Below are 56,849 nucleotides of genomic sequence, written 5' to 3' on the forward strand. Positions count from 1 at the left end.
CAATCAGCATCGCAGCCAATCCAGGAAACACCAGAGCGAGAGACTTCGTCGCCAGCAGCGCCGCCGCCCTCGTCAGTGATCGGGCTTATAGACCCCCCAACCCGACATAGTCAACAGGCCTATTTTGAAAAAAGTCAAAAAACAAACAACTGGTTGATTCTTATGAGAGATTTATGAACATCCCTGTGGGCGCAGCAAATGCGCTCGAAAACACCCATGGATATCCCCGCGGAAGTACAGGGTCTGGCTCCGAGATGGCGAAACAGGCCACGAACCGACGCCTTTGTCCATTGGAGGGGCCGCGCCCGCCTCGGTATTTTACCGGAAACAGGATCTGCGGCGCGGCAAAAACGACCGCCCGATTTGACACTCCTGTCATAAATATGCACATCTTCGCCCCCAAGCCTAAGGCTCGCATAAAGGGAAGCGGATCTCGATTGGCATGATGACGGACAAGATGATGCTCCGATCGCTCGGTAACGAGCCGCCAATCCTGGCCGATGGCAGGCGGGCGCCGGACCGGCGCGAAGTTTCGCTGCGATGGCTTTCCGGCACCTTCCTGACTGGCCTCACCTCAAGCATCCTGATGGGTGTCGCGCTGTTTGCCGCACTCGACGGGCGCCAGCAGCTGGCCATTCCGGCGGAAGCCTACGCGACAACAGACAGCCGCGACGCTTCCGACGATCAGGTCATCCGCGGCGCCCGCCTGATTTCCACCGCGATCGCTTCGAAACCATCAGACCGCAACATCCTGGAAGTATCGACGGTCGTGCGTGACGGTGACAAGGAGGTGGTGCGCCGCCAGCCTTTCGCCCATGTGAAGATCGCGCTCGCCACAAACCGCATCGCCAGCGAGAACTATCCGCCCTTCGATCCGCTGGCGATCTTTTCCGCCGACGAGAACATACCGCCGCCGGCCAACAAAACCGGCGCGATCTACGCATCGGACGTGGAATCCGAGGTCAGCCTGAAGACGGTGCCCTTTCCCGCCAAGGATATCCCCTTCCAGCTCGCCGGCTCCATGTCGCTTGAAGAGGTCGAGGAGAATGTCCGCTCCAACGGCTCGGTTCTGGCCGATGGCAATACCCAGCTTTCAGCGCTCTATTATGTCGACCCGCGCCGTTTCGCCAATGACGATTCCGATGTCGACCTGACGGCGGGCCTTGCCGCGCGCATCGTCGAAGAGAACATGTCCGTCTCGGCGCCGGAAGCCGTGACCGCGCAGACGGAAGAATTTGCCGACGATATCATACCGGTTCGCGAAAATATGCCAATCGCCACGGCGCTGACCAATGCCGGCTACCTCAAGGCCGACGCGGACAATATCACGGCAAAGATCCAGCCGCTCTTCGGCTCAGCCAATGTTTCGGCCGGCGACGTATTGCGCATCGGCATCCTTCAGAAGGGCGAGCAGGCCAAGATCATCCGCGCCAGCCTCTATCGCGGCACGAAGCATCTTCTCACCATCGCGCAGAACGACCACGGCGATTTCGTCGCCGGCAGCGCGCCACCGATGCTGGATGCGATCATCACCGCCTTCGACAATGACGCGCCCACCCTCACGGCCGGACGCGATCTGCCGAGCGTCTATGACGGCATCTATCGCGCGGCGCTTTCCTACGGCATGACCAAGGAGATGGTCGCGCAGGTCGTCAAGCTGCTCGCCAGCAATGTCGATTTCCAGGCGCAGCTGAAGCCGACGGATTCCCTGGAAGCCTTCTTCTCGGTCGCCGACGACAAGGGGCAGGCGACGGCCGATTCCGAGCTGCTCTATGTCAATGCCAAGTTCGGCGATACGGTCACGCGCTTCTATCGCTTCGAGGATCCGACCGATCATTCGATCGACTATTTCGACGAAAGCGGCAAGAGCATCCGGCAATTCCTGCTGCGCAATCCAGTTCCCACCGGCGTCTTCAAATCCGGCTTCGGCATGCGCCGCCATCCGATCCTCGGCTTCGCGCGCATGCATACCGGCGTGGATTGGGCCGCGCCCCGCGGCACACCGATCATCGCGGCCGGCAATGGCGTCGTCGAAAAGGCGAGCTGGGATTCCAGCGGCTTCGGCAACCAGACCCTCATTCGCCATGCCAATGGCTATGTCTCCTCCTACAATCACCAGAGCGCCATCGCCAAAGGGATCGTGCCCGGCGCGAAAGTGGTGCAGGGCCAAGTGATCGGCTTTATCGGCTCGACCGGTCTCGCGACCGGCCCCCACCTGCACTACGAGCTGATCGTCAACGGCACGAAGGTCGATCCGCTGCGCATCCGCCTTCCCGGCGGCAAATCGCTGCAAGGCGATGCGCTCGCCAAATTCCAGGAAGAGCGCAAGCGCATCGATACTTTGCTGACAGACGACAAGTCGAAACAGATCGCCAGCAAATAGCCTCAGCCGCGCAGCCAATTTCATACCGATCCGTTGCCGCCATAGCCAACAGCAAAATGGCGGCCCGAAGACCGCCATTCCTATTCGTTCACCAGTTGTCGCTTAAGCCGCCTCGTGCACGGCTTGGCGCGGACGGAACAACAGCCGGTCCGAACCGCTGGTGACCTTGACGAGCGAACCATCCGGGATTTGACCCGAAAGGATCTGTTCGGCCAGCGGATCCTGGACATATTTCTGGATCACCCGCTTCAGCGGCCGCGCGCCGTAGACCGGATCGTAGCCCTTGTTGGCCAGCCAATGCCGAGCGTCGTCGTCGAGTTCGAGCGTGATCTTGCGTTCCGACAGCAGCTTCAGCAGACGTTCGAGCTGAATGTCGACGATCGCGCCCATCTCATCGCGCTTCAGGCGATGGAACAGGATGATCTCGTCGACGCGGTTCAGGAATTCGGGCCGGAAATGCGACCGGACCACATCCATGACCTGTTCACGCACCAGATCGCTGTCATCGCCCTCTTTCAGCTGGGTCAGATATTCGGCACCCAGGTTGGAGGTCATGATGATCATCGTGTTGCGGAAGTCGACCGTGCGGCCCTGCCCGTCCGTCAAACGTCCGTCATCCAGAACCTGGAGCAGAATGTTGAAGACATCGGGATGTGCCTTCTCGATCTCGTCGAACAGTACGACCTGGTATGGCCTACGGCGGACGGCTTCGGTCAGCGCGCCGCCTTCCTCATAGCCGACATAGCCGGGAGGAGCGCCGATCAGCCGCGCCACGGAGTGCTTCTCCATGTACTCCGACATGTCGATACGCACCATCGCCGTCTCGTCGTCGAAGAGGAAGCGGGCAAGCGCCTTCGTCAATTCCGTCTTGCCGACGCCGGTCGGGCCGAGGAAGATGAACGAGCCGATCGGCCGGTTCGGATCCTGCAGGCCGGCACGCGAGCGGCGAACGGCGCGAGAGACAGCCTGAACGGCATCGCCCTGGCCGACGACCCACTTTGCCAGCTCGTCTTCCATCCGCAGCAGCTTGTCGCGCTCGCCTTCCAGCATCTTGTCCACCGGGATCCCGGTCCAGCGGGAAACGACCTGGGCGATGTTGTCGGCGGTGACGACCTCCTGCACCATGGAATCACGGGCACTATCCTGCTCTTCTGCGGCGTGGAGTTCCTTTTCCAGATTGGGGATCACGCCATAAGCGAGCTCGCCTGCACGCTGGAACTCACCCTTGCGCTGGGCGATCGCCAGTTCGTTGCGGGCATCATCGAGCTGCTTCTTCAGGTCGGCGGCAAGACCCAGCTTCTGCTTTTCGGCCTGCCAGCGCGCGGTCAGCGCATCGGCTTCCTCCTCCAGCGAAGCAAGATCGCCCTCCAGCCTCTTCAGCCGGTCGGCCGAGGCCTGGTCGGTTTCCTTCTTCAGCGCCTCGCGCTCGATCTTGAGCTGGATGATGCGGCGATCGAGTTCGTCGAGCTCTTCCGGCTTGGAATCCACCTGCATGCGCAGACGCGCCGCAGCCTCGTCCATCAGGTCGATTGCCTTATCAGGCAGGAAGCGGTCGGTGATGTAGCGGTTCGACAAGGTCGCAGCGGCCACCAGCGCGGCATCTGCGATGCGCACCTTATGATGCTGCTCATACTTTTCCTTCAAGCCGCGCAGGATCGAGATCGTGTCTTCGACCGTCGGCTCCTCGACCATGACGGGCTGGAAGCGGCGGGCAAGGGCCGGATCCTTCTCGACATGCTTGCGGTATTCATCGAGCGTGGTCGCACCGACGCAATGCAGCTCGCCGCGCGCAAGCGCGGGCTTCAATAGGTTGGATGCATCCATCGCGCCGTCGGCCTTGCCGGCACCGACCAGCGTGTGCATCTCGTCGATGAACAGGATGATCTCGCCGTTCTCCGACTGCACCTCGTTAAGCACGGCCTTCAGCCGCTCTTCGAACTCGCCGCGGAACTTCGCACCGGCAATCAGCGCGCCCATATCGAGCGCCATCAGCTTCTTGTCCTTCAGCGATTCCGGCACGTCGCCATTGACGATACGCAGCGCCAGGCCTTCGACGATCGCCGTCTTGCCAACGCCGGGCTCGCCGATCAGCACGGGATTGTTCTTCGTGCGGCGAGACAGAACCTGAATCGTGCGACGAATTTCGTCGTCACGGCCGATCACGGGGTCGAGCTTGCCCTCGCGCGCTTCAGCGGTGAGATCGCGGGCATATTTCTTCAGGGAATCGAAGCCCTGCTCCGCATTGGCGGAGTCCGCCGTGCGGCCCTTGCGGATATCATTGATGACCTGATTAAGCGCAACGGGCGTAACGCCCGCATTTTTCAGCGTCATCGAGGTCGAAGCCGTAGGCTCGATCGCCAGCGCCTGCAAAAGACGCTCGACGGTGACGAAACTATCGCCGGCCTTCTTAGCGGCATCTTCAGCAGTAGCGAAAACCTTGGCGAGCGGCTGTGAGAGATAGACCTGGCCGTCGCCGCCGGAAACCTTCGGCAGCTTGGCAAGGACGGCATCATTGGCAATGCGGGCAGCCTTGGCGTCGCCGCCGGCACGCTCGATCAACGAGGCGGCCATGCCCTGGTCGTCGTCCAGAAGCACCTTGAAAACGTGCTCGGGGGCGAACTGCTGATTACCCTGCGCCAGCGCATAGGTTTGGGCGGATTGCAGGAAACCACGCACCCGCTCGGAGTATTTTTCAATATTCATATGAGACCTCCATGAATCGCTCTGCCCTGACCGGCGCAGACCGATGATTGAGATTGAGCCCCCTCAAGAGGCAGGCCCCGCCTTTCCGCCATCGAGATTTGCGGCAAGGCAACAGAAGAGAATATGGGAGGATATTTGAAGAGTTTAAAGGGTCGCGGAGTGGAAAAACCGGCCGGAATGGCTTCCCTGCTTCTGCAATTGAAGAAGCGCCGATTGGCCTCGAAAGAGAGCACCTGCCCACACAAAAAGAAATGGCGGCTTTCGCCGCCATTTCCGCATTCTCGTTTAATCAGTGCAGTGCGCTCCAGCGAAGCGACTTATTCCGAGGTCGCATCCGCCATAGCCGGAGCTTCGTTCGACCCGGTTTCACCCTGATCGCCGCCCTCGGCTGCAGCACTGCGGCGCGGCTGGCGGCGCGGACGATTGCCGCCTGCATTGCGACGACGCGGCTGGCGCTCGGTGGCGGCCACTGCCGGAGTTTCTTCCTCGATCGCCACTTCGGCAGGGATGCCTTCGATGACCGGCTGCGGGCCAGTGCCGTTGATGGCTTCCGGCTCATGGGCCGGAGCGGCGGCGGCCGCTGGAGCTGCCTGCTGCGGACGAGCCGGAGGCGGAGCCATCTGCGGCTGATCATCGATCTCGTTTGCATCGATATCGTCGATGTCACGGTCGCCCGTATCGCGATCGTTGTAATTGTGGTGATCGTCTCGCTGATAGCGCTCCTGCATCTGCGCCTGGGCGCTGGCAATGATCCGATTATAGTGTTCGGCATGCTGCAGGTAGTTTTCAGCCATAACGCGGTCGCCGGAGCTCTGGGCATCGCGAGCCAAGGCCGAGTATTTTTCGGCGATATGCTGTGCGGTTCCGCGGATCTTCACATCGGGACCAGAGCTGTCGTAAGTCCTGGTCAGCGGGTTCGAGCCCTTGCGGTTGAAATTGTTGTTGTTATTTCCGCCGCCACCGTTGTTGTTGTTACCACGCCCCCGACCGCGCTTGTTTTGCTGTCCTGGCCTCATAGATCCTTCACCTGAATTCTCTTCGTTGGGATAAAAATCATACACGACACCTGCCGCCGCGGTTCGGACACTGCCAAACCAGGGCCTGCGTGCCGCAAGCAAACTGCGCTTTGGCGCCGGTCTGCCGCTCGACTACGTCAGATTAAACTGATCACGCATTGGGTTATCTTCAACCTTTGACACTCTACCAAAGAGCGGATCCCCGAGGCTGTCCAAGATAAGCGAATCGTCTCGCCTATTCCCAGCCGCCCAACGCGTGAGCGCAACCTATATTGCTTCCTCAGGAAATCCAAGCTTTTTCTTTGCGATAACAACAGGGGTTCCACTAATCTGCTGCAAAACGTCACGTTAATGTTGAAATTCAAACACAAGAACCCGGTCGTTCCGCCCGTAGTCACGAGCCGCTTCGACAAGGGAAAATCCTGCTCCTTCAAAAATCGAAGTCACCGTTTCACGCTGATCGTAACCGATCTCCACCCCAATCATGCCATCCGGGAGCAGAAACCGCGCCGCATCCTTTGCGATAGCCCTGTATGCATCCAGCCCATCAAGGCCCCCGTCAAGGGCCGCGGGAGGATCGAAATCCTTTACTTCTGGAGCGAGAGTGGAAATGACACTGGACGCAATATAGGGCGGATTTGAGACAATCACATGAAAACATTCGTGGATGGCATCAAACCAGCTTCCATGCACGGTCTTGAACCGCGCCGCCAGGCCATTCTGCTCAGCGTTCCCGCGAGCGGTTTCCAGCGCCTCGCCAGAAATATCGGAACCAACACCGGTAGCTTTGGGGCATTCGTGAAGCAGGGCCAGGCAAATGGCTCCCGTTCCCGTTCCGATATCCAGTATATGGACATTGCCGACCTTGGATTCAAGACGCCGCAGGTATGGTAGCATCGTATCGACAAGAATTTCGGTATCGGGCCGCGGTTCGAGCGTCGCCGCCGAGAGCCGCAGGGAGAGGCCATAAAACTCCCGCTCGCCAAGAATCCGATGGACCGGCTCATGATTGAGCCGGCGGGCAATTGCCGCCCGCACCACCGCCACATCCTTCGCAGACACCGGCTCGGAACCTCGCGTCACGAGCGCGGTGGCGGCAAGATGAAGAAGGCCGCCGACAAGAATGCGCGCCTCCGTGGCGGGATCGTCGAGGTCGGCCTCGGCAAAGCGGGCACGCACCTCCTGCAGGAGTCCGGAAACGGTCGACCCCTGCCCGCCGCTCATGCCTGTTCGCCGAGTTGGGCGAGCTGGCTCGCCTGATAGTCCGCCAGCAGAGCATCGACCACCTCGTCGATCTCGCCTTCCATCATCCGGTCGAGCTTGTAGAGCGTCAGGTTGATGCGGTGATCGGTGACGCGCCCCTGCGGGAAATTATAGGTACGGATGCGTTCGGATCGGTCGCCGGAACCGACCTGGCTTTTGCGGTCGGCGGAACGCTCGCTGTCGGCGCGCTGGCGCTCCATGTCGAACAGCCGCGACCGCAGCACCTGCATCGCCTTGGCGCGGTTCTGGTGCTGCGACTTTTCCGAGCTCGTGACAACGATCCCCGAGGGAAGATGAGTGATGCGCACGGCCGAGTCGGTCGTGTTGACGTGCTGGCCGCCGGCACCGGAAGAGCGCATGGTGTCGATGCGGATATCCTCAGGCCGGATTTCGATATCGATTTCCTCGGCTTCCGGCAGTACGGCGACGGTCGCCGCAGACGTATGAATACGCCCGCTCGCCTCGGTTTCCGGCACGCGCTGCACGCGATGGACGCCGGATTCGAACTTCAGCCGGGAGAACACGCCCTTGCCGCTGATCGTCGCGATGATTTCCTTGTAGCCGCCCGCTTCGCCCTCGCTGGCGGAGAGAACCTCCACCTTCCAGCCATTGGCAGCCGCGAAACGTTCATACATGCGGAAGAGATCGCCCGCGAAAAGGGCTGCCTCGGAACCGCCGGTACCGGCGCGGATTTCGAGGATCGCGCTCTTCTCGTCGGCCGCGTCCTTCGGCAGAAGCTCGATCTGGATATCCTTTTCCAGCGTCTCGATGCGCTCCTTGACCTCGGGCAGCTCCATCTCCGCAAGGTCCCGCATATCGCGGTCGACCGATTTGTCGGAGAGCATAGCCTCGAGATCGGCAGCCTCGGCGAGAGCGCGTTCATAGTCACGGATCTTGGCGACGACCGGCTGCAGTTCGGAATATTCGGAAGCAAGCTTCACATAGACATCCGCGGCCGGGCCGGCGGACATGCGCGCCTCGATCTCGCCGAAACGGCGTTCCAATTCGCGCATTTTTTCAACGGGGAGCTTCGCCACCCTCTACTCCAATTCTTCTTATTATGTCTGCTTTGATATGGTGCGCATGACCCTGTCCGGAAACCGCTTCGTGTTTTTCAGGATCGCGCGCTAAAGCGGGATATTGTGGCTCTCGGCAAAGCGCACAAGGATATCCCGCATGGAACTGGTCGGCTGCGTGTCATCGAGCGCGGTCTCCATGACCTCGGACAGCGCCTTGAGGTCGAGCCCGAGCAGCATCGCCTTGACCGGGCCGATCGAGGCAGGCGACATCGAAACCGAGCGCAAGCCGAGGCCGAGCAGGGCCATAGCCGAAATCGTCTTGCCGGCCAGCTCGCCGCACAGTGTCACCGGTGTATTGTTGCGCTCTCCGGCGCGCACGATATCGCGCAGGATGCGCAGGAACGGCCGCTCAAGCGGATCGAAACGGTCCGACACACGGGCATTGCCGCGATCCACCGCCATCGAGAACTGGAACAGGTCGTTGGAGCCGATGGAGACGAAATCGACTTCCGCCATCAGCTCATCCAGCTGCCACAGCAGCGCCGGCACTTCCAGCATGGCGCCGAACTGCAGCTTGCGCGGCAGGCCGTGTCCGAAGCGCGAAAGGTGCTGTACTTCCTTCTGCAGGAGCTCGCGCACCGCCCTGATTTCGGAAACTTCCGTAACCATCGGCACCATCATCTTCAGCTCGCTGTCGGCCGCCGCCTTCAGCATGGCCCTGAGCTGCGTGCGCAGCAGGCCTGGGCGGTCGAGCGAGAGGCGGATGGCGCGCCAGCCGAGCGCCGGGTTTTCTTCCTCATGCGCGCGAAAATAGGGAACAACCTTGTCGCCGCCGATGTCGAGCGTGCGGAAGGTAACAACGTGCCCGCCCGCCTGCTTCATCACATTGCGATAAAAGGCTTCCTGCTCCTCCGCCTTCGGCATGGTCGAGGCGATCATGAATTGCAGCTCGGTGCGGAACAGGCCAATGCCCTCTGCGCCGGATTCGGCAAGCTGCGGCAGATCCACCAGCAGGCCGGCATTCATCAAGAGCGAAATGCGCTGCCCGTCCTTGGTGACCGGCTCGACGGAGCGCAGGGCACGGAACTGCTCCTGCCGGCGGGCACGGAACCGCACCTTCTCTTCATAGGAACGCTGATGATCGGCCATCGGCCGCAGATGGACATGGCCGCCGTCGCCATCGATGATGACCGGGTCGCCGTTTTCGGCCAGCGCGACCACACCTGCGGCCTGTCCGACGACAGGAATGCCCATGGCGCGTGCGACGATGACGACATGGCTCGTCACTGCGCCCTCTTCCAGCACCAGGCCACGAATATTGGCGCGGGGATAATCGAGCAGTTCCGCCGCACCCATGGCGCGCGCGAAGATGATCGCATCGTTCGGGAAGCCCTCGGCGCTGGTGCGGCCCGAATGGCCGATGAGTTGCCGGAGCAACCGGTTCGCCAGATCCTCGAAATCGTGCATGCGCTCGCGAAGATAGGGATCGGTCAGGCGCATCATGCGCGCCTTGGTGTCGCTCTGCACCTTTTCGACGGCAGCCTCAGCGGTCAGGCCGTTGCGGACGGCTTCCTCGAGCTTGCGCACCCAGCCCTGGTCGTGCGCGAACATGCGGTAGGTTTCGAGCACCTCGCGATGCTCACCCTCCATCGAGACGTCGCGCCGCGACAGCATGTCGTCGATCGAGATACGCAGCGAGCCAAGCGCTTCGGCCAAGCGGCCGATTTCCTTGTCGGCATCGTCGTTCAGCAGATTGGTGACGACGATGCGCGGCTCGTGCAGGACGACATAGCCGAGGCCGATGCCTTCATTGTAGCTGTCGCCGTCGATGGTGACCGAGCGGGTAAGATCGAGTTCCAGGCCGGGCTTGGTGATCTTCTTCAGCTCGCCGGTCGCGATCATTTCGGCCAGCACCATGGCCGTCGTTTCGAGCGCCTCCAGCTCTTCCTCGCGATAGGTGCGGCTCGCCTTGTTCTGAACGACGAGAACGCCAAGCGACCGCCCTGTGCGCAGGATCGGCACGCCGAGGAAGGAGTGGTAGATCTCTTCGCCGGTTTCCGGCAGGTAGCGGTAGGCGGGGTGCGATTGCGCGTCCGAAAGGTTCAGCGGCTGGGCGGAGGCGGCGATCGTACCGACAAGACCCTGCCCCATCTTCAGTTGCGAAAGGTGGACCGCCTCTTTATTCAGACCCTCGGTGGCATAAAGCTCGAGGACGCCGTCCGCGCGCAGCACATAGACCGAGCAGACCTCGGCGACCATGTTGCTGGCAATCTGGCGGACGATCCGGTCAAGGCGCTCCTGCGGCTCCAGCGGCTCCGCCATCAGTTCGCGTAGCCGCTTGAGCAGAACGCGTGGACCGCCGGAAAGGTCTCTCATTGCGCCACTAGCTCCTGAATCAAGATGTCATGCCTGTCTTGCCCATGTCAGGGCCGGCCGAAACTCGCCTCCGTCACGGTCCGTTGTCAGCAGTCCTGAATCAACTCTTATCCAGACCGTAGCAGGAATGCAAAGTCCTGACTGCGAGTTCTGCGTAAGGACCGTCAATCAGGATGGAAATCTTGATTTCTGACGTCGTAATGGCCTTGATGTTGATGCCTTTTTCGGCAAGTGCCCTGAAAGCGGTCGCGGCCACGCCGGCATGCGAGCGCATGCCGATGCCGATAACCGATACCTTGACCAGACCTGATTCGCTCTGGACGACATCGTAACCGATCTTTTCCTTGTTTTCGCCAAGAACGCGCAACGCCTTCTCGACATCGCCGGACGGAACCGTGAAGGTCATGTCGGTCTTCGAACCGTCCTCCGAAATGTTCTGGACGATCATGTCGACATTGATGTGGTTTTCGGCCAGCGGCCCGAAGATCGCGGCGGAAACACCCGGCCGGTCGGCAAGACGGCGTAGCGAGATCTGAGCTTCATCCTTGGCATAGGCAATGCCGGTGACTACTTCCTGTTCCACGATTTCTTCCTCGTCACAAATCAGCGTTCCGGGCGGGTTAAGCAGATCGCCCATGCCCGGAGCATCGGGATCCTCGAAAGAAGAGCGCACGAAGGTGCGGACTTTGAACACCATGGCGAGCTCGACCGAGCGCACCTGCAGCACCTTCGCGCCGAGAGAGGCCATTTCGAGCATTTCCTCGAAGGCGATCTTCTTCAGGCGGCGTGCCTTGGGCTCGATGCGCGGATCGGTCGTATAGACCCCATCGACGTCGGTATAGATGTCGCAGCGGTCGGCCTTGACGGCGGCGGCGATCGCAACGGCCGAGGTGTCGGAACCGCCGCGACCGAGCGTCGAGAGGCGATTGTCGGGGCCGAGCCCCTGGAAGCCGGCGATGACGGCGACCTGGCCCTCACCCATGCGGCGGATGATGTCCTCGCCCTCGATCTCGAGAATACGGGCGGCGCCATGGGCGTTGTCGGTGCGGATCGGGATCTGCCAGCCCTGCCAGGAGCGGGCGTTGATGCCCATGGCCTGCAGCGCAATCGCCAGAAGGCCTGATGTGACCTGCTCGCCCGAAGCCACGACGGCATCATATTCGCGCGCATCGTAGATCGAGTGGTTGGCACCGGCGACCTTGGGCATGTTCTGGACCCAGCCGACCAGCTCGTTGGTCTTGCCGGACATGGCGGAAACGACGACGGCCACTTCATGGCCGGCATCGACCTCGCGTTTCACATGGCGTGCGACGTTCTTGATACGGTCCAGATCCGCGACGGAGGTTCCGCCGAATTTCATCACGATGCGTGCCATGTGCCTCTACCAGTACCCTGCGCCGGGCGGCCGAAATGCGGAAAGCCCGACATGCAAAATCGCCCTCCCGGTTCGGTAGCCGGAAAAGCGTGATCTCAATGGGGCCGTCTCTTAGCGAGTTTGTCGGGCGGGTGCAATAGCGGGACGCGCCCGGCGCGACAAAACTATACTTCAATAATCAACTTTTAAAGTCGACCAGAGCTTGTCGAGAATTCCGCCTTCCTTGTCGAGGTTTTCCTTATTGAGGAAGGTGGCGACGAGTATGCCGCCCTCCGGCCGGCCGGTGGCGACGATCTCATATTCCATCACATCGTCATCCGTGATGGTTTCCGCCTTCACGCCCTTCAGCACATTGCCGCTCGGGAGCGTACGCTGCGTGCTCTGCTTGGTTATCTTGGCACCACCATTGAGGCTCTCCTGCACCATCTGCTGCAGCACGACGTCGGTATTGCCAGACGGATCGAGGCCTTTATAGACCTGCACGATGATTCCGGTGCCGATCGGCGTCATCAGCGCATATTGCTGCACGCCATCGCCGAGATCCGTCTTTGCGACGGTCAATTTGCCATCGTGATCGAAGGAGAACTTGCCACCCGTGAACGTCACCGTATCACTGCGCTGCAGCTCCACCGGGACCTTGCGACCGTCCCTCATGGTGACCTCGAACGTGTCACCAGGATTGATGCCCACCACGACACCATCGATCGTCAGGCGAAACCCCTTACTGTCCCCGGCATGTGCGTGGCCGATAGCAAGGCAGCTCATGGCGATAGCCGTCGCAAGACGGAATGGTCTCATGAGAACTCCTGTATACGCCGGTCGATCGAAATCGATCCGGTTCTGAAAGTCCATTTCACAGCCCGGCGATTGATCGGCCATAAGATACCTCCATGTCAACCTCGGGATCGCAATTCGCTGCTGCCGACCGGCACTCCCCACAGGCTATCGATGGCCGCGGCCCTTGACATCGGGCATCGATCGTCCGACTTCACACGGAGAAATATTGTTGCCTGCGTTCGCCCCGACACGGGCACGGCGCAGATCACGGAGTGAACCATGAGCGAAACGGCAAAGAGCACAATCGACCAGAGCGAAGTTGACCGTTTTTCCGCCATGGCGGCCGAGTGGTGGAGCCCGACCGGCAAGTTCAAGCCGCTGCACAAGTTCAATCCGGTGCGTCTCGCCTATATCCGCGACCACGCCTGCGAGAATTTCGGCCGCGACCCGAAGGGCAGCCGGCCGCTGGAAGGCCTGCGCGTGCTCGACATCGGCTGCGGCGGCGGTCTCTTGTCGGAGCCGGTGGCGCGTATGGGTGCCACCGTCATCGGCGCCGACCCCTCGGAAAAGAACATCGGCATTGCCTCGACTCATGCGAAGGCCTCGGGCGTTCCCGTCGACTACCGCGCCGTTACCGCCGAACAGCTGGCCGAAGCCGGCGAGACCTTCGATATCGTGCTGAACATGGAAGTGGTCGAGCATGTCGCCGACGTCGACTTCTTCCTGTCGACTTGCGCAAAAATGGTGCGTCCCGGCGGCCTGATGTTCGTTGCGACCATCAACCGCACCATGAAGGCGGCGGCCCTTGCCATCTTCGCGGCGGAGAACGTGCTGCGCTGGCTGCCGCGCGGCACCCATCAATATGAAAAGCTCGTGCGTCCGGAAGAAATCGAAAAGCCGCTTGCGGCAGACGGCCTCGAGATCATCGCCCGCACCGGCGTTTTCTATTCACCGCTGCAGGACCGCTGGAATCTCTCGAAGGATATGGACGTCAACTACATGCTGCTGGCGAAGCGGGCCGCGTGAAATCGTCACGCCAGCAACACCGCGACTGCTGAAACTCTGATACCCCCCTCTGTCACTTCGTGACATCTCCCCCACAAGGGGGGAGATCGGTGACTCGGAGCGCCCTCTTCACTACAAACGAACATCGAGCCTTCTGAAATCACGGCCTATTGCTTTTGATAGACGCGCGGCAAACTCCCAACAATCTCCCCCCTCGTGGGGGAGATGTCCCGATAGGGACAGAGGGGGTGCAGGCTCTCCACCCCCGGCATCAGTTGACGTCGTCGGGCAATATGGGGATGGCGGCGATCTCGATGCCCTCCTCGACGAGTGCCTGTGCCTCGTCCGGCGTCGCCTTGCCGATGATCCCGCGCGCATCCGCTTCGCCATAATGAATCTTGCGGGCTTCCTCCGGAAATTTCGTACCGACGTCTTCGGCATTGGCCTTGATGGTGTCTATCGCTTCCTTGAGCTTTGCCATCGCCTGCTTGCGGGCAGTATCCATGGCAAGCGTCTGCATCTCATCCTTCTTGCGCGCCGTCGAAACCGAAGGCGCCATCAGGAGTTTGGAGATCGCGCCGGAATTGCAGACCGGACAGGTGAGAAAGCCGCTTGCAACCTGGCGGTCGAAATCGGCGCTTTCGGAAAACCAGCCCTCGAACTCATGGGCATTGTCACAGCTAAGCGAATAACGGATCAAGCAGCGACGCCTCCAGACGCCGGCGTCGCGATCTTCTCCAGCGAGAACTCACGCGCATTCTTCAGGTTCGGTATCTTGTCATGAGCTGATTTGACGGCAGCGATGTCGATCTCGGCGATGATGACGGCCTCGCCGGTACCGCCGGCCGACGCCAGTACGTTGCCCCAGGGATCGATGATCATCGAATGGCCGAAGGTCTCGCGGCCGTCCTCGTGCTTGCCGGCCTGAGCGGCGGCGATGACGAACATGCCGTTTTCGATGGCGCGGGCGCGCAGCAGAATTTCCCAGTGCGCCTCGCCGGTCTGCTTGGTGAAGGCGGCAGGCACCGTCATCACCTCGGCGCCGGCAACGGCCTGGGCGCGGAAAAGCTGCGGAAAGCGCACGTCGTAGCAGATGGAAAAGCCGAGTTCGGCAAAGGGCAGCGATGCGATGCGGGCTTCCGAGCCCGGCCGATAGACGGCGCTTTCGCGCCAGCTCTCGCCATTATCGAGGTCCACGTCGAACATATGGATCTTGTCGTAGCGATTGATGAGCCTGCCGTCAGGACCGAAGAGGAAGCCGCGATTGGCGATCTTGCCGTCATCGAGCGCAATGGCGGTCGAACCGATATGCAGGTATATGCCGAGCTCTTTTGCCAGCTCAGACGCCGTCTTGACGATGATATCGTTCGGCTCGTCACGCAGCACGGCGCGCAGGCCGGGCCGATCCTTCTGCACGGCACCGGTCATCTCCGGCGTCTGCACATAGATGGCGCCCTGCGAGGCGGCGTCACGCACCAGGCGCGCCATGTCGGCTGCGTTCTTCACCGGATCGACACCGGAACACATCTGGATGGCGGCAGCCTTGAAGCTCATCGGTTTCTCCCTCGTCAATATGGATCAGGCAGCCAGCATCGGATCGAGCTTGCCGGCCCGGTCGAGCGCATGGATATCGTCGCAACCGCCGACATGCTGGCCATTGATGAAGATCTGCGGGAACGTCGCGCGGCCGTTCGCCTTGGCGATCATTTCCTGCCGCAGCTCTGGCGAATAGGTGGCATTGTGCTCGACATAGTCGACGCCTTTGGATTCGAGCAAGGATTTCGCACGGGCGCAATAGCCGCAGAATTCACGCGTATAGATAACGACGGATGCCATGATCCACTCCGGAAAAGCCTAAATCAGAGCATGATGCCGAAAAGTGTCAGCGGTTTTCGGATGACATCATGCTCTACTTATTTGATTCTAGAGCGGATGATTTTAGGTCGTTTCGACCTAAAATCATCCGCCTCTAGTGTCATATAAGATGGCCGACGACCCTTGCAAAGGTCAAAACACTGACATCGGCCGCACCCGCTTTCTTCAGCGCGCGCGTGGCCGCGGCAACCGTGGCGCCGGTGGTATAGACATCGTCGACGAGAACGATGCGACGCCCGAATATCTCGGCAGCCCGATGCTCGGAGACGGCGAAGGCGCCGCGCACATTATCCTGTCGCGCCTTGGCCCCGAGACCGACCTGCTGGCTCGTGCGTTTGACGCGCATGAGCGTTGCTGCGAGCAGCGGCTTGCCCGAAAGGCGTGCGATATGCCGGGCAAGTTCGGCGGCCTGATTATACTTGCGCGCAAACAGCCGCGCCCGGTGCAGCGGCACAGGAATGATCGCATCGCAGGCGGCGACCGATCCGTCGCTGGCACGCAGCATCCAGCCGGCCATCATCGGCGCGAGATCGGTACGATCACGATATTTCAGGCTGAGAACGAGATCGCGCACGATACCGTCGTGAACGGCAGCGGAACGCAGACGGTCGAAGACAGGCGGATCGGCAATCGCCTCGGCACTCAGAATGCCGGCACCAAGATCATGGGAAAACGGACTGCCGAGGACTTCGCAATAAGGCCGCTCGATGAAGCGAATACCGGACCAGCATGCCGGACAAAGACCGCGATGCGCCCCGACCGAGACTCCGCAACCCGGACAGGCGGGCGGATAGACGAGATCGGCGAGCGCCACAAAGGGCGTTTTCAGCCCGGCACCCAGCATCGAAAAGGTGATTTCGCGTCCCATCATCCCCATATGATTGAGAGTAGCAATTCCAGGAAAAGTGTATAGCCGTTTTCCGTCTGGGATTGCGCAAGAATAAAGGCTGGAGAGGAATTCAGCGATTCCACGAAGCGCTTAACTCCGCTCTAGCTTTTTCCCGCAGGCTTTGCGAAGGAAAACGCGCGTGCCCGGCACGCCCCGCCGAATTGATGATATCGCAGGAAACCGCCATGGAAATCGTGTTCGACCAATCACTGCTTTCGGCCCGCAAGCGCCGGGCACTGAGACAGGGGGACGAGAAGGCAGCCTTCCTGCTTGATATCGCCGCCGGCGAATTGGCTGAACGACTTGCCGTGACCGAACGCCACTTCGACGAGGCAATCGAATTGCACGGCGCGACCGGCATTGCCGCGCGCCTGGCTCTGGCGACCGGCAAGATTGGTCATCTGAAAAGGATCGAAAACGAGCCTGGGTTTGCCGCCCCCGGCGAGACACTGATCGAGGCCCCGCTGGAAGAACTGCCGTCGGAGGCTGAGTCTGTAAACCTCGTGCTTTCGCCGCTCAGCCTGCATGTCACCAACGACACGCCCGGCGTCTTCATCCAGATCCGCCGCGCGCTGAAGGCCGACGGCCTCTTCCTGGCGGCGATCCCCGGTTCCGGCACCCTGCAGGAGCTGCGCGAGGTCTTGCTTGCGACCGAGATCGAGCTGACGGGCGGCGCAAGCCCGCGCGTCATCCCCTTTGCCGACGTCCGCGATGTCGGCGGCTTGTTGCAGCGTGCCGGCTTCAGCCTGCCCGTCATCGACGCCGAAAACTACACAGTGCGCTACGATAATCTCTTTGCCCTGATGCGCGACTTGCGCGCCATGGGCATGACCAATCCGCTGGTCGACCGCAGCCGCAAACCGCTGACGCGCGCCTTCTTCCTGCGTGCGGCCGAGCTCTATGCCGAACGCTATTCCGATCCGGACGGCCGGATCAGGGCAACATTCTCCATCATCTACGTCTCAGGCTGGACGCCGCACGAAAGCCAGCAGAAGCCACTGCGGCCGGGTTCCGCCAAGGCGCGCCTGGCGGATGCGCTCAAGGTGGAAGAGCACAAGTTGAAGCAATAGCCGGCAATACTGGCCGGCCCCGTCGATGGCTAACTCAGTTTCCCGATGCGGCCGAGTTCTGCATCGTATTGGAGAGCGTGTTGAACACGCTCGAGAGGCTGCCGCCGAAAGCGCCGACGCCACTGATGATCGCCGCCGACATCAGTGCGGCAATCAAACCATATTCGATGACCGTCGCACCGGTCTTGTCATTGAAAATACGCCATACGGAACGCATAAGCTCAGGGCTCCCAGCATTGGACAACAGATGAATCCGATGCTCGTCATGGCATCCGGCAGGCTATGCTCATGCATGAGAGCATTTCCGCTTGTCTTCGAATCGCGAAAACGCCCTATCCTTTTCCCTCACGCATTCCGGACGGAAAAGCGCTGCGCGCATTTCCTGGAGATGCTCTACTGGCAGCCGCTGTCGGCGCCATAACCCTGGACGATGCAGACCGAGCCCGGTTCCTGCTGCAATACGCTGCGGCGGATCGTATAACGCTTGCCGTTTTCCGTCTGCGGGATCGATCCAGTGGTAACATTGTCGATATCAGGCGCGCTTGCAAGCACGCGTGACTTCGATTTGTCGGAGAGCATCGGCGTGAGGATGAGCGAAAGCGCAACCGCCGCTGTCCCGAACAGCAGAGCGATATTCAACGCGCCCGTCTTGCGCGACGCGGAATAGGACTGCTCTTTTTCCTGAACAGCTTTCCAGAAATCGTCGTCCATTATGTCAAGCCTTCTTTAACGCACCCAACAATCGCTTGATTGAGAGAATTCAATGCCAGAAGGTCATAAACGATCCCTTAATATCCACATGCAAACTAAAGAGACGTAAAATTCCGAAACACTGCCTGATTCGGCCTAGAAGGCTGATATTACATGGCTAATTTTCGTTAACCATGTTTGCGATGTATCGTCTCCCAACGCAGCAAATGTGCACTGCAAAAATTCCAGAAGGATGGATTCTGCGGCGCCGTGATTTTTACTTTTGGGTTGATGCTCGAGCATCTGGAGGCGATCCGCCGGAACTCAACCGAACAGTCGGAAATGCTGACGGAGCTGCTACGAAGAACACCGCAAACGGATTCGTCCCGTCGTGAGTCCATGGCGCAAAGCCTCGATCAACTCACGAAATCGAACTTCCGCTTCAAGGACATCTGACCCGATAGCAATTCCAGCCAGCCAAGTACCGAACCTGGGCCTGGGTCCTCTTAAAGCAGATCCTGCAGGAAAGGGATCAGCGGTTCGTCGGCGGGAGGCATCGGGTAATCGCGCAGGGCCTGCGGCCGCACCCATTTGATCGCCTGTCCTTCCCGGCCATGCGGGATTCCCTCGTAGCGCCGGCAGATATAAAGAGGCATCAGCAGATGGAAGGTTTCGTAGGTATGGCTGGCGAAGGTCAGCGGCGCGAGGCAGGCGATCTTCGTCTGGATACCGAGCTCTTCCTGAAGCTCCCGCACCAGCGTCTCCTCCGGCGTCTCGCCGGCTTCGACCTTGCCGCCGGGAAACTCCCAGAGACCGGCGAGCGACTTGCCTTCGGGGCGCTGCGCCAGAAGAATCCGACCATCAGCATCGATCAGCGCGCAGGCGGCAACGAGAACGATCTTGCGGCCTGCCTCGCTCATGCGTCCCCCGGCGGTTGCCAATAGCAATAACGATAGGCCTCGCGGAAGCCGAAGCGGACATAGAGCGCCAGGGCCGGCGCGTTGTCGGCACCGACCTGAAGCCAGGCGGTCTTGGCACTGCGCATGCGCGCCCAGCGCAACGCCGATGTCAGGATCTCGACGCCCAGGCCCTTGCGCCGATGCTGCGGCGACACCGCAACCGACATGACGCCGGCAAGATCATTGTCCTGCACGCAAAGCGTCGTTGCCAATGGCCCGACCTCGGCATCCTCGATGACGAAGAGACCCGAGGGCGGCTTGATGTTGCTTACTACCTCGGCCAACGCCGGCTTCAAAGCCGGATCGGCTTCATCGACAACGAGGCTTGCATCGACAAAACGGCCGACATCGTGGCTGGGAAGATGATCCAGCATATCCGGCAGCTCGAGATCGACCAGATCGGCGGTCATGACGATGGTCTCGTCGAAGCGCGTCCAGCCACGCTCCCGCAGAAGGTCTATAAGCTTCGGCGAGGCGAGCGGCGTCTCGCGCACGACCATCGGCCGGCCATAGGCCTCGAACTTGCGCTGCGCCTTCGCCAGACGGATTTCGAGATCGCGATGATCCGAAGGATCGAGCGGCACGACCGAATTCAGCCGCTTCGACGGGTGGCCGGCCGTCAAGCGCACCTGCCAGCTGCCGTCATACTGCACCGACGATGCCGGCCAGGCCCGGAAGCCGACGGCTTCGAGCCTGCGCACCAAAGGCAGCTTGTTTATCGTGGACTGCGCATGCATCGGCTAAATATCAGCTCCGGTAGTCGCCATTGATGGCAACATATTCCTTCGTCAGGTCGCAGGTCCAGACCGTTGCGCGACCATTGCCGAGGCCGAGATCGACCTTCACGGGAATATCCTGCTGCTTCATGACATTCGAGGCGGCGTCCTCGGAATAGGAGGGATCACGCTCACCATTGACGGCGACGCGGACATCGCCGAACCAGATGGCAAGCTTGTCGCGATCCGCCATTTCGCCCGCCTTGCCGACAGCCATGACGACACGGCCCCAATTAGCATCCTCGCCGGCGGCCGCGGTCTTGACCAGCGGCGAATTGGCGATCGAAAGCGCAATACGCTTGGCAGCGGCGTCATTTTCGGCGCCAGTCACCGTAATTTCGAGCATCTTGGTCGCGCCTTCGCCGTCGCGAACGACCTGGATAGCAAGATCCTTGAGCAGCTCGTTAAGGGCTGCGCGGAAGGCTGCAAGCTTCGGATCGTCGGCACGATCGATATGCGCCTGCCCGTCAGCCGCGGCAGCGCCAGTGGCAAACAGCATCAGCGTGTCCGAGGTCGAGGTATCGCTATCGACGGTCATGGAGTTGAAACTCGGGCCGACGCCGTCGGACAGCAGCGTCTGCAGCGCGGCAGAGGAAATATCGGCATCGGTGACGACGAAGGAGAGCATCGTTGCCATGTCGGGCGCGATCATACCCGCACCCTTGGCGATGCCGTTGATCGTGACCTTGACCCCGCCGATCTCGGCGGTGCGGGTCGCGACCTTCGGATAGGTATCCGTGGTCATGATTGCCTTGGCGGCCTCGAACCAGAAATCGCTTGTCGCATCCTTCGCCATCGTGTCGAGCACGCCGGCGAACTTGCTGGCGTCGAGAGGCTCGCCGATAACGCCAGTCGAGGCGAGATAGACTTCGTTTTCACCGCAGCCGACGGCCGCCGCCGCGGACTTGGCGGTCAGTTCCGTCGCCTGGCGGCCCTTGAGGCCGGTGAAGGCATTGGCATTGCCGGAATTGACGACGACGGCACGCGCGCTGCCATGCGCGAGGTTCTGGCGGCAGAAATCGACCGGAGCCGAAGGGCACTTCGAACGGGTGAAGACACCGGCGACGGCGGCCGGCTTGTCGAAAACCATCAGCAGGACGTCGGTCCGGTTCTTGTACTTGATGCCGGCGGACGCCGTGGTCATGCGCACGCCGCGAAGCGCAGGCATGGACGTAAAGGATTTGGGAGCGAGCGGAGAGACGGAACCGGACATGAGACCCACCTGAAAGAGCATGATGCCGAAAAGTGTAGGCGGTTTTCGGACGACATCATGCTCTATTTTTTGATTCTGGAGCGGATTCAGATTTTAGGTCGATGCGACCTAAAATCATCCGGCTCCAGTAAAGGGCCCGGAAAAACCGGGCCCTGATGGTTTGACTGCTGTGACTTACTGCTGCGGCTGAGCGTCGGGCGCTGCCGCACCATCTGCAGGAGCGACGGCGTCATCGGCCGGGGCTGCGTCCTGCTGCTTCTGCGCATCGTCATAGGCCTTGCTGAGGGCCGGGTCGTTGATGACGACCTTCGTGTCCGTCTTGGCCTTGTTCAGGAGCTCAAGATACTTGTCGCGCATGACGAGCTGACGAACCTGGTCCTTGACCTGGTCGAACGGCGGCGGCGGAGCATTGCGCTTGTCTTCGACCTTGATGATATGCCAGCCGAAATCGGTCTTGACCGGCGTCTTGGTGTAGGTGCCGACCGGAAGAGCGAAAGCCGCATCCTCGAATTCCTTGACCATACGGCCATGGCCGAAATAGCCGAGATCGCCGCCGTCGGCCTTGTTCGGGTCGGTCGACTTTTCCTTGGCCAGTTCGGCGAAATCCTTGCCGGCGTCGAGTTCCTTGATGATTGCCTTGGCCTCGTCCTCGGTCTTTACGAGGATGTGGCGGGCATGAACTTCTTCCTGCTTCGGCAGGGCTGCGACTTCCTTGTCGTAGCGGGCCTTGACTTCGTCATCCGTGATCTTGTCGGCGACATGCGCCTTGAAGAAGGCATTGTGCAGCTCGCGGTCGCGCAGATAGGCCATGTGGGCCTGGAAGTCCGGCGTCTGGTCGAGCTTTTCGGTGGCGGCCTGCTGCGACAGCAGCTTCACGTCGATCGAAGCCGAAAGCGCTGCCACCTTCTTCTGGTCGTCCGGAAGCTGGCCGAGTTGCGGATCGAGGTTGGCGATCGCCAGGTTGAGTTCGGACTGATGGATTTCGACATCGCCGACCTTGGCGACAACGGGGTCCTTGGCATCGGCTGCGAAGACCGGAGCCTGGAAGGTAACGATTGTTGCGAAAGCAACCGCAGCAAGCTTGTTATACTTCAACATAAAATAACCCTTCGGTGATCTCGACCGGCTCGACAGATGTGATTCCGGCGTGAAAAAGCCTTCAGCAGGAGAATGTGGCCTTTCTGTATCGGCCAAATCCCGTTGACATCAATCGACCCCCCTCTTATCTGTCACGCAACCTCGCGTCCAGAACAGTTTCCGGCCGTTTTGTGCTATACTCCCGTTTTTTTCGGGATCGGATAAAGCAGGAAACGGCCGGATGAAATCTCAGAAAGGACCAGTCACATGGTCAGCCTAGGTGGAATTGCCCGCAAGTTGTTCGGCTCGTCCAACGACCGCAGGGTCAAATCGTTCCAGCCGCAAGTAGCCGCAATCAATGCGCTCGAGCAGGAGATGCGAGCGCTGTCCGATGAAGCTCTGGCCGCAAAGACGGTTGAGTTCCGCCAGCAGCTCGCAGACGGCAAGACGCTCGACGATCTTCTCGTACCCGCCTTCGCCGTTGCCCGCGAAGCGTCGCGCCGTGTTCTTGGCATGCGACCTTTCGACGTGCAGCTTATCGGCGGCATGATCCTTCATTCCAACGCCATCGCCGAAATGAAGACCGGTGAAGGCAAGACCCTCGTCGCGACATTGCCGGTCTATCTGAACGCGCTGGCCGGCAAGGGCGTGCACGTCGTCACGGTCAACGACTACCTGGCACAGCGCGACAGCGGCACCATGGGCCGTCTCTACGGATTCCTCGGCCTGACCACGGGCGTCATCATTCACGGCCTGTCGGACGAAGAGCGCCACGCAGCCTATGCCTGCGACATCACCTACGGCACCAACAACGAGCTCGGCTTCGACTATCTGCGCGACAATATGAAGTATGAACGCGCGCAGATGGTACAGCGCGGCCATAGTTTTGCGATCGTGGACGAAGTGGACTCGATCCTCATCGACGAAGCGCGCACGCCGCTGATCATTTCCGGCCCGCTCGACGACCGTTCCGATCTCTACAACGCGATCGACGCCTTCATTCCGCGCCTGTCGAAGGATGATTACGAGATCGACGAAAAGCAGCGCTCCGCCAACTTCTCCGAAGACGGCACCGAGAAGCTGGAAAACATGCTGCGCGAAGCCGGCCTGTTGAAGGGTGAATCGCTCTACGACATCGAAAACGTCGCGATCGTCCACCACATCAACAACGCGCTCAAGGCGCACAAGCTGTTCCAGCGCGACAAGGACTATATCGTCCGTAACGGCGAAGTCGTCATCATCGACGAATTCACCGGCCGCATGATGCCGGGCCGCCGCTATTCCGACGGCCAGCATCAGGCCCTGGAAGCCAAGGAGCATGTGCAGATCCAGCCGGAAAACCAGACGCTGGCGCAGATCACCTTCCAGAACTATTTCCGCATGTACGACAAGCTTGCCGGCATGACCGGCACGGCATCGACGGAAGCGGAAGAATTCGGCAACATCTACGGCCTCGACGTCATCGAAGTGCCGACCAATCTGCCGATCCAGCGTATCGACGAGGACGACGAGGTCTATCGTACGCATACCGAGAAGTATAACGCCATCATCAACGAGATCCTCGATGCGCATAAGCGCGGCCAGCCGGTCCTGGTCGGCACGACATCGATCGAGAAGTCCGAACTTCTCGCCGATCTCATGCGCAAGCGCGGCTTCTCCAATTTCCAGGTGCTGAACGCTCGCTATCACGAGCAGGAAGCCTATATCGTCGCCCAGGCCGGCGTTCCCGGCACGGTGACGATCGCCACCAACATGGCTGGCCGCGGTACCGACATCCAGCTCGGCGGCAACCTCGAAATGCGTGTCGAACGCGACCTGCACGAGATGGAGCCAGGTCCCGAGCGCGATGCGGCCATTGCCAGGATCGCCGAGGAAATCAAGGAGTTGAAGCAGCAGGCGCTTGCCGCCGGCGGTCTCTACGTCATCGCCAGCGAGCGCCATGAAAGTCGGCGCATCGATAACCAGCTTCGCGGCCGTTCCGGCCGTCAGGGCGACCCGGGCCGCTCGAAGTTCTACCTGTCGCTCCAGGACGATCTGATGCGCATCTTCGGCTCCGACCGTATGGACGGCATGCTGCAGAAGCTGGGCCTCAAGGAAGGCGAAGCCATCGTCCATCCCTGGATCAACAAGGCACTCGAACGCGCCCAGAAGAAGGTTGAAGCCCGCAACTTCGATATCCGCAAGAACGTTCTGAAATACGACGATGTGCTGAACGACCAGCGCAAGGTCATCTTCGAGCAGCGCGTCGAGCTGATGGAAGCCAAGGACCTGTCCGAAACCGTGGGCGACATGCGCCATGAGGTCATCGAGGATCTGGTCTCAAGACATATTCCCGAGCGCGCCTATGCCGAACAGTGGGATGCCGACGGGCTGAAGACGGCGGTCGCCAACTTCTTCGATCTCGACCTGCCCATTCATGACTGGGTCAAGGAAGAGGGCATCGCCGAAGACGATATCCGCGCGCGCCTGACGGAAGCAGCCGACAAGGCGGCGGCCGAAAAGGCCGAGCGCTTCGGGCCTGAGATCATGACCTATGTCGAGCGCTCCATCGTGCTGCAGACGCTGGACAATCTCTGGCGCGAGCATATCGTCAATCTCGACCATCTGCGTTCGGTCATCGGCTTCCGAGGCTACGCCCAGCGCGACCCGCTGCAGGAATACAAGGCCGAAGCTTTCGAGCTGTTCCAGGCACTCTTGAACAATCTGCGCCAGGCCGTGACAGCCCAGCTCTCGCGCGTCGAACTCGTGCAGCAGCCGGCCGAGCCAGAGACGCCGCCGATGCAGGCCCGCCACATCGACGCGACGACGGGCGAGGACGAATTCTCACCCTTCGCTCTCGCAAATGAAAGCGCGGTAGCACCGGAAAACCGTGACCCGCGCAACCCGGCAACCTGGGGCCGCGTCGGCCGCAACGAGGCATGCCCCTGCGGCTCCGGCAAGAAGTATAAGCACTGCCACGGCGCCTTCGAAAGCAGCGAAGTCGTCTGAACCTTATCGGTTGATGGCAATGAACAAGATGCCGCCTTTGGGCGGCATTTTTGTTTGCGGGGCCCTCGGAACAGCGCCAGCTGACAGGTGGAGTCCCTAGATGAAGAGCCAATGCACTCAGATGGCGGAATGCGGATCTTCGCTATAGAGATGGACCGGATAGCCGGGGCCAATGACGTCAAGTACACGATCGAGCCACGCGGTGAACGCGGGATAATCGGCAAGATCGAAGCCGCAATCCGCAGCCCGATGAGCATAGGCATAAGCCGCTATATCCGCGATCGAAAACTCCTCGCCAGCGAGAAAGGGCGTGGTCTTCAGTCCACGCTCGAGCGCCGCAAGCGCACGAAGGCCGCCGGCACGCTTGGCCTCCGCCATGACGGCATTGAGCTCGAGCCGCCCCGTCAAGGTCCAGAAGCGCAGCGTGCCGATGACCGGCTCTACGTGATATTGCTCGAAGAACAGCCACTGCATGACCTTGGCGCGCTGGTAGCGATCTGCCGGAAGAAATCGCGTTCCCTCGGCGACATAGGTCAGGATCGCATTCGATTCGGCGATCGTGCGCCCATTCTCGAGTTCGAGAACGGGAATGCCGCCTGCCGGATTGAGAGCGAGAAAGGCATCCGTGCGCCCCTCGCCTTCGAAGATCGACACCAGGCGGGTTTGGTATGGAATATCAAGCAGCCCGAACAGTACCCTGGCCTTCCAGCCATTCTGCGATGGCAGATAATCGTAGAGCGTGAGCATGAGATCCTCCGTTGGCACGCGATCGATTCTATATTGCGGCTAAGTGCCCGCCACCCGTTTCCTGCGGCGGGAGCGCGGTATCGCAACCCCAAGAAGAGCCGCATCCCAAGGTTGCCTCGAATTCCCTCGGTGAACGATTCTTCGCAGCTTGCGGATGATTTTTGCATGCAGAAAGAACCGATTCTTAACCCTCCTCTGCCAAGACTGCCGCGAGGTTGGGATCATACTTAAAGTATTGCGTATCGATCATGGCGGTCTTTCAAACAGCGGAGAGAATGTTGCCGTCCGCATTGCGGACTGCGCTATCGCCGCATCTGCGCAAACTCGCTGCCCTTTTTGCCGGTCAGGACGAAAAAGCCGTCTCGCAGCGCATGGCGCTGATCGCTTTCACGATCCGCATCGCAGGCGCCGCCCTCGCCTTCCTGTCACAGATCATCCTTGCCCGCCTGATGGGCCGGTTTGAATACGGCGTCTTCGTTTTCGTCTGGGTGTTGATGATCCTGTTCGGCAATCTTGCCTGTATCGGCTTCCCGACCGCCATCATCCGGTTCCTGCCGCAGTATGATGCCAGCGGCAACTACGATGCCATTCGCGGCCTGAACGCCACGGCGCGCCTGTTCGTGGTGGCCATCTCAGGCACGCTGGCCCTGATCGGAGCACTCCTGATCCATGTCTTCCGCGGCATGATCGAAGCCTATTACATCCTGCCGACCTTCCTCGGGCTGATCGCCGTGCCGATGATCGCGCTGGGCGACGTCCTTGATGGGACGGCGCGTGCCAAGCACTGGCCGATCATGGCTCTGAGCCCGACCTTCCTGATCCGCCCGACGCTGATATTGCTCTTCATGGTCGGCGCGGTCCTCGCCGGAGCGCCGCGCGATGCGGTCACGGCCATGACGGCAGCCCTGGCCGGCGCCTTCACCAGCGTCCTGCTGCAATATCTGGTCGTCACCCTCCGTCTGCGCCGCCATTATCCGGGCGGCCCGAAAGCCACGGAATTCAACGCGTGGTTTGCCGTCGCCTTTCCTATCTTTCTTGTCGAAGGCGTGGGCTACCTTCTCACCAATTCCGATGTCGTGGTCGTCGGGATATTCCTCGATCCGGATCAGGTTGCCGTCTATTTTGCCGCCGCCAAGACCATGGCGCTGGTCCACTTCGTCTATTTCGCCGTAAAGGCCGCGATCGGCCCGCGCTTTGCCGCGATCCTGGCGGAAGGTGACCGCAGCAAGCTTGCCGCCTTCGCAGCCGATGCAACGCGTTGGACCTTCTTTCCGGCGCTTGCCGTCGGTCTTGCCGTCCTGGCCGCCGGCCAGTTGCTGCTGTCGCTTTTCGGCGCCTCTTTCACCGATGGTCAGATCGTCATGGCAATCCTGCTTGCCGGCATCCTCGCAAGGGCATTGGTCGGCCCTGCCGAAGTGCTCCTGACCATGGCCGACAAGCAGATGCTCTGCGTCTACCTCTATGCAGCGGCACTTGTCGCCAATATCGGCCTGAACGTCATCCTTATCCCGCGTCTCGGCATCGAAGGGGCAGCCATTGCCGGCACCGCCGCCATGGCGATCGAGGCCCTGCTTCTGCACATCGCGGTCCGTCACGCGCTCGGCATCACCCTGTTCGCCCTCATTCGGCGCCCCGCAACCCCACCGGCAACGAGGGCTCCCTGATTATGGCACGCCCTCCCTACACCCAAAGTACCGACAGCCAAGTGAATGCCCTGACGCATACGCTCGCAGCGCTGCACTTCGAAACGCCGAAGGCCGAGGCCCGGGTCGAGATCGGCCGCGTGGGCCGCGAACTCTGCCTCTATCCCGGCAAGCTCGGCTACGAGCTGCAGGACGAACTGGACTTCCTGTCCAACCGCGCCATAGAACCGAACGTCTTCTTCTCCGGCCGTTTCCTGGCGCCCGCCATGCCGCGGCTGGAGGACCGGCAGGTGCGTCTTGCGTTGATGCGCGACAACAGCAGCACGCGTAGCCGCATCCGTCTGCTGATGCCCTTCACTGTCGACAAGCCAGGCTTTGCGATCGGGCCCTCGATCATTCGCGTCTGGTCGAACTCCTTCGGCCCGCTCGGCACGCCGCTCGTCGATGCGGAGGATGCGGGCGAGACGCTCGACAATCTTTTCGAAGCGCTCTCCCGGCCGGAACTGCACCTGCCGACGACGCTCGTGCTGCCGGATGTGCGCCTGAACGGCCGCTTCGTTCAAATGGCGAAAGTCATCGCCATCGGCAGGAACCTGCCGATCGCGGTCGCCAATCCTTTCCAGCGGCCGATGCTTGAGAGCAACGACGACGCGCTCGCCTACCTGAAGCGGACGATTTCCAACGCGCACTTGCGCGAAATGCGCCGGCAATGGCGGCTATTGGAAAATCAAGGCGAGGTCAGCTACAACGTCGCGCGCCAGCCGGGCGACGTGCACAGACGCATGGAAGAATTCCTGGCGCTGGAAGCAAGCGGCTGGAAGGGCAAGAAGCGGTCGGCCCTCGTCACGGATCGCCACCATGCCGCCTTCGCCCGCGAAGCAATCTCCAATCTAGCGGCCATCGACGCGGTGCGCATCCACACCATCGACCTCGACGGCAAGGCGATCGCCTCCATGATCGTGCTGATGATGGGCGGCGAAGCCTATACGTGGAAGACCGCCTATGACGAGGCCTATGCCCGCTTTTCACCGGGCAAGCTCTTGATGGGCGAACTGACGGAATGGCATCTCGATGACGCCAACGTCGTCCGCTCCGATTCCTGCGCCGTACCGGATCATCCGATCATGAGCCGCTTCTGGCACGAACGCGAGGAGATGGGCACGCTCATTATCGGCCTGATGCCGAACGGCGACCGCGACGTCCGCCAGGTGACCACGCAGCTCCACATGTATCGCAGCACCCGCAACATGGCGAAGCTGCTGCGCGAAAAGATCCTGTCGCTTACGAAACGCTGACCTCGGCCATCGCCCGCTCGCGCAGCAGGCGGCGGATCACCTTGCCTGAGGTCGTCAGCGGCAGAGCATCGACGAATTCGATCTCGCGCGGATATTCGTGCATGGAAAGCCGGGTCTTCACCCACTCGCGGATTTCGGCCGCGAGCGCCTCGCTTGGCTCGTGGCCGGGCACGAGAACGACATAGGCCTTGACGATTTCCGTCCTGACCGCATCCGGCTTTCCCACAGCCGCGGCAAGCTGCACGGCCGGATGGCCGCCGAGGCAATCCTCGATCTCGCTCGGGCCGATGCGATAGCCCGACGAGGTGATGACATCGTCGTCGCGCCCGACGAAGGAAATATAGCCATCCGCATCCTGCCGGCCGATATCGCCCGTCAGCAGCCAGTCATTGGCAAATTTCGCCTCCGTCGCCGCCTCGTTCTGCCAGTAGCCGAGAAACATCACCGGATCGGGCCGCCTGATCGCGATCTGCCCCGCCTCTCCTACTGCAACCTCGACGCCATCGGCATCGACGATCGCGACACGATGGCCGGGCGCCGGTTTGCCCGTCGCGCCAGCACGGCTGACGCCGAAGGCCTCGCTGGAAGAGAGCACGAAATTGCACTCCGTCTGGCCGAAGAATTCGTTGACGCTGACACCGAGCGCCGAGCGTGCCCACTCGAAGGTTTCGCGGCCGAGCGCCTCGCCGGCCGAACCGATCGTGCGCAGCTTGAGATCGTAATGCGCCCGCGGATTATCGACGGCCTTCAGCAGGCGCAGCGCCGTCGGCGGAATGAAGGCATTGCGCACCTCCATCTCGGCCATGATGCGGAACGCCATGTGCGGATCGAACTTCTGCGCAGGCGAGGAAACGACCGGGACGCCAAGCATCAGGCTCGGCAACAGAGCATTCAGGAGGCCGCCGGCCCAAGCCCAGTCCGACGGCGTCCAGAGCCGGTCGCCGGCCTTGGGAAAGCCTTCATGGGCGAACTGCATGCCCGGGATGTGACCCGGCAATACGCGATGGCCATGCAGCGCGCCCTTGGGCGGCCCGGTCGTGCCCGAGGTGAAGATCATCAATGCCGGGTCATTCGGGCCAGTATCGGCCACCTCGAACAAGGGCGGATGGGTCGCGACCAGATCGGCAAAGCCGGCCACATCCTCTTCCGCGCCATCGATGCTGATCACCTGAGCGAGTTCAGGCAGCCCGTCCCGGATCGGACGCAGCCGTTCGAGGCCGAAGCGGTTGGTGACGATGGCCGATGCTCCGGATGCCTTCAGCCGGTATTCCAGCGCCTCGGCACCGAATAGCAAGGCCAGCGGCAGGGCGATCGCCCCCATCTTGTAGATCGCCACATGCGCCACGACCGTCTCGAAACTCTGCGGCAGCAGCAGCGCCACCCGATCTCCTCGCTGCACGCCAAGCGCGGTAAGTGCATGGGCGAAAGAGGCGGAGCGATCACGCAACTCACCATAGGTCATGGAAAAGTGATTGCCGTCCGGATTGAAATGCTGGAGGCAGACCCGATCGGGCTCGCGTTCGGCCCAGGCATCGCAAACAGCATGTCCTATGTTGAATTTCGCCGGAATCTCCCAACGAAAGTCGCGATAGAGGGCATCGTAAGTGTCACGCGGGGGCAATCTCATGCGGAATTCCAGAAAATGGTGCGGTGCAGCTAACACCTGTCGCCTCTGGGGTTCAAGGAAACATTTGAAATTGCCGTCTTCCCTGCCAAATGATTTGCCTTATTTATTGAAGAACACTTCGAAGCTCTTCACGAACTGACGCACCGATCGACGGCAAGCCTGGCCGTCGGATTAATTTGGTGACGCACGCACTCCGCCGCCCTCAGCGCGGCGAGCCTCTTTGCGCCGGGTAATCGAATGGACGGAGAATAGCGATGGAATACGTAAAGCTTGGCCGCACCGGTCTGGAAGTTTCACGCATCTGCCTGGGTTGCATGACCTATGGCGATCCCAACAAGGGCACGCATGCCTGGTCGTTGAAGGAGGAGGACAGCCGCCCGCTGCTGCGCCAGGCGATCGAGGCCGGCATCAACTTCCTCGATACGGCCAACACCTACTCCAACGGCTCGTCGGAAGAGATCGTCGGCCGCGCCATCAAGGATTTCGCCCGCCGCGACGATATCGTGCTCGCCACCAAGGTCTTCAACCGCATGCGTCCCGGCCCGAACGGTGCAGGCCTCTCGCGCAAGGCGATCTTCGATGAAATCGACAACAGCCTGCGCCGTCTCGGCACCGACTATGTCGATCTCTATCAAATTCACCGCTGGGACTATACGACGCCGATCGAGGAAACGCTGGAAGCGCTTCATGATGTCGTCAAGGCCGGTAAGGCTCGGTATATCGGCGCCTCCTCCATGTATGCCTGGCAGTTCGCCAAGGCGATCTACATCTCCCGCCTCAACGGCTGGACCGAGTTCGTCAGCATGCAGGACCACCTGAACCTGCTCTACCGCGAGGAGGAGCGCGAGATGCTGCCCTTCTGCGAGGACCAGAAGATCGCCGTCATCCCCTGGAGCCCACTTGCTCGCGGTCGCCTCACCCGCGATTGGGATGAAGCGACGGCCCGCACGGAGTCCGACGAATTCGGGAAGACGCTCTATACCCAGGCGCTCGAGGCCGACCGCAAGATCGTCGATGCCGTCGGCACCGTTGCCAAGGCACGCGGCATCCCGCGCGCGCAGGTCGCAACCGCCTGGATCCTGCAGAAAAGCGCCGTCACCGCCCCGATCATCGGCGCCTCCAAGCCCGGCCACATCACGGACGCCGTCGCCTCGCTGGAGGTCAAATTGACGCCGGAGGAAATCGGCGCGCTGGAAAGCCCCTACGTTCCGCATGGAGTTGCTGGGTTCAAGTGAACCGGGATTTTGGAGCTGGTCAGGTTGGGCTGATGGTATTGCGGCTGGCTGTCTGGCCTCTCACCCCTCTTCCGGTAGAGCAATCTGCATATGAAATGTGAAATGAAGTGGTTGCCGCGCAACCCTTCTCCCCTCGGGGAGAAGGTGGCCCGAAGGGTCGGATGAGGGGGCTGGCCGACTTGAATTCATGGATCTTCTTGCTCTCGGCAGGCCCCCTCATCCGCCTGACGGCACCTTCTCCCCGAGGGGAGAAGGAGGTGGGAGATAATCCCAAGCTCCGAAGCCGAAGCCATGCAGCCTGCGGCAAATCGCGCAAAAGTGACTTCACGAACCGGTCACAGTTGCGGCTTAACAGGTCATGATTCCCTACCCCCGAGGATGATATCCAATGATCACAGTTCCCTTCGAGGCGCGGCGATTTCAATCGACCGCGGCCTATTATCTGCGCTATCGCATCCCCTATCCGGACAGGCTGATCGAGCGCGTCGCCGAGCGCAGCGGGCTTGAGCCTGGCGACCATGTGCTCGACCTCGGCTGCGGCCCCGGCCAGCTCGGCATCGCCTTCGCGCGGCTGCAGGGTGCCGCCGTCACCGCCATGGATCCGGAACCGGAAATGCTCGCCGAAGCCGCGCTCGGCGCGAAGGCAGCCGGCGTCGATATCAGCATCCGCCAAGGCTCTTCCTACGATCTCGGCCCCGATATCGGCAGGCTGCACCTCTGCGTCATGGGTCGCTCCTTCCACTGGATGGACAGGCCGGCAACGCTTGAGGCCCTCGACAAGTTGATCGAGCCGGACGGCGCCCTCGTGCTTTTTCACGATAAAGACATTCTGGCGGAGCCGAACTGGCGCGGCATCCTTGAACCGCTGATGGAAACCTATTCGCCCGAGCGCAGCGCGGAGCGGCAGATGCGCCGGAGCAAGGAATGGGCGCCGCATGAAGCCATGCTGCTCGCCTCCCCCTTCCGCAATCTGGAACGGATCGGCATCGTCTCGGAATACACCAGGGATATCGAAGAGATCGTCGGCCGCATCTTCTCGATGTCGTCGACTTCGCCGCAGGCGCTGGGGAACAAGGCAGCCGATTTCGAAGCCGCACTTCGCGCCGAACTGCTCGCAGTCGCACCCGACGGCAAATTCAGAGAGGTCGTCGAGGCGAACGGGCTGCTCGCCTTCCGCGACTAGAGCAATTCCAGGAAAAGTGCGCAGCGGTTTTCCGTCCGGAATTGCGAGATAACAAAGAGATAGAGCATCTCAGAGATTCCGTGAAAAGCTGAACCGCTATAGATCAGCTCTTTTCTTCACCCGGCGGCGGCGACAGCTCCTGCCGGGTCGCCGACAGGAATTCCTGCGACAATTCGGGATTGTCCATGGCGCGTGCCAGGATGACGGCACCGACCATGGCCGAGAGGCTGGCAAAGGCCTTGCGCCGTCGCTCCTCCGGCGTTTGGCCGGGAACGATCTCTTCCAGCACCTCGACCAGCCCCATCAGGCCGCCGGTGAAGGTGGACTGCATCTCGGGGCCGTGGCGGCTGACCTCCTGCGTCAGCGCCGCGAAGACACAGCCTGTCGCGTGCTCGACCACGTTGCGATGCGAGAGATAATGGGCAAGCAGCGCTTCCAGCGGTTGGTCGGGCGAGCTTGACGCCACCTGCTTCCAGCGCTCCAGCGAACGAGCCACAAGCGCCTTGCTCGCCTCACAGGCAAGCTCGTCTTTCGAATCGAAATGGCCGTAGAAACCGCCATGCGTCAGCCCCGCCGCCTTCATGATCTCGGCGACGCCGATGCCGTCAAAACCCTTCTCGCGAAAGAGCTCGCCCGCCACGGCAAGGATCTTCTCGCGATTCTCGGCGAATTTCTCCCGGCTCACTCTCATCAAAAAACTCCATCAGAGCATCAATAAATCTGCATTGACAATTTATATGATGACCATCATCAATACGCAACAAATATGATAGCAATCATGTAAATGCCTTTACACAAACGTTCAAGCCGGGAGAACGGCATGGCGCTAGAAGTGGACACGGTACCCCCGGCCATCCGCGATCGAGCGCTTTCGCAAATCTCCCGATCCTGACGCCAAGACACGCAACCTTATCGGAACGCACCTCATGGTCTCAACTGCCCTTGCTTCGACGCTTGCCCGGCGCAACATCCACTATGGATGGGTCGTCGTCGGCGCCACCTTCCTCACCATGCTGGTCACGGCCGGCGCCATGGGCGCGCCCGGCGTGCTCATCAAGCCGCTGGAGGACGAGTTCGGCTGGAGCACCTCGTCCATTTCCTCGGCACTTGCCGTGCGGCTGCTGCTGTTCGGCCTGATGGGACCCTTCGCCGCCGCCTTCATGAACCATTTCGGCGTGCGCAAGGTCATCGTCTTCGCGCTGGCGACCATTGCCGTCGGCTTCATCGGCTCGCTCTTCATGACGCAAGTCTGGCAGCTGCTGCTATGCTGGGGCATCATCATCGGCTTCGGCACAGGCCTCACCGCCATGGTGCTCGCCGCGACCGTCTCGACGCGCTGGTTCACCAAGCATCGCGGCCTCGTCATCGGCATGCTCTCGGCAAGCTCGGCCACCGGACAGCTCGTCTTCCTGCCGCTGATGGCGGAGCTGACGACGCGCTACGGCTGGCGCACCACGGTGCTCTTCGTCTGCGGCATGATCGTCGTCGCTGCATTCGTCGTGCTGCTCCTGATGCGCGACCGCCCTTCTGACATGAACCTGCCGCTGGTCGGCGAGATCCACATCACGCCTCCGCCGCCGGCGACCAAAAACCTGAAGGCCGCGCTTGCCTCGCCCCTGTCGATCCTGCGGGAGGCCTCCACGACCTCGACCTTCTGGATCCTCTTTGCCACCTTCTTCATTTGCGGCCTGTCGACAAACGGCCTGATCCAGACGCATTTCGTCACGCTCTGCGGCGATTTCGGCATCGTGCCTGTCGCGGCCGCCAGCGTGCTCGCCGTCATGGGCATCTTCGATTTCTTCGGCACGATCGGCTCCGGCTGGCTCTCCGACCGCTTCGACAATCGCTGGCTGCTTTTCTGGTATTACGGCCTGCGCGGCCTGTCGCTGGTCTATCTGCCCTTCAGCGACTTCACCTTCTACGGCCTGTCGATCTTCGCCGTTTTCTACGGCCTCGACTGGATCGCCACCGTGCCGCCGACCGTCAAGATCGCCGCCGACCGCTTCGGCCGCGAAAAGGCCGGCCTCATCTTCGGCTGGGTCTTCGCCGGCCATCAGCTCGGTGCCGCCACCGCCGCCTATGGCGCCGGCCTCACCCGCACGGAGCTGAACACCTATCTTCCCGCCTTCTTCGTCGCCGGCGCCTTCTGCCTGCTCGCCGCAATCCTGGCGATCACCCTGCAAAAGTCCGGTTCCATCAGCAAAGGCCCGGCCATGGCTCACTGAGCCTCAAACGGCAAAAAGCCCATGGCGTCCACTACGCCATGGGCTAAACCGCAACCCTGCGGAAACACTCGCAATATCTGCGATCTCCGGCTTGCGCGCCCCGCCGCTCACATGCTAGACAGCCGCCTCGTCATGATCCGTTGCCCCATTGGCGGAATTGGTAGACGCGCTCGACTCAAAATCGAGTTTCGAAAGAAGTGCTGGTTCGACTCCGGCATGGGGCACCACTTTTCTTAAGCAACTACATCGACACGCGAAATTAAATTCGCTTTATCTAATTGTTTATATCCCCGCGATCCATCTTCGCTTGGTGCAGGACTGAATTTCCTTTGCTTATCCCAGCAGCCGATCTACCTCGACTTCCTATTATCCAAGTCAGCTTTACAGCCTCGCCTTTGCCACCGCATCAAAAAAGTTGCCCGTAATGGCCTGCGCAAGCTTCCATAAACAAATTCTGCTATGTATCACAGAACCTGTTGCGGCCTTGGACGTTCCATCAGCATGAGTGAAGCGCTGATCAATGAAAAGATACTGGCTTGGGCCGTAAATCGCGCCGACATGCCGCTCGATGCCGTTGCCAAAAAGGTGCCGGTAAAGCCCGAGCGATTGGCCGAATGGCTCGAGGGCATCGACCGACCGACATTTCGCCAAGCTAAGTCGCTTTCCTCCGTGTTGCACATCCCGTTTGGCTATCTTTTTCTGAAGGAGCCTCCAGAGGAAGAGTTGTCGATTCCTGATCTTAGAACGGTCGGAAGCGACCCCTCCAAGCGCCTAGATGCAAATTTTAGGGATTTGCTCAATGACATCCTATTCAAGCGGGATTGGTTCAAAGACCATTTGATCGCCTATGATGATCTGAAGCTCGAATTCGTGGGCAAGTTCTCCAAGGACGCCGATCCGGAAGCAGTCGCCGCTGACATTCGTAAAACACTGTATGGAGCCTCCAGAGAGCCGATAACGGCCAATTGGGAGACACACCTCCGGATGCTAATCGGCAAGGCCGAGGATGCTGGCATATGGGTTATCCGCAACGGTATCGTCGGAAGTAATACCCACAGACCCTTGTCTGTTAGCCAGTTCCGTGGATTTGCCATCAGCGATCCGCTGGTGCCGCTGATCTTTATCAACGGAAGAGACGCCAAAGCTGCGCAGATTTTTACGCTTGCGCACGAGCTTGCGCACATATGGATCGGTACCAGCGGCGTTTCGAACGTCTTTATAGGCGAGTCCGATTACGGCGTTAACCGAGCAATAGAGCAGAAGTGCAATCAGATTGCCGCAGAATTTCTGGTTCCAAAAAATGGCTTTGCGAGCCGCTGGGATCACGAATCTTCTGTCATCAGCAATGCCGATCGATTGGCAAGGGTCTATAAGGTGAGCCGTATCGTTATCGCTCGCCGTGCATTCGATTTGGGGCTTATCGACGAGAGCCATTACAAGAGCTTTTATGCGCTTGAAAGTTCTGGCTGGGAGGAAGCAAAGGCGGACAGCGAAGGCGGCGGCAGCTTTTACAACAATCTCCCATTGCGCAACGGAATCAGATTCACCAACGCGGTGATGGCGCAGGCAATGAGCGGGCGCCTGTTGCTGAAACATGCGGCAAACCTTCTGAACACTCAGCCGGCCACACTTATGGCCTTCCATAATAAAACACGAGCCGCGCAATGAATTTCCTGCTCGATACGAATGTCTTTATCGAAGCAAAAAATCGTTATTACGCATTCGACATTTGCCCTGGTTTCTGGGACTGGATGGATAGCGCCTGTGGTGTAAAAGTTGCCTCCATCGTGAATGTCAGGGAGGAACTGACTCGCGGAGACGACGAACTATCGGCATGGGCTCATGATCGAAAAGATGCCGAGTGGTTCCTGAAGGTCGATGATAGCGAAACTCAGGTCAATTTCGGAGAAATTGCCGCTTACATCTCCTCTGGACAATATACATCGCAGGCCGTAGCAAAGTTTCTTGACGATGCTGATCCTTGGTTAATAGCGAAAGCTAGGAGCATGAGCGCTACCGTGATCACTCACGAGCTGCCCAGCCCAAATTCGAAAAAGAGGGTTCTGATTCCCGATGTCTGCAATGCCTTTGATGTGAAATACATTAATATGTTTGACGCGCTACGAGGCTTCTCCACACAGTTTACCTGGTCCGTTTAATTATTGTTCGCCCCTCGATGGCCAGCGCTTCATCACCGGAGCCATCATCGAAGTTGGGGGTTATTTGCGTACATACGGCATTGGTCACGAAACTCCATGATCGGCATGGCCTCGCCAGCTTCCTCTATGTCTATGTAGTATCCGCCTTGTTCTGAACGAAATGCTTGCCGAACACTACTGAGAAAGCCCGGCGAATGCTGCAGTATCGCCACCTCACTCCCAAACCATCACGAAAAATTTTGCCTTTCCGCCACTTCCCTCACCCGCTGACCATTTACAGCCATAATCCTGCCCCCTAAAGGTTTGCAACGCAGCAAAAAGGGGGCCCTATGCTTCGTAGACTGTACGACTGGACCATGTCGCTCGCCGGCCGCAAATCGGCGGAAATCTGGTTGGCCGTGATTGCCTTCGTCGAGAGCTCCATCTTCCTCGTTCCGGCTGATGTGCTATTCCTGCCGATGTCGCTGGCGAAGCCCGAGCGCGCGTGGCGTTATGCGCTGACGGCGACGGTTGCCTCCGTGCTTGGCGGCATTGCCGGCTGGGCGCTCGGCTATTACGCCTTCGAGACCATCGCCAAGCCGATCCTCGAATTCTATGGCAAGCTCGACGCCTTCAACCAGATGAGCGCCGGCATCACCTATGAATGGGTGCTCCTGCTGCTGGTCACATCGGGGCTGGCGCATCTGCCGCCTATCAAGGTGGTAACCATCCTCTCCGGCGTCGCCCATATCGATCTCGGCTTGTTCATCATCTCCGCCATCGTCGCGCGCGGCGGGCGCTTCTTTCTCCTGGCCTTCCTGCTTCGCCGCTATGGCGAATCCATCCGCCATTTCATCGAGAAGCGCCTGGGCCAGATCACCATGGCAGCCGCCGCCGTTCTCATCGCCCTCTACGGCATCTTCCATTTTGCCCTGGCGAGCTGACCAAGGAGCCCTCAACGCATGTCCATGACTTCGCCTTCCTCCCGCGCCGGCCTCGGCTATGGCGTCCTGCTGACGATCGGCATGATCGTCGTCATCGGCTCGGCGCTCGGCTTCCAGTATATCGGCGGGTATATCCCCTGCGCGCTCTGCCTCGACCAGCGTCAGCCGTATTATTACGGCATCCCCGTCGCCATCATCGCCGTGCTGACGGCAATCGCCGGCCTGCCTTCCTGGATCACCCGTGGGCTGCTCATCATCGCCGGCCTGATGATGGTTGTCGGCGGCGGCATCGGCGTCTATCACGCCGGCGTCGAATGGCACTTCTGGGAAGGCCCGACCACCTGCTCGACCACGGCCAGCAGCGTCACGCAGAACGCCGGCGACCTGCTCGGCCAGCTGAACACCATCAAAGGCCCGTCCTGCACGGAAGCAGCGTTGCGCATCCTCGGCCTGTCCATGGCCGGCTGGAACGTGATCGCCAGCGTCATCCTGGCTGCTATTGCTTTTGTGGGTGCGAAGAAGGCGGGTTGACCCCTTCTCTCCCGCGGAGAAAAGGTGGGCGCGAGCAGGTGAGCAAAGCGAAACTGCAAGCGGCCGGATGAGGGGGACGAGAAGCGAAGCGACGAGGGCCTTGAGCGGCAAGCGAAAGGCAAATTTGCGTGCCGCCGCTCCCCCTCATCCGACCCTTCGGGCCACCTTCTCCCCAAGGGGAGAAGGAAATCCTACGGCTGCAGTTCCGAATCCCAGTAGAGATAGTCGAGCCAGCTGTCGTGCAGATAGTTCGGCGGAAAGAGCCGGCCGTTGTTGTGCAGGTCCTGCACGGTCGGCTGGTATGGCTTCTGCGCCGGGAACATGCCGGCCTGCTTAGGCAGCTTGCTGCCCTTGCGCAGGTTGCACGGCGAACAGGCGGCCACGACATTCTCCCAGGTGGTCTCGCCGCCATGGGCGCGCGGGATGACGTGGTCGAAGGTCAGGTCGTCATGGGAGCCGCAATACTGGCATTCGAACTTGTCGCGCAGGAAGACGTTGAAGCGGGTGAAGGCGGGATTGCGGGACGGCTGCACATATGTCTTCAGGCATACGACGCTCGGCAGCCGCATCGAGAAGCTCGGTGAGGACACGCACTGATCGTATTCCGCGATGATGTTCACACGGTCAAGAAAAACCGCCTTGATCGCGTCCTGCCAGGACCAGAGCGACAAGGGATAGTAACTCAGCGGTCTGTAGTCAGCGTTCAGCACGAGCGCCGGCAAGGACTGCGGGGAGACTGCAATCGTCAAGGAACCCTCCTGATCGATTCGGCATCTACATCTTGTATATTAGGCCGGTTGTTACAGGATTGTGAAGTCCAATAAATTCAGTGCATAAAGGCAATTTCGGGGAGGCCGCCGATTAAACTATAGGCAGCGCGTCCCGGCGCGTTTTCACGGCATAATAGGCCCAAAAAAGCCGGGCCGCGACCGAGCGCCAGGGCGCCCAAGCCGTGGCTTCCAGGGCAACGGCCTTGGCCAAGGGCCTGACTTCATGGCCGAAAGCCATCCCGACGGCCGCCTGCAGCGCGACGTCGCCGGCTGGAAACACATCTGCGTGACCGCCGCAGAACATCAGATAGACTTCGGCCGTCCACGGGCCGATTCCCTTGATCGATGTCAGCTCGGCAAGCGCTTTTTCAGGGGATTCGGCGCTGAGCGCATGGAGATCGAGGCTGCCGCCGGCAACGGCTTCGGCCACGCGCGCCAGCGTCTCGTGCTTGATTCGCGACAGGCCGAAGCTTCGCCATGCCTCCGGCTCCAGCCCGGCATAGCCCTTGGCGGTCACCTGTCCCATGCCGGCGATCATCTTCCCCCAGATCGCATCCGCGCTGGCGCGCGAGACCACCTGCGACACGATGATATGGGCAAGCCCTTCGAAGCCCGGTTCGCGCAGGCGCAACGGCAAGGTGCCGGCCTCTGCGGCAACGGGCCGCAGGCGCGGGTCGATCTTCAGCAGCGAAGCCAGTCCCTGTTCGATATCGCGCTCGTCGCGAATGATCTGCATGGCGTCTCGTGGTCCCCGGTTCAAATTCGTGGCAGAAGAAAGCATGATCGAGATTCACCGTCAAAAGCCGAAATTCCGTTTTGCCCCGAGCCCGAACGGCCCGCTGCATCTCGGCCATGCGCTGTCGGCCATTCTCAATCACGACATGGCGGCAAAGGCCGGCGGCGATTTCCTGTTGCGTATCGAAGACATAGATCAGGCGCGCTGCACACCCGATTTCGAAGAGGGCATCTACACCGACCTTTCCTGGCTCGGCCTTCGCTGGCAGCAGCCGGTGCGCCGGCAATCCGAGCATTTTGCGACCTATCAGACGGCGTTGCAGACACTTATCGAGCGCGGTCTCGTCTACCCCGCCTTCCTGACACGTGGCGAGGTCAAATCACGTGTCGGCGCTTTCGAAGCCGAGGGCAGTTCCTGGCGGCGCGATCCCGACGGCACGCCGCTCTATCCGCCCGATGACCGCGAGCGCGGCGATGCGGAGCGGCAGCGCCTGCTTGCTTCGGGTATGAAACACGCCTGGCGTCTCGACATGGAAAGGGCACTGGCGACAGTGGACGAACCACTGCACTGGCGGGAAAGCGGCGACGGCGAGACGGGCATTATTCCGGCCGATCCCGCCGCCTGGGGCGATGTCGTGCTGTCGCGTTCCGATGCGCCCTCGAGCTACCATCTCTCGGTGGTGGTCGACGATGCCGTGCAGGGCATTACCCATGTCGTGCGCGGGCTCGATCTCTTCCACGCCACCTCGATCCATCGCCTGCTGCAGACACTCCTCGGCCTGCCGGAACCGCTCTATCATCACCATCGTCTGGTCCTCGGAGAGGATGGCAAAAAGCTGTCCAAGAGCATGGGCGATACCGGCATTGCCGAATGGCGCCGGCAAGGCCTGTCACCGACGGAGCTTCGCCGCCGCATCGGCCTCTGATTCGGCCCTCGGTTCCGAGGGTATCTTTTCCGAAGCTATCTCGGCGGCTGCGCGGCTCGCCGCCTTGCCGAACAGCAGCCGCCGCACGCGGAACTTCATCAGCGCCGCATTGATCTCCGCGCCCATGATGAAGATCACGGCCAACATATAGAGGAAGATCAGCACGATCATCACCGACGCCAGGCCGGCATAGGTGGCGGTATAATTGGCGAAGGTCGAGAGATAGTAGGCGAAGAGCACAGCGCCGATCGACCAGAAGATCAAGGTCAGCAGCACGCCGGGAATGACGTCGAAGATCCGCCTGTGGCCGGCCGCCAGCCAGAGATGCAGGATCATGAGGCCCGCCAGCAGCAGAAAGATCGTGCCGTAGATCCGCCAGCTGAATACGATCTCGAGAATATCAGCGAGCCGCGGCAGCCACTGCCGGGTGTAATTCAGCGCCAGCGGCACGGCGACGAGCAGGATGCTGAGGATCGCGAAGATCAACACGGCGATGAGCACGTAGCCGAGGCTGGCGAGACGGTTGAAGTACCACGGCCGGGTTTCGAGGACGCGATAGGCGCGGTTGAGCGATATGCGCAGAGCCTCGACGCCGTTAGACGCGAAATAGGCGGCCGCAAGCACCGAGACCGTCAAAAGCCCGCCGCGCGGGATCGTGAGCACCTGTACGACCTGATCGGCGAGCGGCTTGGCGATCGCCTCCGGCCAGGTGTCGAAAATCAGGTGTACAGCCGTCGACGAGAATTGGCTGGCGCCGAGAAAACTCGCCAGCGCCGTACCGAAGATCAGGAAAGGGAAAACCGCCAGCAGCGTCGACAGCGCAACGTGGCTTGCCATGGCGAACCCGTCATCCTCGACGAAATGGAACACTGCGTCGTAGATCACCTTGTAAATCGTGCGCAGGACTGTCGGCATTCCATCTCCGCCTAACGTCGGCATCATCCGGCTGACACCGCCGGTTGTCGATTGTATCGGGTTCCTGAATATGGGAAACGAGTTCCGGTTTGTACAGGAATCATCTCCTCATGACGGAACAACGCATCATCCTGCTGACTGGTTGCTCCTCCGGAATCGGCGCTTACTGCGCCCGGGCACTGAAAGCCGACGGATGGCGCGTTTTCGCGACGGTGCGCAACGAAGCCGATCTCGCCCCGCTCGCATCCGACGGCATCGAAGCACTTCTGCTGGACTACACCCGTCCCGAGACGATTTCAGCTGCGGTTGCAACGATTAGGGAGCGCACGGCCGACCGCATCGACGCCCTCTTCAACAATGGCGCCTACGGGCAGCCGGGCGCCGTCGAGGATCTGACGACCGATGTGCTGCGCGAGCAGTTCGAGACGAATGTCTTCGGCTGGCATGAGCTGACGCGCCAGGTTCTGCCGCTGATGCGCAAACAGGGCCATGGCCGCATCGTCAATTGCTCGTCCATTCTCGGGCTGGTTCCCTACCGTTTCCGCGGCGCCTACACCGCCTCGAAATTTGCGCTGGAAGGACTGACGATCACGCTCAGAATGGAGCTGCAGGGTAGCGGCATCCATGTCAGCCTCATCGAGCCCGGCCCGATCGCGACGAAGTTTACCGCCAATGCACTCGCCAAGATCCGCGAGCATATCGACCTTGAGGGCTCCGCCCATGCGGTGGAATACCGCAGGCAACTGAAACGGCTGGATGGATCAGGCCCGATCAACAAGCATAAATTGGGTCCAGAAGCGGTCTATCATGTGCTAAAATTGGCTTTGAATGTGAAGAGCCCACGCCCACATTATCTGGTAACGACGCCCGCCAAGCAGGGCGTCCTCTTGAAAAGGCTATTGCCGGCTAACCTTTTCTATCGTCTGATGCGTCGGCTGGACTAGAGCAATCCCGGAAAAGTGCGCAGCGGTTTTCCGCGAGGAATTGCGAAAAGCAACGAGATAAAGCGGCTCGGATATCCGTGAAAGGCTGAACCGCTTTTAAAGACAAGGATGGAGGAGCCATGTCGACCTTTACCTATATCGCCGCCATCATTGTCATGGGACTTGTCGCGATCGTTCTCGTTCGCGGCCTTTGGAACATGATGAAAGGCGACAATCCGAACCTTTCGAACCGGCTGATGCAATTGCGTGTCCTGCTGCAGGCAGTCGCGGTCATTCTGATCATGCTGACGCTCTGGCTGACGGGCGGCGGCCGCCCGGCCTAGAGCCGGATGATTTTAGGTCTGTTCGACCTAAAATCTGAATCCGCTCTAGAATTAAAGAAGTAGAGCATGATGTCGTCCGATAACCGCTCACACTTTTCGGCATCGTGCTCGAAAGCAATTCCAGGAAAAGTGCGAAGCGGTTTTCCATCCGGAATTGCTTAAAACAAAGGGTTAGGGCATTTCGCGATCCGAAGAAAAGCGGAAGCTCCAACCACAGGAACACGATGGTCAAGCTCAACAAGATCTACACCAAGACCGGCGATGACGGCACCACAGGCCTCGTCGCCGGCCCGAGGCGGCTGAAGCACGACCTGCGCGTCGAAAGCTACGGCACCGTCGACGAAACCAATTCCGCCATTGGCGTCGCAAGGCTGCACACGATTGAGCTGCCCGATCTCGACGCCATGCTGATGCGGATCCAGAACGATCTCTTCGATCTCGGCGCCGATCTTTCCACCCCTGAAACCGACCAGCCGCCGGCCTATGAGCCGCTTCGCATCATCGACCATCAGGTCGAACGCATCGAGCACGACATCGATCTGCTGAATGCCGATCTCGAGCCGTTGAGATCCTTCGTTCTGCCGGCCGGCAGCCCGGCCTCTGCCCATCTGCATCTTGCCCGCACCATTGCCCGGCGCGCGGAACGCCTCATGGTGGCGCTGTCGCGTGAGCAAGGCGAACGCGTCAGCCCGCCGGCGCTGAAATATATCAACCGCCTTTCCGATTTTCTCTTCGTCGCCGCGCGGCATGCCAATGATCGCGGCCGCGCCGACGTGCTCTGGGTTCCCGGGAAGAATCGATAGCGGCACAAATTAGTCATGAGAGGCACCACATATTGACGTTGACGTAAACGTTATTTATGCCTTTCAAGCATTTCGTCTCTCAGGCGGCCTGGAAGCGTTGTAATTGGGGGAAAAACGCGTATCCATGTCGCCATTCGACAAATGGAATGGCGCTAAACAGCGCATGTTCTCGGGCGGTCATGTTGAAGGAAGGATTCCATGAAAATTCTCGTTCCCGTTAAGCGGGTTGTTGACTACAACGTCAAGATTCGCGTGAAGCCGGATGGTTCTGGCGTCGAGCTCTCGAACGTGAAGATGTCGATGAACCCGTTCGACGAGATCTCGGTCGAAGAGGCGCTGCGTCTGAAGGAAGCCGGCAAGGCCGAGGAAGTCGTGGTCGTATCGATCGGCCCGGCCAAGGCCGAGGAAACGCTGCGCACGGCGCTCGCCATGGGTGCGGATCGCGCCATTCTAGTCGAGACCGACGATGCCGTCGAGCCGCTGGCCGTTGCCAAGATCCTGAAAGGCGTTGCCGAGGCCGAAAAGCCCGGCCTCATCATCGTCGGCAAGCAGGCGATCGATGACGACTCCAACCAGACCGGCCAGATGCTGGCAGCCCTGCTCGGCACCGCACAGGCGACCTTCGCCTCGAAGATCGAGATCGGCGATGGCAAGGCTCAGGTCACCCGCGAAGTCGATGGCGGCCTGCAGACGATCGAGGTCAAGCTGCCGGCGGTCGTCACATCAGACCTGCGCCTGAACGAGCCGCGTTACGCCTCGCTGCCGAACATCATGAAAGCCAAGAAGAAGCCGCTCGACAAGAAGAGCCCGGCTGATTTCGGCGTGTCGACCGAGCCGCGGTTGAAGGTGCTGAAGACCGAGGAGCCGTCCGGCCGCAAGGCGGGCGTCAAGGTGGCCTCGGTCGCCGAACTGGTCGAGAAGCTGAAGACCGAAGCCGGCGTGCTCTGAGGATAGGAAAGGATAAGACCCATGGCCATTCTTCTTCTGGCTGATCACGACAATGCCCACCTCTCCGACCAGACCGCCAAGGCACTGACGGCAGCAACCAAGATCGGCGGCGACATTCATGTGCTGGTCGCCGGTGCGGGCGCCAAGGCCGCGGCCGAGCAGGCGGCAAAGCTTGCCGGCGTCTCGAAGGTGCTGGTTGCCGAGGACGCAAGCCTTGCCAACAATCTCGCCGAACCGCTGGCAGCCCTGATCGTATCGCTGGCCGGTTCCTATGATACTATCATCGGCGCTGCGACCTCGGTCGGCAAGAACGTGCTGCCGCGCGTTGCCGCCCTGCTCGACGTCGCCCAGGTCTCGGAAATCATCGAAGTCGTTTCCGCTGACACCTTCAAGCGGCCGATCTATGCCGGCAACGCCATCCAGACGGTGCAGTCGACCGACGCCAAGAAGGTGATCACAGTGCGCACGGCTTCGTTCGCCTCTGCCTCTGAAGGCGGTTCGGCTGCGATCGAGACGGTGTCGGCCGCTGCCGATCCGGCGCTCTCCACCTTCGTCGGCGACGCGCTATCTTCCTCGGATCGTCCGGAGCTGACGTCCGCCAAGATCATCATCTCGGGCGGCCGCGCGCTCGGCTCGGCGGAGAAGTTCAGGGAAGTCATTCTTCCTGTCGCCGACAAGCTGGGTGCCGCCGTCGGCGCCTCCCGCGCTGCCGTCGATGCCGGCTATGCGCCGAACGATTGGCAGGTCGGCCAGACGGGCAAGGTCGTCGCACCGCAGCTCTATATCGCCTGCGGCATTTCCGGCGCCATCCAGCATCTGGCCGGCATGAAGGATTCGAAGGTCATCGTCGCCATCAACAAGGACGAGGAAGCGCCGATCTTCCAGATCGCCGACTACGGCCTCGTCGCCGACCTCTTTGAAGCGCTGCCGGAATTGCAAAAGGCGCTGTGAGCACGCCGATTGACTTTCTCGCAGTTGCGAGAGACTGGAAAATCGTCTCTTATAGGTCTATCAATCTTTGCCGGGCTAGAAATGGCCCGGCAAATTTGGATTAAGAGCATAGCGCACCGCCAAGAGCGCGCCGCCGGGGAGTTGGCAATGAGTTCGCTGAAGACGATCGGTATTATCGGCGCGGGCCAGATGGGCTGCGGCATCGCCCACGTATCCGCCATGGCCGGCTACAAGGTCCATATCTACGATCTGGCGCAGGATCGCATCGAAAGCGGGCTTGCTACCATCAACGGCAATCTCGCCCGCCAGGTCGCCTCCGGCAAGGCGACCGACGAAGAGCGCAAGGCAGCCCTCTCCCGCATCACTGGCTCCGCCGATCTCAACGATCTTGCCCAGGTCGATCTCGCCATCGAGGCGGCAACCGAAGACGAAAGCGTCAAGCGCAAGATCTATGCGCAGGTGTGTCCGGTGCTGAAGCCGGAGGCGCTGCTGGCCACCAATACCTCGTCGCTCTCGATCACCCGCCTTGCTTCCGCCACCGACCGTCCCGAGCGCTTCATGGGCATTCACTTCATGAACCCGGTTCCGGTGATGAAGCTGGTTGAGCTGGTGCGCGGCATCGCCACCGACGAATCGACCTTCTCCACCGCCAAGGATTACGTCACCTCTCTGGAAAAGACGATCACCGTCGCCGAGGACTTCCCCGCCTTCATCGTCAACCGCATCCTGCTGCCGATGATCAACGAGGCGATCTATACGCTCTATGAAGGCGTGGGCACCGTCGATGCCATCGACACTGCCATGCGGCTCGGCGCCAATCACCCGATGGGCCCGCTGCAGCTTGCCGATTTCATCGGCCTCGATACCTGCCTGTCGATCATGCAGGTGCTGCATGACGGGCTCGCCGATTCCAAATATCGCCCCTGTCCGCTGCTGGTGAAATATGTCGAAGCCGGCTGGCTCGGCCGCAAATCCGGCCGCGGTTTCTACGACTATCGCGGTGAAACGCCGGTTCCGACGCGGTAAGATACCCCTCGCCCCATCGGGGAGAGGGTCGCGCGACAGCACGGGGTGAGGGGGCGTTACCGGCAACGGTACTGTTTACCCAGCAACGCGCTTGCTATGACACACTCCCCCTCATCCGCCCTGCCGGGCACCTCCCCGCCGGGGAGAAGGAGAAAATCAAATCCCCGCAGCCGCCTTCACCAGGTTCTTCGCATCCTCGCTGTCCCAGGCCGCCGGCCCGTTCATGGCCGATAGCAGGCAGCCCTTGTCATCGATGAGCAGCGTCACCGGCAAACCAAAGGCAAGGCCCTGCTTCTTCAATACGTTGAACACGCCCATGGTGTTGTCGCGATAATAGCCGAGCTTGTCGATGGCATATTCCGTGCGGAAGGCTTTGGTCTTTTCATCGTCGCCCGTATCGATATTGACGGCGACCACCTCGAACTTGTCGCTGCCGGCGCTCTTCTCGAGCGCGTTCAGTGCCGGCATTTCTTCGCGGCACGGCACGCACCAGGTCGCCCACACGTTCAGCAACAGGGTCTTGCCGGCGAAACTGCCGATCGACAGCGGCTGCCCCTCTACACCCTTGAAGGAGACGTCCTTCAGCGAGATCGGCGCCGGCGGCACGCTCATGGCGGCGACCTGGCCCTTGGTGAAGGGCGTCAGGGCAGCGGCACGATCCCTTGCCGATCCGCATTGATCGGCCGAGGCCGTTTCACCAATACCATTGCCATACCCCGCCTCCTTCACGTATACCGCTGCCGCACCGGCAATGACCCCGGCGACGGCGGCAAGCATAACAAGTTTCATGGACGGCAGACCGAACGGCTTCTTTGCTGTCATTACATTCTCCAGGTGGGCATCTCATGACTGACGGCACGGACACCAAATCCTCCAACCAGATGTGGGGCGGGCGTTTCGCTTCCGGCCCCGCGGCAATCATGGAGGAGATAAATGCCTCGATCGATTTCGACAAGAAGCTGTTTGCCCAGGACATCCGCGGCTCAATCGCGCATGCGACCATGCTCGCCAATCAAGGCATCATTTCAACCGAGGATAAAGACAAGATCGTTCACGGGTTGAACACGATCCTGTCAGAGATCGAAAGCGGCAATTTCGAGTTCTCCCGCCGCCTCGAAGACATCCACATGAACGTCGAAGCGCGGCTTGCGGCCCTGATCGGCCCGGCCGCCGGCCGCCTGCACACCGCCCGCTCGCGCAACGATCAGGTGGCGCTCGATTTCCGTCTGTGGGTGAAGGAAGAGCTGCAGAAGTGCGAGCAGGCGCTGACCGATCTGATCGCCGCCTTCCTCGATCGCGCCGAGGAACATGCCGACAGCGTCATGCCTGGCTTTACCCATCTGCAGACGGCACAGCCCGTCACCTTCGGTCATCACTGCATGGCCTATGTCGAGATGTTCGGCCGCGACCGCTCGCGCGTGCGCCACGCCATCGAGCATATGGACGAATCGCCGATCGGCGCCGCCGCCCTTGCCGGCACGGGATTCCCGATCGACCGCCACATGACGGCCAAGGCGCTCGGCTTCCGCGAGCCGACCCGCAACTCGATCGATACCGTCTCCGACCGCGATTTCGCCCTCGAATTCCTGTCGATCGCCGCCATCGCCGGCATGCACCTGTCGCGGCTTGCCGAAGAGATCGTCATCTGGTCGACGCCGCAATTCGGCTTCGTGCGCCTCTCCGACGCCTTCTCGACCGGCTCCTCCATCATGCCGCAGAAGAAGAACCCGGATGCCGCCGAACTCGTGCGCGCCAAGACCGGCCGCATCAACGGCTCGCTGGTGGCGCTGCTGACGATCATGAAGGGCCTGCCGCTTGCCTATTCCAAGGATATGCAGGAAGACAAGGAACAGGTCTTCGACGCTGCCGAAAGCCTGGAGCTGGCGATTGCCGCCATGACCGGCATGATGCGCGACATGACGATCAACACCGCCCGCATGAAAGCTGCCGCTGGGTCCGGCTATTCCACCGCAACCGATCTCGCCGATTGGCTGGTGCGCGAAGCAGGCCTGCCCTTCCGCGATGCCCACCATGTTACGGGCCGCGCCGTGGCGCTCGCCGAAAGCAAGTCCTGCGAACTGGCGGAGCTGTCGCTCGAAGAGCTGCAGGCAATCCACCCCGATATCACGGACAAGATTTTCGACGTTCTGACGGTCGAGGCCTCGGTTGCCAGCCGCAAGAGTTTCGGCGGCACGGCACCCTCGGAAGTGCGAAAGCAGATCGCCTTCTGGCGCGCCCGCAACTGAGAAAATCGCCGAAAGTCACAATCAACAATCAGGGTGCACAAGGCTCGGAAACTTCGCTATGAAGGACTGCTTCCGCGTTTGCCGCCCAAGAGGATTTCGATGCAGATCAACATGCCGCACATCATCCGCCTGACCGTGGTGCTTTCGGTCGTCGGCCTTGCCGTCGTCGGATGTGGCCGCAAAGGCCCTCTTGATCCGCCGAGTGCTCATGCGACCAAAGGCGGCGACGTCTCGAAGCCGACGAAGGAGCCGGGTACGGAGGACAAGAAGTTCTTCCTCGACCCGCTTCTCTGAATAGGCGACGACCGTGAACCATTTTGAGTATCGCGACGGCATCCTCCACGCCGAGGATGTTCCGGTTCCAGAGATCGCCAAGGCGGTCGGCACCCCCTTCTATGTCTATTCGACGGCAACGCTGGAGCGCCACTACCGCGTCTTCGCGGAAGCCTTCGGCGATGTCGATGCCATGGTCTGCTACGCCATGAAGGCCAATTCCAACCAGGCGGTACTGAAGACGCTTGGCCGCCTCGGCGCCGGCGTCGATGTCGTCTCCGTCGGTGAGCTGCGCCGCGCACTGGCCGCAGGCATTCCGGCAAGCCGCATCATGTTCTCCGGCGTCGGCAAGACGGCTGAGGAAATGGACGTGGCGCTGGCAGCCGGCATCTACTGCTTCAACGTCGAATCCGAGCCGGAACTGGAAGTGCTGAACCAGCGCGCCGTCCGCGCCGGCAAGGTCGCTCCCGTTTCCTTCCGCATCAATCCGGACGTTGACGCCCGCACACATGCAAAGATCTCGACCGGCAAGAAGGAAAATAAGTTCGGCATTTCCTGGCAGCGTGCCCGCGCCGTTTATGAACGTGCCGCCAGCCTGCCTGGTATCAAGGTCACTGGCATCGACATGCACATCGGCAGCCAGATTACCGAGCTGCAGCCGTTCGACGACGCCTTCAAGCTGCTGCGCGATCTTGTGGAGACCCTGCGCGGCGACGGTCACGATATCCATCATGTCGATATCGGCGGCGGTCTCGGCATTCCCTATCGCGACGACAACAATCCGCCGCCTTTGCCCGACGCCTATGCCGAGATCGTCAAGAACCAGCTGCGTGGCCTCAACTGCCGGATCGTCACCGAGCCAGGCCGCCTGATCGTCGGCAATGCCGGCATTCTGGTGACCGAAGTCATCTATGTGAAGGACGGCGGCGACAAGAGCTTCGTCATCGTCGATGGCGCCATGAACGACCTCATTCGCCCGACGCTCTATGAAGCCTATCACGAGATCCGCCCGGTTGTGACGAGTGCTGCCGATATCAAGCGCATCAAGGCCGATGTCGTCGGCCCGGTCTGCGAGACGGGCGACTATCTGGCACTCGACCGCGAGATGGCGCTGCCGAAGCCCGGCGATCTGCTGGCCGTCGGCTCAGCCGGTGCCTATGGCGCCGTGCAGGCCGGCACCTACAACAGCCGGCTTCTGGTTCCCGAAGTGCTGGTCAAGGGCAATGAGTTCCACGTCATCCGTCCGCGCGCAACCTACGAGGATCTGATCGGCCTGGATTCCATCCCGGCCTGGCTCGAAGGATAATCGGCTTCTATCCATGTCTTTCGGGCAGGACTGCGAAAGCTGCCTTGCCCGATCACGTTTCGGCGAAGTCCGATGAAAAAACAGCCTTTCACGCCCATTGCCCTCGTCTTCGCCACAAAGAATGTTATCTTTGATTGATGGTGTCTCGCCGGGCACCGCGTGCGCGAGCGTGTGGGACGCCGCGCCACCCCAACGGGCTACTAGAGCCGGATGATTGTAGATCGGATCGATCTACAATCTGAATGCGCTTTAGAATCAAAGAAGAAGAGCATGATGTCGTCCGAAAACCGCCTACACTTTTCGGCATCATGCTCTGGCCATCAATGTCAGATCGGGAGAAGACCGGACCGATGACCAGCCCCAGCAACCCTAAGAAGGGCGCTTTCGCCACCCGTCCGGCGCTGGCGCGCATGGTTGCGGTCAAGCGTCTCTTTGCTCGGATCGTGCTGGTCTCGGAGCAGCTGCTGCCACGGCTGCTGCTGCCGGCATCCATTCTGGCCCTGTTCCTGTCTGCAGCCTGGTTCGGCATTTTCCGCATTGCGCCGGATAGTCTTCGCTTCCTGATGCTTGCCGTCTTCGCTGTCGGTTTCGTCATCTCGCTCAATCCGCTGCGGCGTTTGCGCTGGCCGAATACCCCCGAAGCCGACCGCCTGCTGGAAGAGAGAAACGGCCTCGCCCACCAGCCGGTCACGGTGCAGGAGGATGAGCCGGCGCTCGATACGCCCTTTGCCCGCGCGCTCTGGCGCGAGCACCAGACCCGCATGGCCGAGCGCATCGCCGCCCTGGATGCCGGCCTGCCGCGGCCGGATATCGCCCGCTACGACCGCTTCGCACTGCGCGCCATCCCGGCATTGCTGCTGGTGACGGCTTTCAGCTTTTCCATGTCCAATAGCGGCGGCTCGCTCAGCGATGCCTTCACGACGTCTCCTTCCTCGTCGAGCAATCCGGATCTTCGCGTCGATGCATGGGTCACTCCGCCCTATTATACCGGCGAAGCGCCTGTTTACCTGACCGGCAACGTCGCCAATGCCGGCAATGGCCTCAACGTGCCGCAATTCTCCGAACTCACGGTGCGTGTCACGGGCGCGTCGGCGGATGAAAAGGTGCTGTTCCAGGCAGCCGGCAGCGACAAGGGTGCCGAAATTCCCGAACAATCCGCCGATGCCGGCAAGCAAGTCCCGGCGGGCGCCAAACCGGCAGCGCAGCCTGCAGCAGGCGGCAATGGCAATGCGCCCGCCACGGATGCATTGATTGCCCGCACCCACGTTCTCAAGCTTGAAAAGGACGGCGAACTGACCGTGAACGGCAAGTCCTGGTCCTTCAACGTCGTGGTCGACAAGCCACCGGAAATCACCTTTGACGGCATTCCGCACGCAATGACCAACGGCGCATTGGAGCTCGGCTTCAGGGTGAAGGACGATTACGGCGTCGAGGAAGCCCATGCGGAGATCGTGCCGGTCGAATCCGATCCCGCGGCAACCCCTCTTTACGGCCTGCCGGAATTCAGGCTCGAAATGCCGCGTCGCGACCGCCGCAACGGCAAGGGCCTGGCGAGCCACGATCTGACGCAGGATCCGCTGGCCGGCAAGCGCGTCCGTATCACGCTCGTCGCCAAGGACGGCGCTGGCCAGACGGGCCGCAGTGCCCCCTATGAGATGGTGCTGCCATCCCGCAATTTCAGCCAGCCGCTTGCCGCGGCCGTGGCGGAAGAGCGCCAGGTCTTCGCGCTCGATACCCGCAAGATGCCGGAGGCGATCGAGCTCAACAAATCGCTGACCATCCGGCCTGAAGAGACGATTCCGGATCTCGGCAATTATCTCGCGATCAAATCCGCTTTGACGCGCATGAAACTCGCAAGCGGCGAAACGTCATTGAAGGATACGGCCGACTATCTCTGGCAGATCGCGCTCGGCATGGAAGACGCGCAGCTGACCGACGCGGAAAAGGCCTTGCGGGATGCCCAGCAGAAGCTTTCCGATGCCCTGCAGCGCAACGCCCCTGACGCCGAGATCAAGAAGCTCACCGACGAGCTTCGCAAGGCAATGGACGCCTATATGAAGGAGCTGGCCGAGCGCATGCGCAACATGCCGGCCCAGCCCAACCAGCGGGCCGCCAATATCCTGCGCCAGCAGGACCTTCAGCGCATGATGGATCAGATCGAGAATCTGGCTCGCTCCGGCAATCGCCAGGCCGCCCAGCAGATGCTCTCGGAGCTGCAGCAGCTGATGAACAGTCTCCAGGCCGGACGGCCGCAGCGCGGGCAACAGCAACAGCAAGGCGAAGCCAATGACAAGATGCGAGAGCAGATGGACAAGCTCGGCCGCATCATGCGCGATCAGCAAAAGCTGATGGATCAGACCTTCAAGTTCGATCAGGCCATGCGCGACCGCATGCAGCGCGGCGATCCGAACGAGGATGGTGACGGCTTTATGGACCAGCCGCTGCCCGGCCTCAACGATCGGATGCGCCCGGACATGGGCCAGCGTAACCAGGACCAGCAGCAAGGCCAGAATCAGCAGGGACAGAAGGGCAATGACCCGACCGACAACATGACGGCCGACCAGCTGCGCGATGCTTTGAAAGAATTGCGCAAGCAACAGGACGATCTCGGCAAGCAGCTCGGCGAGCTGCAGAAAGACCTGGGCTCGCTCGGCATGAAGCCGAACCAGAATTACGGCAAGGCGCAACAAGAGATGAATGGCGCGTCAGGCCAGCTCTCAGAGGGCAATGGCGAAGGCGCCGTGCAGGGCCAGGGGCGCGCGCTGGATGCTCTGCGCAAGGGCACGCGCGAAATGATGAACCAGCTCATGGCGCAGATGCAGCAACAGGGACCGGGCCAAGGTCAGGGCCAAATGCCGGGACAGATGGGCCAGGGAGGCCAAAACAGCCGCGACCCGCTCGGCCGGTCACGCAACGACGGTGGTTTCTCTGACAACCCTAACGACAACATGGTGCCGAAGATCATCGATGCCCAGCGCGCCCGCGAAATTCTCGATGCCATTCGCGAGCGGCTGAGCAATAATCCGTCCTTGAGCGAGGAACGCCGCTATCTGGAGCGCTTGCTGAATCTGGGTCAGTAGGCCGCTTCAGACTACCACCCATGACGGGAATGGAGCCAGCACGGGGACACCTGTGCTGACCAAGGATCAATTTCAGGCAGCCAGCGCGCGTGCAACCGCCTTGCGGATATCGGGCAGCGCGAAGGGCTTGGCGACGACGTCGACGATCTTTTCCATGAGGTCGTCGGCACGCTCGCGCTGCTCCGCATAGCCGGTCATCAGCAGGATCTTCATGCCTGGGCAGGTCGAATGTGCCTGATGCGCGAGCTCGATGCCGTCCATCACGGGCATGCGGATATCCGACAGCAAGAGGTCGTAGCCGCCCTGCTTCAGTTTCTCCAAACCTTCCGCGCCATCCGCCGCCTCTTCGGTCTCGTGACCGTCCAAGCGCAATGCGCGAGCGACGAAGGTGCGAAGCGAGTCTTCGTCTTCCGTGATCAGAATTTTTGCCATGGTCTATGCTCCGTGGTCCGTCATGTTCCGCGACCGAAATCACCAGAATTCCGTTTGCGATAGGTAAACGACCAACAGGCGATTGGGCTCCGTGGTTAATGAGTCGTCATCGCTGGAGCAGAATGGGACAGGCGGACACGCCGCCTGTATTAACTTAAGATCAGGCCTCGGCGTCGCCCGTGACGACACCGACGAAGGGCAATTCGCGGAAAGCGTAGGCCACATCCATGCCATAGCCCACGACGAAATAATCGGGGCACTCGAAGCCGACATAATCGGCCTCCAGCTCTTCCTGCCGCTTGACGCTCTTGTCGAGCAGAACAGCCAGCGTGACATTGCGGGCGCCGCGCTCGTAGAGCAGCTCCTTGGCAAAACGCAGGGTGCGGCCGGATTCCAGAATATCGTCGATCAGCAGGACATCACGATCCTTAACGTCGCTGTCGATGTCCTTGACGATGCGCACGCCCTGGGAAACCGTGCCGGCGCCGTAACTCGAAAGGGTGATGAACTCCACTTCCGGTGCCAGTCCCGTGTCGTGCAGTGCGCGCAACAGGTCCGCCGCGAAAATGAACGAGCCCTTGAGGATGGCAATGACGAGGAGGTCCTTCGTCGGCCCGCTGGCGATTTCCTTCGCCATGGCGTGATTGCGCTCGGCAATCTGCTCGGCAGTGAAAAGCGGCTCGATATTCTTCCCGCGTACGACAGGCATTGCTTGGCATGCTCCATGGCTGCGCGGCCCTTGGCCGCCGATCAAGCACTACAGCGCCGCGCGTCATATATCATGCGCAAAGGTCGCTGCAGCACTTTAAAACTATGCAGTAGGCCGTAGCACAATCAGGAGGTCCGACACACCCCCTAAGGCATGAAGGAAAGCCGAACATCGGGCGTTTTTCCACCGGGATGCTGCAATCGCGTCGAAAATCCGCGGCTTTCATGCGGGCCGAGACGATCGATCGGCGTATCCACGACGATGCTCCTGACCAGCTGATCGCCGGCGAAGAGATCCGCACGCACCTGGGGAACCGGAAGCGTCGCGCCGCTGGCATTTTCGATGATGCCGTTCAATTTCAGCACCTGCAGTCCGTTCTCGTCGCGCGGCGTCAATGTCACATGCGAGAATTGAAGCGGTTCGCCCGCGCCGCCCTTGGCCGGCGCGCCGGACAGACCGGAAAAACCGCCTGAAAGGCCGAAGATCAATATGGCAAGGGAGACGATGAGCGCCACGAAACTGCGCCGTGATGCCTGCTGCAGAATCTCCTCCGCACCGCGCAGGCCGGACAGGATGCGCGAGAGAGCATTCTTGCGTGTCGCTGGCTGCGGCCGTGATTGCGGATGACCGCCATAGCGCATGTTGACGCCCGATGCGGTTCTGCCTCGCGCGCCGGAGACGGTCACGAATTCGGCATCGACGATATCGGGTTTCGGCATGAAGCGATGGGTCTGGCCGGATCCCGATCCACGTTCGGGCGGAATGAGGTCGTAAATTATTCCCGCCTGCTGCTGACGGTGGCGAAAAGCGCCCATGATGACCTCCCTTTGCGGTGATCCACATGGTTTCGACGCCCATTGCCAAACTGGGCATTGAAACGAATCCTGCCCAGTCGTAAATTTTATTGGTTAATGCTTCGCAAAGATCGCCATGATTAGGGCGCCTTTCCAGAAAAGTTTACCGGCTGTTAACGCCGTTGGTTAACAAGTCGCCTGATTGAACCCTGCGGAAGACTGGACTGCCCGTTGATTCATTTTGAGAACGTCGGTTTGCGCTACGGCATGGGTCCGGAAATCCTCCGTGACCTGAGCTTCGACATACCGAGGAGATCGTTCCAATTCCTGACCGGCCCTTCCGGCGCCGGCAAGACGACCCTGCTGCGGCTGCTCTTCATGTCGCTGCAGCCGACGCGTGGCTTGATCCGCATGTTCGACCGGGAGATTTCCTCGATTCCGCGCAATGAATTGCCGCTGCTGCGTCGCCGCGTTGGCATCGTCTTTCAGGATTTCCGGCTGCTGGAACATCTTACCACCTATGAAAATGTCGCCTTGCCGCTGCGCGTGCGAGGCAAGGATGAAAGCTCCTATCGCACCGATGTATTGGAGCTGCTGAAATGGGTGGGCCTGGGCGAACGCATCAATGTGCTGCCGCCGGTGCTGT

At 60.7% G+C, this 56,849-nt stretch carries 52 protein-coding genes and 1 tRNA gene (1 of these 53 running past the window's edge); 26 read left to right on the forward strand and 27 right to left on the reverse strand.

The window, feature by feature from the left end:
• The first annotated feature begins 442 nt into the window (after positions 1–442).
• Positions 443–2,383 carry a M23 family metallopeptidase gene (locus tag FHT84_RS06215; protein ID WP_183761396.1) on the forward strand — a complete coding sequence of 647 codons (1,941 nt, stop codon included), beginning with the start codon at positions 443–445 and terminating at the stop codon, positions 2,381–2,383.
• A gap of 102 nt (positions 2,384–2,485) precedes the next feature.
• On the opposite strand, the gene clpB is transcribed toward FHT84_RS06215, so the two are convergent.
• From clpB to FHT84_RS06250, 7 genes are all read right to left on the reverse strand, one after another.
• A complete protein-coding gene (gene clpB / locus FHT84_RS06220) occupies positions 2,486–5,086 on the reverse strand; it encodes an ATP-dependent chaperone ClpB (RefSeq protein ID WP_112341254.1) in 2,601 nt (866 codons plus the stop codon).
• A 317-nt stretch (positions 5,087–5,403) separates the two neighbouring features.
• Complete coding sequence (locus tag FHT84_RS06225) at positions 5,404–6,102, reverse strand: DUF4167 domain-containing protein (protein ID WP_113249086.1); 699 nt, start codon at positions 6,100–6,102, stop codon at positions 5,404–5,406.
• 348 nt (positions 6,103–6,450) lie between these two features.
• A complete protein-coding gene (prmC, locus tag FHT84_RS06230; protein ID WP_112341256.1) occupies positions 6,451–7,326 on the reverse strand; it encodes a peptide chain release factor N(5)-glutamine methyltransferase in 876 nt (291 codons plus the stop codon).
• A complete protein-coding gene (gene prfA / locus FHT84_RS06235; protein WP_112341257.1) occupies positions 7,323–8,402 on the reverse strand; it encodes a peptide chain release factor 1 in 1,080 nt (359 codons plus the stop codon). The genes prmC and prfA overlap by 4 nt, the downstream gene beginning before the upstream one ends.
• Positions 8,403–8,492: 90 nt before the next feature.
• Positions 8,493–10,760, reverse strand: coding sequence for a phosphoenolpyruvate--protein phosphotransferase (gene ptsP, locus FHT84_RS06240; protein WP_112341258.1), 2,268 nt, complete (start codon positions 10,758–10,760; stop codon positions 8,493–8,495).
• Positions 10,761–10,860: 100 nt separating this feature from the next.
• A complete protein-coding gene (locus tag FHT84_RS06245) occupies positions 10,861–12,135 on the reverse strand; it encodes an aspartate kinase (protein ID WP_112341259.1) in 1,275 nt (424 codons plus the stop codon).
• A 171-nt stretch (positions 12,136–12,306) separates the two neighbouring features.
• Positions 12,307–12,933, reverse strand: coding sequence for a hypothetical protein (locus tag FHT84_RS06250; RefSeq protein ID WP_112341706.1), 627 nt, complete (start codon positions 12,931–12,933; stop codon positions 12,307–12,309).
• 258 nt (positions 12,934–13,191) lie between these two features.
• On the opposite strand from FHT84_RS06250, the gene ubiG reads away from it, so the two are divergent.
• On the forward strand, positions 13,192–13,938 hold the full coding sequence (gene ubiG / locus FHT84_RS06255) for a bifunctional 2-polyprenyl-6-hydroxyphenol methylase/3-demethylubiquinol 3-O-methyltransferase UbiG (protein WP_112341260.1): 747 nt from the start codon (positions 13,192–13,194) through the stop codon (positions 13,936–13,938).
• Positions 13,939–14,188: 250 nt separating this feature from the next.
• On the opposite strand, the gene FHT84_RS06260 is transcribed toward ubiG, so the two are convergent.
• From FHT84_RS06260 to FHT84_RS06275, 4 genes are all read right to left on the reverse strand, one after another.
• Positions 14,189–14,617, reverse strand: coding sequence for a DUF1178 family protein (locus tag FHT84_RS06260; RefSeq protein ID WP_112341261.1), 429 nt, complete (start codon positions 14,615–14,617; stop codon positions 14,189–14,191).
• Positions 14,614–15,471, reverse strand: a complete 858-nt coding sequence (locus tag FHT84_RS06265; protein WP_112341262.1) for a carbon-nitrogen hydrolase family protein — start codon at positions 15,469–15,471, stop codon at positions 14,614–14,616. Before FHT84_RS06265 ends, FHT84_RS06260 begins: the two co-directional genes overlap by 4 nt.
• Before the next feature lie 24 nt (positions 15,472–15,495).
• Positions 15,496–15,753, reverse strand: a complete 258-nt coding sequence (gene grxC, locus FHT84_RS06270) for a glutaredoxin 3 (protein WP_112341263.1) — start codon at positions 15,751–15,753, stop codon at positions 15,496–15,498.
• Between the two features lie 139 nt (positions 15,754–15,892).
• Positions 15,893–16,669 (reverse strand): ComF family protein, encoded by a 777-nt coding sequence (locus tag FHT84_RS06275; protein ID WP_112341264.1) that lies wholly within the window; start codon positions 16,667–16,669, stop codon positions 15,893–15,895.
• Between the two features lie 197 nt (positions 16,670–16,866).
• Here FHT84_RS06275 and FHT84_RS06280 point away from each other — a divergent pair, with 197 nt between their 5' ends.
• Positions 16,867–17,751, forward strand: a complete 885-nt coding sequence (locus FHT84_RS06280; protein WP_112341707.1) for a methyltransferase domain-containing protein — start codon at positions 16,867–16,869, stop codon at positions 17,749–17,751.
• A 34-nt stretch (positions 17,752–17,785) separates the two neighbouring features.
• On the opposite strand, the gene FHT84_RS06285 is transcribed toward FHT84_RS06280, so the two are convergent.
• The 6 genes from FHT84_RS06285 to FHT84_RS06310 all read right to left on the reverse strand — a co-directional run bounded on the left by FHT84_RS06285 (position 17,786) and on the right by FHT84_RS06310 (position 22,487).
• On the reverse strand, positions 17,786–17,968 hold the full coding sequence (locus tag FHT84_RS06285; RefSeq protein WP_112341265.1) for a Flp family type IVb pilin: 183 nt from the start codon (positions 17,966–17,968) through the stop codon (positions 17,786–17,788).
• Positions 17,969–18,144: 176 nt separating this feature from the next.
• Entirely contained in the window at positions 18,145–18,462 is a 318-nt protein-coding gene (locus FHT84_RS06290; protein WP_112341266.1) for a hypothetical protein, read from the reverse strand.
• Between the two features lie 485 nt (positions 18,463–18,947).
• Complete coding sequence (gene mutT, locus FHT84_RS06295) at positions 18,948–19,361, reverse strand: 8-oxo-dGTP diphosphatase MutT (RefSeq protein WP_015341287.1); 414 nt, start codon at positions 19,359–19,361, stop codon at positions 18,948–18,950.
• On the reverse strand, positions 19,358–20,137 hold the full coding sequence (locus tag FHT84_RS06300; protein WP_112341267.1) for a GNAT family N-acetyltransferase: 780 nt from the start codon (positions 20,135–20,137) through the stop codon (positions 19,358–19,360). Before FHT84_RS06300 ends, mutT begins: the two co-directional genes overlap by 4 nt.
• A gap of 10 nt (positions 20,138–20,147) precedes the next feature.
• Positions 20,148–21,389: a bifunctional glutamate N-acetyltransferase/amino-acid acetyltransferase ArgJ gene (gene argJ / locus FHT84_RS06305; protein ID WP_112341708.1), complete on the reverse strand. Its 1,242-nt coding sequence runs from the start codon at positions 21,387–21,389 to the stop codon at positions 20,148–20,150.
• Positions 21,390–21,563: 174 nt separating this feature from the next.
• A complete protein-coding gene (locus tag FHT84_RS06310; RefSeq protein ID WP_112341268.1) occupies positions 21,564–22,487 on the reverse strand; it encodes a peptidylprolyl isomerase in 924 nt (307 codons plus the stop codon).
• 246 nt (positions 22,488–22,733) lie between these two features.
• Here FHT84_RS06310 and secA point away from each other — a divergent pair, with 246 nt between their 5' ends.
• Positions 22,734–25,454 carry a preprotein translocase subunit SecA gene (secA, locus tag FHT84_RS06315; protein ID WP_112341269.1) on the forward strand — a complete coding sequence of 907 codons (2,721 nt, stop codon included), beginning with the start codon at positions 22,734–22,736 and terminating at the stop codon, positions 25,452–25,454.
• A gap of 117 nt (positions 25,455–25,571) precedes the next feature.
• Here the strand turns inward: secA and FHT84_RS06320 are convergent, their stop codons facing one another.
• A complete protein-coding gene (locus FHT84_RS06320; protein WP_112341270.1) occupies positions 25,572–26,201 on the reverse strand; it encodes a glutathione S-transferase family protein in 630 nt (209 codons plus the stop codon).
• 248 nt (positions 26,202–26,449) lie between these two features.
• Between FHT84_RS06320 and FHT84_RS06325 the strand changes: the two genes are divergently transcribed.
• Together FHT84_RS06325 and FHT84_RS06330 are read left to right on the forward strand one after the other, a co-directional pair.
• Positions 26,450–27,865 carry a lipopolysaccharide biosynthesis protein gene (locus FHT84_RS06325; RefSeq protein ID WP_112341271.1) on the forward strand — a complete coding sequence of 472 codons (1,416 nt, stop codon included), beginning with the start codon at positions 26,450–26,452 and terminating at the stop codon, positions 27,863–27,865.
• Between the two features lie 2 nt (positions 27,866–27,867).
• Positions 27,868–29,139: a GNAT family N-acetyltransferase gene (locus FHT84_RS06330; RefSeq protein ID WP_183761399.1), complete on the forward strand. Its 1,272-nt coding sequence runs from the start codon at positions 27,868–27,870 to the stop codon at positions 29,137–29,139.
• Here FHT84_RS06330 and FHT84_RS06335 read toward each other — a convergent pair.
• On the reverse strand, positions 29,126–30,766 hold the full coding sequence (locus FHT84_RS06335) for an AMP-binding protein (protein ID WP_183761402.1): 1,641 nt from the start codon (positions 30,764–30,766) through the stop codon (positions 29,126–29,128). The two genes, FHT84_RS06330 and FHT84_RS06335, sit on opposite strands and share 14 nt — an antisense overlap.
• Before the next feature lie 254 nt (positions 30,767–31,020).
• Between FHT84_RS06335 and FHT84_RS06340 the strand changes: the two genes are divergently transcribed.
• Both FHT84_RS06340 and FHT84_RS06345 read left to right on the forward strand, forming a co-directional pair.
• Complete coding sequence (locus FHT84_RS06340; RefSeq protein WP_113249100.1) at positions 31,021–32,001, forward strand: aldo/keto reductase; 981 nt, start codon at positions 31,021–31,023, stop codon at positions 31,999–32,001.
• Between the two features lie 388 nt (positions 32,002–32,389).
• The gene (locus tag FHT84_RS06345; RefSeq protein ID WP_183761405.1) at positions 32,390–33,184 is read left to right on the forward strand and encodes a methyltransferase domain-containing protein; all 795 of its coding nucleotides are present in this window, start codon (positions 32,390–32,392) and stop codon (positions 33,182–33,184) included.
• Between the two features lie 103 nt (positions 33,185–33,287).
• On the opposite strand, the gene FHT84_RS06350 is transcribed toward FHT84_RS06345, so the two are convergent.
• Entirely contained in the window at positions 33,288–33,875 is a 588-nt protein-coding gene (locus FHT84_RS06350; RefSeq protein WP_183761408.1) for a TetR/AcrR family transcriptional regulator, read from the reverse strand.
• 235 nt (positions 33,876–34,110) lie between these two features.
• Here FHT84_RS06350 and FHT84_RS06355 point away from each other — a divergent pair, with 235 nt between their 5' ends.
• The 6 genes from FHT84_RS06355 (at position 34,111) to FHT84_RS06380 (ending at position 39,022) form a co-directional block, all read left to right on the forward strand.
• Positions 34,111–35,409, forward strand: coding sequence for an MFS transporter (locus FHT84_RS06355; RefSeq protein WP_183761411.1), 1,299 nt, complete (start codon positions 34,111–34,113; stop codon positions 35,407–35,409).
• A gap of 142 nt (positions 35,410–35,551) precedes the next feature.
• Positions 35,552–35,636: transfer RNA gene (locus FHT84_RS06360), tRNA-Leu, on the forward strand.
• A 274-nt stretch (positions 35,637–35,910) separates the two neighbouring features.
• Positions 35,911–37,077 (forward strand): ImmA/IrrE family metallo-endopeptidase, encoded by a 1,167-nt coding sequence (locus FHT84_RS06365; RefSeq protein WP_169645109.1) that lies wholly within the window; start codon positions 35,911–35,913, stop codon positions 37,075–37,077.
• Complete coding sequence (locus FHT84_RS06370; RefSeq protein ID WP_183761414.1) at positions 37,074–37,568, forward strand: DUF4411 family protein; 495 nt, start codon at positions 37,074–37,076, stop codon at positions 37,566–37,568. The genes FHT84_RS06365 and FHT84_RS06370 overlap by 4 nt, the downstream gene beginning before the upstream one ends.
• A 329-nt stretch (positions 37,569–37,897) precedes the next feature.
• Positions 37,898–38,491 (forward strand): YqaA family protein, encoded by a 594-nt coding sequence (locus FHT84_RS06375; protein ID WP_169645111.1) that lies wholly within the window; start codon positions 37,898–37,900, stop codon positions 38,489–38,491.
• A gap of 18 nt (positions 38,492–38,509) precedes the next feature.
• Positions 38,510–39,022 (forward strand): disulfide bond formation protein B, encoded by a 513-nt coding sequence (locus tag FHT84_RS06380; RefSeq protein WP_169645112.1) that lies wholly within the window; start codon positions 38,510–38,512, stop codon positions 39,020–39,022.
• Positions 39,023–39,213: 191 nt separating this feature from the next.
• Here the strand turns inward: FHT84_RS06380 and FHT84_RS06385 are convergent, their stop codons facing one another.
• Both FHT84_RS06385 and FHT84_RS06390 read right to left on the reverse strand, forming a co-directional pair.
• Positions 39,214–39,771: an HNH endonuclease gene (locus tag FHT84_RS06385; protein WP_015341304.1), complete on the reverse strand. Its 558-nt coding sequence runs from the start codon at positions 39,769–39,771 to the stop codon at positions 39,214–39,216.
• Between the two features lie 112 nt (positions 39,772–39,883).
• The gene (locus FHT84_RS06390) at positions 39,884–40,528 is read right to left on the reverse strand and encodes a DNA-3-methyladenine glycosylase (protein ID WP_169645113.1); all 645 of its coding nucleotides are present in this window, start codon (positions 40,526–40,528) and stop codon (positions 39,884–39,886) included.
• A 43-nt stretch (positions 40,529–40,571) separates the two neighbouring features.
• Here FHT84_RS06390 and gluQRS point away from each other — a divergent pair, with 43 nt between their 5' ends.
• The gene (gene gluQRS / locus FHT84_RS06395) at positions 40,572–41,453 is read left to right on the forward strand and encodes a tRNA glutamyl-Q(34) synthetase GluQRS (protein ID WP_183761420.1); all 882 of its coding nucleotides are present in this window, start codon (positions 40,572–40,574) and stop codon (positions 41,451–41,453) included.
• On the opposite strand, the gene FHT84_RS06400 is transcribed toward gluQRS, so the two are convergent.
• Positions 41,418–42,368 carry a YihY/virulence factor BrkB family protein gene (locus FHT84_RS06400; protein WP_113249108.1) on the reverse strand — a complete coding sequence of 317 codons (951 nt, stop codon included), beginning with the start codon at positions 42,366–42,368 and terminating at the stop codon, positions 41,418–41,420. The two genes, gluQRS and FHT84_RS06400, sit on opposite strands and share 36 nt — an antisense overlap.
• Positions 42,369–42,478: 110 nt before the next feature.
• Between FHT84_RS06400 and FHT84_RS06405 the strand changes: the two genes are divergently transcribed.
• The 6 genes from FHT84_RS06405 (at position 42,479) to FHT84_RS06430 (ending at position 47,363) form a co-directional block, all read left to right on the forward strand.
• Complete coding sequence (locus FHT84_RS06405; RefSeq protein WP_183761423.1) at positions 42,479–43,312, forward strand: SDR family oxidoreductase; 834 nt, start codon at positions 42,479–42,481, stop codon at positions 43,310–43,312.
• 119 nt (positions 43,313–43,431) lie between these two features.
• Positions 43,432–43,635 (forward strand): twin transmembrane helix small protein, encoded by a 204-nt coding sequence (locus FHT84_RS06410; protein ID WP_112341285.1) that lies wholly within the window; start codon positions 43,432–43,434, stop codon positions 43,633–43,635.
• A gap of 224 nt (positions 43,636–43,859) precedes the next feature.
• Positions 43,860–44,438 (forward strand): cob(I)yrinic acid a,c-diamide adenosyltransferase, encoded by a 579-nt coding sequence (locus FHT84_RS06415; RefSeq protein WP_183761426.1) that lies wholly within the window; start codon positions 43,860–43,862, stop codon positions 44,436–44,438.
• Positions 44,439–44,636: 198 nt separating this feature from the next.
• Positions 44,637–45,386, forward strand: coding sequence for an electron transfer flavoprotein subunit beta/FixA family protein (locus tag FHT84_RS06420; protein ID WP_183761428.1), 750 nt, complete (start codon positions 44,637–44,639; stop codon positions 45,384–45,386).
• Positions 45,387–45,407: 21 nt separating this feature from the next.
• Positions 45,408–46,337, forward strand: a complete 930-nt coding sequence (locus FHT84_RS06425) for an electron transfer flavoprotein subunit alpha/FixB family protein (RefSeq protein WP_183761431.1) — start codon at positions 45,408–45,410, stop codon at positions 46,335–46,337.
• Positions 46,338–46,484: 147 nt separating this feature from the next.
• Positions 46,485–47,363 carry a 3-hydroxybutyryl-CoA dehydrogenase gene (locus tag FHT84_RS06430; RefSeq protein ID WP_112341289.1) on the forward strand — a complete coding sequence of 293 codons (879 nt, stop codon included), beginning with the start codon at positions 46,485–46,487 and terminating at the stop codon, positions 47,361–47,363.
• A 156-nt stretch (positions 47,364–47,519) separates the two neighbouring features.
• Here the strand turns inward: FHT84_RS06430 and FHT84_RS06435 are convergent, their stop codons facing one another.
• Positions 47,520–48,185, reverse strand: a complete 666-nt coding sequence (locus FHT84_RS06435) for a TlpA disulfide reductase family protein (RefSeq protein WP_183761433.1) — start codon at positions 48,183–48,185, stop codon at positions 47,520–47,522.
• Positions 48,186–48,208: 23 nt separating this feature from the next.
• On the opposite strand from FHT84_RS06435, the gene argH reads away from it, so the two are divergent.
• The 4 genes from argH to FHT84_RS06455 all read left to right on the forward strand — a co-directional run bounded on the left by argH (position 48,209) and on the right by FHT84_RS06455 (position 54,268).
• Positions 48,209–49,609: an argininosuccinate lyase gene (gene argH / locus FHT84_RS06440; protein WP_183761436.1), complete on the forward strand. Its 1,401-nt coding sequence runs from the start codon at positions 48,209–48,211 to the stop codon at positions 49,607–49,609.
• A gap of 99 nt (positions 49,610–49,708) precedes the next feature.
• On the forward strand, positions 49,709–49,903 hold the full coding sequence (locus FHT84_RS06445) for a lipoprotein (RefSeq protein WP_015341316.1): 195 nt from the start codon (positions 49,709–49,711) through the stop codon (positions 49,901–49,903).
• Positions 49,904–49,916: 13 nt separating this feature from the next.
• The gene (lysA, locus tag FHT84_RS06450; RefSeq protein ID WP_113249115.1) at positions 49,917–51,188 is read left to right on the forward strand and encodes a diaminopimelate decarboxylase; all 1,272 of its coding nucleotides are present in this window, start codon (positions 49,917–49,919) and stop codon (positions 51,186–51,188) included.
• Positions 51,189–51,538: 350 nt separating this feature from the next.
• A complete protein-coding gene (locus FHT84_RS06455; protein ID WP_183761438.1) occupies positions 51,539–54,268 on the forward strand; it encodes a TIGR02302 family protein in 2,730 nt (909 codons plus the stop codon).
• Positions 54,269–54,340: 72 nt separating this feature from the next.
• Here FHT84_RS06455 and FHT84_RS06460 read toward each other — a convergent pair whose 3' ends face one another.
• The 3 genes from FHT84_RS06460 to FHT84_RS06470 all read right to left on the reverse strand — a co-directional run bounded on the left by FHT84_RS06460 (position 54,341) and on the right by FHT84_RS06470 (position 56,224).
• Positions 54,341–54,700, reverse strand: coding sequence for a response regulator (locus tag FHT84_RS06460; RefSeq protein ID WP_069612925.1), 360 nt, complete (start codon positions 54,698–54,700; stop codon positions 54,341–54,343).
• A gap of 160 nt (positions 54,701–54,860) precedes the next feature.
• On the reverse strand, positions 54,861–55,409 hold the full coding sequence (gene hpt, locus FHT84_RS06465) for a hypoxanthine phosphoribosyltransferase (RefSeq protein WP_112341294.1): 549 nt from the start codon (positions 55,407–55,409) through the stop codon (positions 54,861–54,863).
• 146 nt (positions 55,410–55,555) lie between these two features.
• Positions 55,556–56,224, reverse strand: a complete 669-nt coding sequence (locus tag FHT84_RS06470) for a hypothetical protein (RefSeq protein ID WP_169645119.1) — start codon at positions 56,222–56,224, stop codon at positions 55,556–55,558.
• A gap of 210 nt (positions 56,225–56,434) precedes the next feature.
• Here FHT84_RS06470 and ftsE point away from each other — a divergent pair, with 210 nt between their 5' ends.
• Positions 56,435–56,849: the 5' portion of a cell division ATP-binding protein FtsE gene (ftsE, locus tag FHT84_RS06475; RefSeq protein ID WP_162736933.1), read on the forward strand. 245 nt of this gene lie beyond the right edge of the window; only the first 415 of its 660 coding nucleotides appear in the window; its start codon is at positions 56,435–56,437; the stop codon falls past the right edge of the window.

This window comes from Rhizobium sp. BK289, from assembly GCF_014193575.1.
GTDB lineage: Bacteria > Pseudomonadota > Alphaproteobacteria > Rhizobiales > Rhizobiaceae > Rhizobium > Rhizobium tropici_C.

Bases quoted from the DNA above. Each gene is read 5' to 3' on its own strand.
- FHT84_RS06215 (WP_183761396.1), top strand. From the start codon at position 443: ATGATGACGGACAAGATGATGCTCCGATCGCTCGGTAACGAGCCGCCA.
- clpB (WP_112341254.1), bottom strand. From the start codon at position 5,086: ATGAATATTGAAAAATACTCCGAGCGGGTGCGTGGTTTCCTGCAATCC.
- FHT84_RS06225 (WP_113249086.1), bottom strand. From the start codon at position 6,102: ATGAGGCCAGGACAGCAAAACAAGCGCGGTCGGGGGCGTGGTAACAAC.
- prmC (WP_112341256.1), bottom strand. From the start codon at position 7,326: ATGAGCGGCGGGCAGGGGTCGACCGTTTCCGGACTCCTGCAGGAGGTG.
- ptsP (WP_112341258.1), bottom strand. From the start codon at position 10,760: ATGAGAGACCTTTCCGGCGGTCCACGCGTTCTGCTCAAGCGGCTACGC.
- FHT84_RS06245 (WP_112341259.1), bottom strand. From the start codon at position 12,135: ATGGCACGCATCGTGATGAAATTCGGCGGAACCTCCGTCGCGGATCTG.
- FHT84_RS06250 (WP_112341706.1), bottom strand. From the start codon at position 12,933: ATGAGACCATTCCGTCTTGCGACGGCTATCGCCATGAGCTGCCTTGCT.
- ubiG (WP_112341260.1), top strand. From the start codon at position 13,192: ATGAGCGAAACGGCAAAGAGCACAATCGACCAGAGCGAAGTTGACCGT.
- FHT84_RS06265 (WP_112341262.1), bottom strand. From the start codon at position 15,471: ATGAGCTTCAAGGCTGCCGCCATCCAGATGTGTTCCGGTGTCGATCCG.
- grxC (WP_112341263.1), bottom strand. From the start codon at position 15,753: ATGGCATCCGTCGTTATCTATACGCGTGAATTCTGCGGCTATTGCGCC.
- FHT84_RS06275 (WP_112341264.1), bottom strand. From the start codon at position 16,669: ATGGGGATGATGGGACGCGAAATCACCTTTTCGATGCTGGGTGCCGGG.
- FHT84_RS06280 (WP_112341707.1), top strand. From the start codon at position 16,867: ATGGAAATCGTGTTCGACCAATCACTGCTTTCGGCCCGCAAGCGCCGG.
- FHT84_RS06285 (WP_112341265.1), bottom strand. From the start codon at position 17,968: ATGCGTTCCGTATGGCGTATTTTCAATGACAAGACCGGTGCGACGGTC.
- FHT84_RS06290 (WP_112341266.1), bottom strand. From the start codon at position 18,462: ATGGACGACGATTTCTGGAAAGCTGTTCAGGAAAAAGAGCAGTCCTAT.
- mutT (WP_015341287.1), bottom strand. From the start codon at position 19,361: ATGAGCGAGGCAGGCCGCAAGATCGTTCTCGTTGCCGCCTGCGCGCTG.
- FHT84_RS06300 (WP_112341267.1), bottom strand. From the start codon at position 20,137: ATGCATGCGCAGTCCACGATAAACAAGCTGCCTTTGGTGCGCAGGCTC.
- argJ (WP_112341708.1), bottom strand. From the start codon at position 21,389: ATGTCCGGTTCCGTCTCTCCGCTCGCTCCCAAATCCTTTACGTCCATG.
- FHT84_RS06310 (WP_112341268.1), bottom strand. From the start codon at position 22,487: ATGTTGAAGTATAACAAGCTTGCTGCGGTTGCTTTCGCAACAATCGTT.
- secA (WP_112341269.1), top strand. From the start codon at position 22,734: ATGGTCAGCCTAGGTGGAATTGCCCGCAAGTTGTTCGGCTCGTCCAAC.
- FHT84_RS06320 (WP_112341270.1), bottom strand. From the start codon at position 26,201: ATGCTCACGCTCTACGATTATCTGCCATCGCAGAATGGCTGGAAGGCC.
- FHT84_RS06325 (WP_112341271.1), top strand. From the start codon at position 26,450: ATGGCGGTCTTTCAAACAGCGGAGAGAATGTTGCCGTCCGCATTGCGG.
- FHT84_RS06330 (WP_183761399.1), top strand. From the start codon at position 27,868: ATGGCACGCCCTCCCTACACCCAAAGTACCGACAGCCAAGTGAATGCC.
- FHT84_RS06335 (WP_183761402.1), bottom strand. From the start codon at position 30,766: ATGAGATTGCCCCCGCGTGACACTTACGATGCCCTCTATCGCGACTTT.
- FHT84_RS06340 (WP_113249100.1), top strand. From the start codon at position 31,021: ATGGAATACGTAAAGCTTGGCCGCACCGGTCTGGAAGTTTCACGCATC.
- FHT84_RS06345 (WP_183761405.1), top strand. From the start codon at position 32,390: ATGATCACAGTTCCCTTCGAGGCGCGGCGATTTCAATCGACCGCGGCC.
- FHT84_RS06350 (WP_183761408.1), bottom strand. From the start codon at position 33,875: ATGAGAGTGAGCCGGGAGAAATTCGCCGAGAATCGCGAGAAGATCCTT.
- FHT84_RS06355 (WP_183761411.1), top strand. From the start codon at position 34,111: ATGGTCTCAACTGCCCTTGCTTCGACGCTTGCCCGGCGCAACATCCAC.
- FHT84_RS06365 (WP_169645109.1), top strand. From the start codon at position 35,911: ATGAGTGAAGCGCTGATCAATGAAAAGATACTGGCTTGGGCCGTAAAT.
- FHT84_RS06370 (WP_183761414.1), top strand. From the start codon at position 37,074: ATGAATTTCCTGCTCGATACGAATGTCTTTATCGAAGCAAAAAATCGT.
- FHT84_RS06375 (WP_169645111.1), top strand. From the start codon at position 37,898: ATGCTTCGTAGACTGTACGACTGGACCATGTCGCTCGCCGGCCGCAAA.
- FHT84_RS06380 (WP_169645112.1), top strand. From the start codon at position 38,510: ATGTCCATGACTTCGCCTTCCTCCCGCGCCGGCCTCGGCTATGGCGTC.
- FHT84_RS06390 (WP_169645113.1), bottom strand. From the start codon at position 40,528: ATGCAGATCATTCGCGACGAGCGCGATATCGAACAGGGACTGGCTTCG.
- gluQRS (WP_183761420.1), top strand. From the start codon at position 40,572: ATGATCGAGATTCACCGTCAAAAGCCGAAATTCCGTTTTGCCCCGAGC.
- FHT84_RS06400 (WP_113249108.1), bottom strand. From the start codon at position 42,368: ATGCCGACAGTCCTGCGCACGATTTACAAGGTGATCTACGACGCAGTG.
- FHT84_RS06405 (WP_183761423.1), top strand. From the start codon at position 42,479: ATGACGGAACAACGCATCATCCTGCTGACTGGTTGCTCCTCCGGAATC.
- FHT84_RS06410 (WP_112341285.1), top strand. From the start codon at position 43,432: ATGTCGACCTTTACCTATATCGCCGCCATCATTGTCATGGGACTTGTC.
- FHT84_RS06415 (WP_183761426.1), top strand. From the start codon at position 43,860: ATGGTCAAGCTCAACAAGATCTACACCAAGACCGGCGATGACGGCACC.
- FHT84_RS06420 (WP_183761428.1), top strand. From the start codon at position 44,637: ATGAAAATTCTCGTTCCCGTTAAGCGGGTTGTTGACTACAACGTCAAG.
- FHT84_RS06425 (WP_183761431.1), top strand. From the start codon at position 45,408: ATGGCCATTCTTCTTCTGGCTGATCACGACAATGCCCACCTCTCCGAC.
- FHT84_RS06430 (WP_112341289.1), top strand. From the start codon at position 46,485: ATGAGTTCGCTGAAGACGATCGGTATTATCGGCGCGGGCCAGATGGGC.
- FHT84_RS06435 (WP_183761433.1), bottom strand. From the start codon at position 48,185: ATGACAGCAAAGAAGCCGTTCGGTCTGCCGTCCATGAAACTTGTTATG.
- argH (WP_183761436.1), top strand. From the start codon at position 48,209: ATGACTGACGGCACGGACACCAAATCCTCCAACCAGATGTGGGGCGGG.
- FHT84_RS06445 (WP_015341316.1), top strand. From the start codon at position 49,709: ATGCAGATCAACATGCCGCACATCATCCGCCTGACCGTGGTGCTTTCG.
- FHT84_RS06455 (WP_183761438.1), top strand. From the start codon at position 51,539: ATGACCAGCCCCAGCAACCCTAAGAAGGGCGCTTTCGCCACCCGTCCG.
- FHT84_RS06460 (WP_069612925.1), bottom strand. From the start codon at position 54,700: ATGGCAAAAATTCTGATCACGGAAGACGAAGACTCGCTTCGCACCTTC.
- hpt (WP_112341294.1), bottom strand. From the start codon at position 55,409: ATGCCTGTCGTACGCGGGAAGAATATCGAGCCGCTTTTCACTGCCGAG.
- FHT84_RS06470 (WP_169645119.1), bottom strand. From the start codon at position 56,224: ATGGGCGCTTTTCGCCACCGTCAGCAGCAGGCGGGAATAATTTACGAC.